Source organism: Rhodococcus sp. MALMAid1271, assembly GCF_049195265.1.
Taxonomy (GTDB): Bacteria; Actinomycetota; Actinomycetes; order Mycobacteriales; family Mycobacteriaceae; genus Rhodococcoides.
Genome location: NZ_JBMIRQ010000067.1, coordinates 115085 through 172755, shown reverse-complemented (window position 1 = coordinate 172755; position 57671 = coordinate 115085). Strand labels below are relative to the sequence as shown.

At 64.6% G+C, this 57671-nt stretch carries 53 protein-coding genes, 1 tRNA gene and 1 other RNA gene (2 of these 55 running past the window's edge); 26 read left to right on the top strand and 29 right to left on the bottom strand.

Going from position 1 to position 57671, the window contains the following annotated elements; all coding sequences use genetic code 11:
* The 3 genes from ACOQFP_RS09515 to aceE form a co-directional block, all read right to left on the bottom strand.
* Positions 1–494, bottom strand: partial view of an ACP S-malonyltransferase gene (locus tag ACOQFP_RS09515; protein WP_206489263.1) — the 5' portion only. It extends 415 nt beyond the left edge of the window; the window shows 494 of its 909 coding nt (coding positions 1–494); the start codon lies at positions 492–494; the stop codon falls past the left edge of the window.
* 128 nt (positions 495–622) lie between these two features.
* The gene (locus tag ACOQFP_RS09510) at positions 623–2032 is read right to left on the bottom strand and encodes a PucR family transcriptional regulator (RefSeq protein WP_421584117.1); all 1410 of its coding nucleotides are present in this window, start codon (positions 2030–2032) and stop codon (positions 623–625) included.
* 87 nt (positions 2033–2119) lie between these two features.
* Positions 2120–4942, bottom strand: coding sequence for a pyruvate dehydrogenase (acetyl-transferring), homodimeric type (gene aceE, locus ACOQFP_RS09505; RefSeq protein WP_421584116.1), 2823 nt, complete (start codon positions 4940–4942; stop codon positions 2120–2122).
* 257 nt (positions 4943–5199) lie between these two features.
* Between aceE and ACOQFP_RS09500 the strand changes: the two genes are divergently transcribed.
* The 3 genes from ACOQFP_RS09500 (at position 5200) to ACOQFP_RS09490 (ending at position 6273) form a co-directional block, all read left to right on the top strand.
* The gene (locus tag ACOQFP_RS09500; RefSeq protein ID WP_206489261.1) at positions 5200–5622 is read left to right on the top strand and encodes a DUF3052 domain-containing protein; all 423 of its coding nucleotides are present in this window, start codon (positions 5200–5202) and stop codon (positions 5620–5622) included.
* Positions 5623–5652: 30 nt separating this feature from the next.
* The gene (locus ACOQFP_RS09495) at positions 5653–6114 is read left to right on the top strand and encodes a peroxiredoxin (protein WP_206489260.1); all 462 of its coding nucleotides are present in this window, start codon (positions 5653–5655) and stop codon (positions 6112–6114) included.
* 87 nt (positions 6115–6201) lie between these two features.
* Positions 6202–6273 (top strand) — tRNA-Val (locus ACOQFP_RS09490).
* Positions 6274–6310: 37 nt separating this feature from the next.
* On the opposite strand, the gene ACOQFP_RS09485 is transcribed toward ACOQFP_RS09490, so the two are convergent.
* Positions 6311–6967: a TetR/AcrR family transcriptional regulator gene (locus ACOQFP_RS09485; RefSeq protein ID WP_421584115.1), complete on the bottom strand. Its 657-nt coding sequence runs from the start codon at positions 6965–6967 to the stop codon at positions 6311–6313.
* A gap of 92 nt (positions 6968–7059) precedes the next feature.
* On the opposite strand from ACOQFP_RS09485, the gene ACOQFP_RS09480 reads away from it, so the two are divergent.
* Positions 7060–8463, top strand: coding sequence for a DUF1254 domain-containing protein (locus tag ACOQFP_RS09480; protein WP_341244233.1), 1404 nt, complete (start codon positions 7060–7062; stop codon positions 8461–8463).
* Between the two features lie 131 nt (positions 8464–8594).
* Complete coding sequence (locus ACOQFP_RS09475) at positions 8595–9245, top strand: nitroreductase (RefSeq protein WP_421584243.1); 651 nt, start codon at positions 8595–8597, stop codon at positions 9243–9245.
* Positions 9246–9257: 12 nt separating this feature from the next.
* Here the strand turns inward: ACOQFP_RS09475 and ACOQFP_RS09470 are convergent, their stop codons facing one another.
* Both ACOQFP_RS09470 and ACOQFP_RS09465 read right to left on the bottom strand, forming a co-directional pair.
* Positions 9258–10199, bottom strand: a complete 942-nt coding sequence (locus ACOQFP_RS09470) for an NAD(P)/FAD-dependent oxidoreductase (protein WP_421584114.1) — start codon at positions 10197–10199, stop codon at positions 9258–9260.
* Positions 10200–10221: 22 nt separating this feature from the next.
* Positions 10222–10809: a winged helix-turn-helix domain-containing protein gene (locus tag ACOQFP_RS09465; protein ID WP_421584113.1), complete on the bottom strand. Its 588-nt coding sequence runs from the start codon at positions 10807–10809 to the stop codon at positions 10222–10224.
* A gap of 128 nt (positions 10810–10937) precedes the next feature.
* Here ACOQFP_RS09465 and ACOQFP_RS09460 point away from each other — a divergent pair, with 128 nt between their 5' ends.
* Positions 10938–12347, top strand: coding sequence for an amino acid permease (locus tag ACOQFP_RS09460; protein WP_421584112.1), 1410 nt, complete (start codon positions 10938–10940; stop codon positions 12345–12347).
* On the opposite strand, the gene ACOQFP_RS09455 is transcribed toward ACOQFP_RS09460, so the two are convergent.
* Complete coding sequence (locus ACOQFP_RS09455) at positions 12344–13510, bottom strand: iron-containing alcohol dehydrogenase (protein ID WP_421584111.1); 1167 nt, start codon at positions 13508–13510, stop codon at positions 12344–12346. The genes ACOQFP_RS09460 and ACOQFP_RS09455 overlap by 4 nt on opposite strands.
* 25 nt (positions 13511–13535) lie before the next feature.
* Complete coding sequence (locus ACOQFP_RS09450; protein WP_206489623.1) at positions 13536–15005, bottom strand: CoA-acylating methylmalonate-semialdehyde dehydrogenase; 1470 nt, start codon at positions 15003–15005, stop codon at positions 13536–13538.
* A 136-nt stretch (positions 15006–15141) separates the two neighbouring features.
* Here ACOQFP_RS09450 and ACOQFP_RS09445 point away from each other — a divergent pair, with 136 nt between their 5' ends.
* From ACOQFP_RS09445 to ACOQFP_RS09435, 3 genes are all read left to right on the top strand, one after another.
* The gene (locus ACOQFP_RS09445; protein WP_421584110.1) at positions 15142–16038 is read left to right on the top strand and encodes a LysR family transcriptional regulator; all 897 of its coding nucleotides are present in this window, start codon (positions 15142–15144) and stop codon (positions 16036–16038) included.
* Positions 16039–16228: 190 nt separating this feature from the next.
* Complete coding sequence (locus tag ACOQFP_RS09440) at positions 16229–16354, top strand: hypothetical protein (RefSeq protein WP_274610869.1); 126 nt, start codon at positions 16229–16231, stop codon at positions 16352–16354.
* A 46-nt stretch (positions 16355–16400) separates the two neighbouring features.
* Positions 16401–17369, top strand: coding sequence for a cobalamin biosynthesis protein (locus ACOQFP_RS09435; protein WP_421584109.1), 969 nt, complete (start codon positions 16401–16403; stop codon positions 17367–17369).
* Here the strand turns inward: ACOQFP_RS09435 and ACOQFP_RS09430 are convergent.
* The 3 genes from ACOQFP_RS09430 to ACOQFP_RS09420 are packed head-to-tail and all read right to left on the bottom strand — an operon-like array spanning position 17310 to position 19417.
* A complete protein-coding gene (locus tag ACOQFP_RS09430; RefSeq protein WP_341244230.1) occupies positions 17310–18230 on the bottom strand; it encodes an SURF1 family protein in 921 nt (306 codons plus the stop codon). The genes ACOQFP_RS09435 and ACOQFP_RS09430 overlap by 60 nt on opposite strands.
* Positions 18231–18248: 18 nt before the next feature.
* A complete protein-coding gene (locus ACOQFP_RS09425; protein ID WP_421584108.1) occupies positions 18249–18722 on the bottom strand; it encodes a low molecular weight protein-tyrosine-phosphatase in 474 nt (157 codons plus the stop codon).
* Complete coding sequence (locus tag ACOQFP_RS09420; protein ID WP_421584107.1) at positions 18719–19417, bottom strand: HAD-IA family hydrolase; 699 nt, start codon at positions 19415–19417, stop codon at positions 18719–18721. The genes ACOQFP_RS09425 and ACOQFP_RS09420 overlap by 4 nt, the downstream gene beginning before the upstream one ends.
* 42 nt (positions 19418–19459) lie before the next feature.
* Here ACOQFP_RS09420 and cobC point away from each other — a divergent pair, with 42 nt between their 5' ends.
* The 5 genes from cobC (at position 19460) to ACOQFP_RS09395 (ending at position 25103) form a co-directional block, all read left to right on the top strand.
* The gene (gene cobC, locus ACOQFP_RS09415) at positions 19460–20545 is read left to right on the top strand and encodes an Rv2231c family pyridoxal phosphate-dependent protein CobC (RefSeq protein WP_206489248.1); all 1086 of its coding nucleotides are present in this window, start codon (positions 19460–19462) and stop codon (positions 20543–20545) included.
* A 14-nt stretch (positions 20546–20559) separates the two neighbouring features.
* A complete protein-coding gene (locus ACOQFP_RS09410) occupies positions 20560–21681 on the top strand; it encodes a Nif3-like dinuclear metal center hexameric protein (RefSeq protein WP_421584106.1) in 1122 nt (373 codons plus the stop codon).
* A gap of 106 nt (positions 21682–21787) precedes the next feature.
* Positions 21788–22525: a DUF7581 domain-containing protein gene (locus ACOQFP_RS09405; protein ID WP_341243401.1), complete on the top strand. Its 738-nt coding sequence runs from the start codon at positions 21788–21790 to the stop codon at positions 22523–22525.
* A complete protein-coding gene (locus ACOQFP_RS09400) occupies positions 22483–23652 on the top strand; it encodes a bifunctional RNase H/acid phosphatase (RefSeq protein WP_341243400.1) in 1170 nt (389 codons plus the stop codon). The genes ACOQFP_RS09405 and ACOQFP_RS09400 overlap by 43 nt, the downstream gene beginning before the upstream one ends.
* A gap of 164 nt (positions 23653–23816) precedes the next feature.
* Positions 23817–25103 carry a lipase family protein gene (locus ACOQFP_RS09395; protein ID WP_341243399.1) on the top strand — a complete coding sequence of 429 codons (1287 nt, stop codon included), beginning with the start codon at positions 23817–23819 and terminating at the stop codon, positions 25101–25103.
* A 65-nt stretch (positions 25104–25168) separates the two neighbouring features.
* Here ACOQFP_RS09395 and ACOQFP_RS09390 read toward each other — a convergent pair whose 3' ends face one another.
* Both ACOQFP_RS09390 and ACOQFP_RS09385 read right to left on the bottom strand, forming a co-directional pair.
* Positions 25169–26419 (bottom strand): ArsB/NhaD family transporter, encoded by a 1251-nt coding sequence (locus ACOQFP_RS09390; protein WP_421584105.1) that lies wholly within the window; start codon positions 26417–26419, stop codon positions 25169–25171.
* Positions 26416–26940 carry a DUF1697 domain-containing protein gene (locus ACOQFP_RS09385; protein ID WP_341243397.1) on the bottom strand — a complete coding sequence of 175 codons (525 nt, stop codon included), beginning with the start codon at positions 26938–26940 and terminating at the stop codon, positions 26416–26418. Before ACOQFP_RS09385 ends, ACOQFP_RS09390 begins: the two co-directional genes overlap by 4 nt.
* Before the next feature lie 89 nt (positions 26941–27029).
* On the opposite strand from ACOQFP_RS09385, the gene ACOQFP_RS09380 reads away from it, so the two are divergent.
* The 5 genes from ACOQFP_RS09380 (at position 27030) to ACOQFP_RS09360 (ending at position 31134) form a co-directional block, all read left to right on the top strand.
* A complete protein-coding gene (locus tag ACOQFP_RS09380) occupies positions 27030–27590 on the top strand; it encodes a TetR/AcrR family transcriptional regulator (RefSeq protein ID WP_421584104.1) in 561 nt (186 codons plus the stop codon).
* Positions 27587–28999 (top strand): MFS transporter, encoded by a 1413-nt coding sequence (locus ACOQFP_RS09375; RefSeq protein ID WP_421584103.1) that lies wholly within the window; start codon positions 27587–27589, stop codon positions 28997–28999. The genes ACOQFP_RS09380 and ACOQFP_RS09375 overlap by 4 nt, the downstream gene beginning before the upstream one ends.
* A gap of 16 nt (positions 29000–29015) precedes the next feature.
* An RNA gene (gene rnpB / locus ACOQFP_RS09370) (RNase P RNA component class A) lies at positions 29016–29459 on the top strand.
* Positions 29460–29518: 59 nt separating this feature from the next.
* Positions 29519–29701: a hypothetical protein gene (locus tag ACOQFP_RS09365; RefSeq protein ID WP_206489239.1), complete on the top strand. Its 183-nt coding sequence runs from the start codon at positions 29519–29521 to the stop codon at positions 29699–29701.
* A gap of 2 nt (positions 29702–29703) precedes the next feature.
* Positions 29704–31134, top strand: a complete 1431-nt coding sequence (locus ACOQFP_RS09360) for an RNB domain-containing ribonuclease (RefSeq protein ID WP_421584102.1) — start codon at positions 29704–29706, stop codon at positions 31132–31134.
* Here ACOQFP_RS09360 and pip read toward each other — a convergent pair.
* The 4 genes from pip to ACOQFP_RS09340 form a co-directional block, all read right to left on the bottom strand.
* On the bottom strand, positions 31124–32080 hold the full coding sequence (gene pip / locus ACOQFP_RS09355; protein WP_421584101.1) for a prolyl aminopeptidase: 957 nt from the start codon (positions 32078–32080) through the stop codon (positions 31124–31126). The two genes, ACOQFP_RS09360 and pip, sit on opposite strands and share 11 nt — an antisense overlap.
* A complete protein-coding gene (locus ACOQFP_RS09350) occupies positions 32081–32527 on the bottom strand; it encodes a hypothetical protein (RefSeq protein WP_421584100.1) in 447 nt (148 codons plus the stop codon).
* A 41-nt stretch (positions 32528–32568) separates the two neighbouring features.
* Entirely contained in the window at positions 32569–33420 is an 852-nt protein-coding gene (gene panB, locus ACOQFP_RS09345; protein ID WP_206489235.1) for a 3-methyl-2-oxobutanoate hydroxymethyltransferase, read from the bottom strand.
* A gap of 119 nt (positions 33421–33539) precedes the next feature.
* Positions 33540–35267, bottom strand: coding sequence for an NAD+ synthase (locus tag ACOQFP_RS09340; protein ID WP_421584099.1), 1728 nt, complete (start codon positions 35265–35267; stop codon positions 33540–33542).
* Between the two features lie 75 nt (positions 35268–35342).
* Here ACOQFP_RS09340 and ACOQFP_RS09335 point away from each other — a divergent pair, with 75 nt between their 5' ends.
* The 3 genes from ACOQFP_RS09335 (at position 35343) to ACOQFP_RS09325 (ending at position 41515) form a co-directional block, all read left to right on the top strand.
* Positions 35343–36899, top strand: coding sequence for an alpha/beta hydrolase (locus ACOQFP_RS09335; protein WP_206489233.1), 1557 nt, complete (start codon positions 35343–35345; stop codon positions 36897–36899).
* Between the two features lie 101 nt (positions 36900–37000).
* Positions 37001–38341 (top strand): type I glutamate--ammonia ligase, encoded by a 1341-nt coding sequence (gene glnA, locus ACOQFP_RS09330; protein WP_206489232.1) that lies wholly within the window; start codon positions 37001–37003, stop codon positions 38339–38341.
* Between the two features lie 126 nt (positions 38342–38467).
* Entirely contained in the window at positions 38468–41515 is a 3048-nt protein-coding gene (locus tag ACOQFP_RS09325; protein ID WP_206489231.1) for a bifunctional [glutamine synthetase] adenylyltransferase/[glutamine synthetase]-adenylyl-L-tyrosine phosphorylase, read from the top strand.
* On the opposite strand, the gene ACOQFP_RS09320 is transcribed toward ACOQFP_RS09325, so the two are convergent.
* The 5 genes from ACOQFP_RS09320 to glnA (ACOQFP_RS09300) form a co-directional block, all read right to left on the bottom strand.
* Positions 41512–42495: a glycine betaine ABC transporter substrate-binding protein gene (locus ACOQFP_RS09320; RefSeq protein ID WP_421584098.1), complete on the bottom strand. Its 984-nt coding sequence runs from the start codon at positions 42493–42495 to the stop codon at positions 41512–41514. The genes ACOQFP_RS09325 and ACOQFP_RS09320 overlap by 4 nt on opposite strands.
* On the bottom strand, positions 42495–43211 hold the full coding sequence (locus ACOQFP_RS09315) for an ABC transporter permease (RefSeq protein ID WP_421584242.1): 717 nt from the start codon (positions 43209–43211) through the stop codon (positions 42495–42497). Before ACOQFP_RS09315 ends, ACOQFP_RS09320 begins: the two co-directional genes overlap by 1 nt.
* 104 nt (positions 43212–43315) lie before the next feature.
* Positions 43316–44536 carry an ABC transporter ATP-binding protein gene (locus tag ACOQFP_RS09310; protein ID WP_421584097.1) on the bottom strand — a complete coding sequence of 407 codons (1221 nt, stop codon included), beginning with the start codon at positions 44534–44536 and terminating at the stop codon, positions 43316–43318.
* Positions 44529–45179 carry an ABC transporter permease gene (locus ACOQFP_RS09305; RefSeq protein WP_206489227.1) on the bottom strand — a complete coding sequence of 217 codons (651 nt, stop codon included), beginning with the start codon at positions 45177–45179 and terminating at the stop codon, positions 44529–44531. Before ACOQFP_RS09305 ends, ACOQFP_RS09310 begins: the two co-directional genes overlap by 8 nt.
* A 191-nt stretch (positions 45180–45370) precedes the next feature.
* Positions 45371–46807 (bottom strand): type I glutamate--ammonia ligase, encoded by a 1437-nt coding sequence (glnA, locus tag ACOQFP_RS09300; RefSeq protein ID WP_206489211.1) that lies wholly within the window; start codon positions 46805–46807, stop codon positions 45371–45373.
* Between the two features lie 167 nt (positions 46808–46974).
* On the opposite strand from glnA (ACOQFP_RS09300), the gene ACOQFP_RS09295 reads away from it, so the two are divergent.
* Positions 46975–47439: an RDD family protein gene (locus ACOQFP_RS09295; RefSeq protein ID WP_421584096.1), complete on the top strand. Its 465-nt coding sequence runs from the start codon at positions 46975–46977 to the stop codon at positions 47437–47439.
* Between the two features lie 38 nt (positions 47440–47477).
* Here the strand turns inward: ACOQFP_RS09295 and ACOQFP_RS09290 are convergent, their stop codons facing one another.
* The 5 genes from ACOQFP_RS09290 to sucB all read right to left on the bottom strand — a co-directional run bounded on the left by ACOQFP_RS09290 (position 47478) and on the right by sucB (position 52917).
* Positions 47478–48233 (bottom strand): DUF4191 domain-containing protein, encoded by a 756-nt coding sequence (locus ACOQFP_RS09290; protein WP_206489209.1) that lies wholly within the window; start codon positions 48231–48233, stop codon positions 47478–47480.
* 61 nt (positions 48234–48294) lie between these two features.
* Positions 48295–49308 carry a lipoyl synthase gene (gene lipA / locus ACOQFP_RS09285; RefSeq protein WP_206489208.1) on the bottom strand — a complete coding sequence of 338 codons (1014 nt, stop codon included), beginning with the start codon at positions 49306–49308 and terminating at the stop codon, positions 48295–48297.
* Between the two features lie 10 nt (positions 49309–49318).
* Positions 49319–50098, bottom strand: coding sequence for a lipoyl(octanoyl) transferase LipB (gene lipB / locus ACOQFP_RS09280; RefSeq protein ID WP_421584095.1), 780 nt, complete (start codon positions 50096–50098; stop codon positions 49319–49321).
* A gap of 21 nt (positions 50099–50119) precedes the next feature.
* A complete protein-coding gene (locus tag ACOQFP_RS09275) occupies positions 50120–51010 on the bottom strand; it encodes a TIGR01777 family oxidoreductase (protein ID WP_421584094.1) in 891 nt (296 codons plus the stop codon).
* Between the two features lie 152 nt (positions 51011–51162).
* On the bottom strand, positions 51163–52917 hold the full coding sequence (gene sucB, locus ACOQFP_RS09270; protein WP_421584093.1) for a 2-oxoglutarate dehydrogenase, E2 component, dihydrolipoamide succinyltransferase: 1755 nt from the start codon (positions 52915–52917) through the stop codon (positions 51163–51165).
* A 378-nt stretch (positions 52918–53295) separates the two neighbouring features.
* Between sucB and ACOQFP_RS09265 the strand changes: the two genes are divergently transcribed.
* A complete protein-coding gene (locus ACOQFP_RS09265) occupies positions 53296–53637 on the top strand; it encodes an oxidoreductase (protein WP_206489204.1) in 342 nt (113 codons plus the stop codon).
* 48 nt (positions 53638–53685) lie between these two features.
* On the opposite strand, the gene ACOQFP_RS09260 is transcribed toward ACOQFP_RS09265, so the two are convergent.
* The gene (locus tag ACOQFP_RS09260) at positions 53686–55209 is read right to left on the bottom strand and encodes a leucyl aminopeptidase (RefSeq protein ID WP_206489203.1); all 1524 of its coding nucleotides are present in this window, start codon (positions 55207–55209) and stop codon (positions 53686–53688) included.
* 117 nt (positions 55210–55326) lie between these two features.
* Here ACOQFP_RS09260 and gcvT point away from each other — a divergent pair, with 117 nt between their 5' ends.
* Both gcvT and ACOQFP_RS09250 read left to right on the top strand, forming a co-directional pair.
* Positions 55327–56427, top strand: coding sequence for a glycine cleavage system aminomethyltransferase GcvT (gcvT, locus tag ACOQFP_RS09255; RefSeq protein ID WP_206489202.1), 1101 nt, complete (start codon positions 55327–55329; stop codon positions 56425–56427).
* 40 nt (positions 56428–56467) lie between these two features.
* Positions 56468–57571 carry a branched-chain amino acid aminotransferase gene (locus ACOQFP_RS09250; RefSeq protein WP_206489201.1) on the top strand — a complete coding sequence of 368 codons (1104 nt, stop codon included), beginning with the start codon at positions 56468–56470 and terminating at the stop codon, positions 57569–57571.
* Here ACOQFP_RS09250 and ACOQFP_RS09245 read toward each other — a convergent pair.
* Positions 57568–57671, bottom strand: partial view of an adenosylcobinamide-GDP ribazoletransferase gene (locus ACOQFP_RS09245; protein ID WP_421584092.1) — the 3' portion only. Its footprint extends 658 nt past the window's final position; only the last 104 of its 762 coding nucleotides appear in the window; its start codon lies off the right edge, out of view; it ends in the stop codon at positions 57568–57570. The genes ACOQFP_RS09250 and ACOQFP_RS09245 overlap by 4 nt on opposite strands.

Below are 57671 nucleotides of genomic sequence, written 5' to 3'. Positions count from 1 at the left end.
CCGGCTGCGACGATCTGCCCGGCTGCATTGACATTGGCCGGGGTGAGATCGAGCTCTTCGAGCCGGGCGAGCACAGCGGCCTCGTCTCCGCCGAGCACCGCAGACATGCCCGTGGGCTGCAGTGCGCAGGCCTTGGCCATGGCAGCGCCTCGTACCGCAGCGAGAGAGACTGCCTCGTCAGAGGAGATGACGCCGGCGATGGCTGCGGCGGCGAGCTCGCCCACGGAGTGGCCGGCGACGACGGCGTCCTCGGGGAACAGGCCGCGCGCGGCGATCTCCTCGAAGGCGAGCAGGGCCGAGGCCACAACCAGCGGCTGAGTCACAGCAGTATCGGTGATTTCTTCTGCGGTGGCGGTGGTGCCGAGGCGAACGAGGTCCAGGCCGGAAGCCTTCGACCACAGCGCCAGCCGATCCGCCGCGCCTGGCAGTTCGAGCCATGGCAGCAGCATGCCGGGAGTCTGGGAGCCCTGACCGGGCGCAAGCAACGCAATCACAGAGTTAAGGGAACACCGTCGGCCCTCTGATCGGTGATGTCGCGCTCGATGAACTCTCGACAACCAATTTGTGGGAACCCTACAAATTGCCTCGTGAGCACCGGCCATCGCCGGACGGGGGTCGGGCGTTACGTGACCACTTCGCCGAATGTGACTTGTGTGACATATGGGGCAGAATGGGACGGTTCGTGATGAGTTCGAGCCAGCCTTCCTACCGTTGCCGCGACCCGGAGCACGTACGCATCGCGAGGATTCGTGGGATCACGACCGGTGACTTCTGCGATTCGCTTGAGGCGATAGCGCACCGTATTTGGATGAACAAACAGCTGCCGTGCGCAGGTTTCCACGGCCCCGCCACAGTCCAGATATGCGTCGAGTGTGTCGGCCAGGCCGGACCCGGCCGAAGCCAACGGAACGACCACATGATCGTTGAGTGCCGAGATCGCCGCGGCATCGTTCAGCAGGGCGCGCTCGGGCAGTAACTCGCCTGCGTGCACCGGACGTGGTGCTCCCCGCCAACCAGCCACGGCCTGCATTCCGGCAAACGCCTCCACCGCACTGGAGTGCGCGGCACCGAGGGTGCGCGTGGTCGGACCGATCACGACCGGTCCGTCGGAGAAGTTCTGCAACATGTCCTCGACGAACGAGTTGTGCGCGGCCGAGTCGGTGATCGGCCCGCTGACCACCATCACCAGTCGTGTTCCCTGCACCACGGCCAGCGCGGCGCGGCCGTGCTTCTGTGCCACCGAATGCACGGTGCCGACGACCGAGACTCCTCGATCGTCGGGGGGAGTGCCCACCAGCACCGTTGCCGGCGCAGTGGCATCCCAGTTCAACGTCGCGGCGCGCGAGAGCATGTCCGAGCCGGTGTCACCGCGCACGACGGCGTCCACCACGAGGGCCTCGAGGCGCGTGTCCCACGCGCCGCGCGACTCGGCGGCGCTGGCGTAGACCGAAGCGGCCGCGAAACCGAGCTCGCGTCCGTATCGCAACACGGCCTCGGTCAGGGCCACCAGCTGCTGATCGTTACGTGCCAGCGCCGGGAGCCACTGCTCGAAGAACTCCATCGCCACCCGGACCATGTCCACGGTCTGGCGCAGAGTCAGCCGTCGAGCGAGGTCCTGAGGGATCACCTGAAAAGCGTCGAGAGAGAAACGAATATCGCTGTTGGGGTTCTTCAACCACTCGAGGAAATTGTCGACGGCCGTCTGAATCAACAACTGGACGCTGGCGCGCTGGGCTGCGTCGAGGTCACCGAAGAACGGCAGCTGACGCTGCATCGTGGTCACGGCCTCGGTCGACAGACGCCCCGAGAACTGTTTGACCCGTCTCAGCAGGGCATCCGGTAGGGGATCGCGCTTCTGGCGAGAGGGTGCAAGCGAGGCGACCGGAAGATGGACTTCGTTGTCCGAGGTCAGGGGGTCGCGGGTCGAGGAATCGCGGGTCAACGACTCTCGCAACGCTTCACGGTAGGCGTCGCGGCGGGATACATCACGCGCAGACGCGCTGCCCGGGGAGTCGGGTTTCGCATCGGACATAAGGAGAACCTACGCCCGACCCCCGCCTGCACCGCGACGGACGTGCATCGCGATGTGGGACGGGGGTCGGCCGAACAGGGTGTGAGCCTACGCCGAACCGGTATCGGCGAAGGACGTCGGAGCTGCGGTGACGTCGTCGATCTTGTACTTTTCCGCGGCCTCGACGGCCTTGGCCTTGTCGATCTCACCGGATGCGGCGAGAGCGGACAAGGTGGCGACGACGATCGACTCGGCGTCGACGTTGAACACGCGACGCGCGGCCGGACGGGTGTCGGAGAACCCGAAACCGTCGGTGCCGAGAGTGACGTAGTCGCCCGGAACCCACTGGCGGATCTGGTCCGGGACGGCACGCATCCAATCCGAGGATGCGATGACCGGGCCGTTGGCATCGGCCAGGGCCGAGGTCACGAAGGGCACGCGCTTGTCGGCACCGGGATTGCGCAGAGCTTCACGCTCGGCGTCGACGCCGTCTCGGCGTAGTTCGCCCCAGGACGTCACCGACCACACGGCCGAACGCACGCCCCACTCCTCGAACAGCAGTTCCCTGGCTTTACGTGCCGAGACCATCCCGACGCCCGAGGCCAGCAGCTGCGCCTCGGGTCCGTCGCCATCCTGTGGTGCTTCGAATCGGTAGATGCCCTTGAGCAGACCCTCGACGTCGAGGTTCTCCGGCTCGGCCGGCTGTACGTACGGCTCGTTGTACAGGGTGATGTAATAGAAGATGTTCTCGCCGCCGAAGCCTTCGACACCTTCGGTGCCGCCGTACATCCGTCGCAGACCGTCCTTGACGATGTGTGCAATTTCGTACGAGAACGCCGGGTCGTAGGACACGGCCGCCGGGTTGGTCGACGCCAACAGCAGCGAATGACCGTCGGCGTGCTGCAGACCTTCACCGGTGAGGGTGGTGCGACCGGCCGTGGCACCGAGGACGAACCCGCGTGCCATCTGATCGGCGGCAGCCCACAGACCGTCGCCGGTGCGCTGGAAACCGAACATCGAGTAGAAGATGTACAGCGGGATCATGACCTCGCCGTGCGTGGAGTACGAGGTTCCGACCGCGGTGAACGAGGAGGTGGACCCGGCCTCGTTGATGCCCTCGTGCAGGATCTGGCCGACGGTGCTCTCCTTGTAGGCGAGCATCAGCTCCGAGTCCACCGAGGTGTAGAGCTGGCCGTTGCGGTTGTAGATCTTCAGCGACGGGAACCACGAGTCCATACCGAACGTGCGGGCCTCGTCGGGGATGATCGGCACGATGCGGTGACCGATCTCCTTGTCTCGCAGCAGCTCCTTCATCACTCGCACGAGCGCCATCGTGGTGGCGACTTCTTGCTTGCCCGAACCCTTACGGAGGGTCTTGTACGTGTCGTCGCCCGGCTGCGGAAGCGGCTTGACGTCGACCCGGCGCTCGGGAACGAATCCACCGAGCTTGCTGCGGCGATCGAGCATGTACTGGATCTCGGGAGCATCCGCACCGGGGTGGTAGTACGGCGGCATGTACGGATCCTTCTCGAGCTCCTCGTCCGAGATCGGAATGTGCTGCAGGTCGCGGAACGTCTTGAGATCGTCGAGCGTGAGCTTCTTCATCTGGTGCGTGGCGTTGCGGCCCTCGAAGTGCTTGCCGAGGGTGTAGCCCTTGATGGTGTGCGCCAGGATGACCGTCGGCTGGCCCTTGTGCGCCATCGCGGCCGCATAGGCAGCGTGCACCTTGCGGTAGTCGTGGCCGCCTCGCTTGAGGTTCCAGATCTCGGCGTCGGACAGATCCTTGACGAGTTCCTTGGTGCGCGGATCGCGCCCGAAGAAGTGATCTCGAACGTAGCTACCGTCGTTGGCCTTGTACGTCTGGAAATCGCCGTCGGGGGTGGTGTTCATGAGGTTGACCAGGGCGCCGTCGCGATCCTTGTGCAGCAGGGCATCCCACTCGCGGCCCCAGACCACCTTGATGACGTTCCAGCCGGCACCACGGAAGAAGGACTCCAGTTCCTGGATGATCTTGCCGTTGCCGCGCACCGGGCCATCGAGGCGCTGCAGGTTGCAGTTGACGACGAAGGTGAGATTGTCCAGGCCCTCGGTGGCCGCCACATGTGCGAGTCCACGCGATTCCGGCTCGTCCATCTCGCCGTCGCCGAGGTAGGCCCACACGTGCTGATCGGTGGTGTCCTTGATGCCGCGGTCGTTGAGGTAATGGTTGAAGCGAGCCTGGTAGATGGCGTTCATCGGGCCGAGACCCATCGACACCGTCGGGAACTCCCAGAAGTCCTGCATCAGCCGCGGGTGCGGGTACGACGGCAGTCCGCCGCCTTCGGTCTCGTGGCTCGCTTCCTGGCGGAAACCGTCCATGCGCTCGGCTGGAATGCGGCCTTCGAGGAAGGCGCGGGCGTAGATGCCGGGGGAGGCGTGACCCTGGATGAAGATGTGGTCACCGCCGCCCGGGTGGTCCTTGCCGCGGAAGAAGTGGTTGAAGCCCACCTCGTAGAGCGCGGCGGAGGACGCATAGGTGGAGATGTGACCGCCGACGCCGACTCCGGGACGCTGCGCGCGGTGCACCATGATGGCCGCGTTCCAACGAATCCAGGCGCGGTAGCGACGCTCCATCGACTCGTCGCCGGGGAACCAGGGCTCGTTCTCGGTGGGGATGGTGTTGACGTAGTCCGTCGATGTCAGCGACGGCAGCGCGACGCGGCGCTCACCAGCGCGCTCGAGCAACCTCAGCATCAGGTAGCGAGCGCGGTTCGGTCCGGACCTCTCCAGCAAGCCGTCGAACGACTCGATCCATTCGTTGGTTTCGTCGTTGTCGATATCGGGCAGATACGACGCGACACCCTCACGGATGACGCGGACCCGACCGTCCGAACTTGCCGTTTTGCCTGCAGACGATGTGTTCTGCCGTTCGCCGCTGTTCTCTTCGGACAACGTGTGCACTCCTCAATGTGGCGGACGCTCGGTGTGGCGCCCGGTCCCGGTAGTCCGCCCCTGTGACGGCGGTCTACTCTCCTCGTTCTCGTGATTCCTCCCTAATCCTGCTACATCTCGCCGGTTCTGGTAGTACAGAGGTCCAATACCCACCGGTAGAAATTTATGTACGCAATTTCGGCGCGGTCAGCTTGCGCGAACGGCTTCGACCCTGTTCGCTTTGACTACTGCACCCACAATTCAAGGAGGTCACCACCGTGGTCGCCGCGGCGGACGCTCAGAACTACGCTCAGAAACTTGGCATCACTCGCGACATGGTCGTTCAAGAGCTGGGCTGGGACGAGGACACCGACGATGATCTGCGCGCCGACGTAGAAGATGTGATCGGTGGCGAGACCCTCGACGAGGATTCCGACGAGGTGATCGACGTTGTGCTGCTGTGGTGGCGCGATGGAGACGGTGACCTGGTCGACGCGCTCATGGATGCGATCGGTCCGCTCTCGGACGATGGCATCGTGTGGGTCCTCAGCCCCAAAACCGGGTTGCCCGGTCATGTGGAACCCAGCGAGATTGCCGAATCGGCTCCGACCGCGGGGTTGACGCAGACCTCTGCGGCAAACCTCGGTGACTGGATCGGAAGTCGATTGGTTCAGCCCAAGACCCCTGCCACGAAGCGGTAGGCCATGCTCGACACAGGAAGACGGTTCTAGATGCCGATCGAGGTTGGCGCACAAGCGCCCGACTTCACCCTCAAAGACCAGAACAACCAACTGGTCACGCTGTCGTCGTACCGGGGCGTGAAAAACGTTCTGCTCGTGTTCTATCCACTGGCCTTCACCGGCACGTGCCAGGGCGAGCTGTGCAAAGTACGCGACGAACTACCGACCTTCGAGAACGACGACACTGCGGTGTTGGCAATTTCGGTGGGCCCTCCTCCCACCCACAAGATCTGGGCTGCAGAACAGGGTTACACCTTTCCGTTGCTGTCGGACTTCTGGCCGCACGGTGAGGTAGCGCAGGCGTACGGCGTGTTCAACGACACTGCCGGCTTCGCCAATCGTGGGACCTTCGTGGTCGACAAATCCGGAATCATCAGATTCGCCGAAATGAACGGTCCCGGGGAAGCCCGGGACAGCTCATCGTGGGCCGAGGCGCTCGCACAGGTGAGCTGACCTGCGGAATTGTAGTTAGACACCAGACACGATAAATTTCTCCAAGCGTTCCGGTGGCCCGGGGTTCTCCCCAGGCCACCGGTACTCGGGCGTATAGCTCAGCGGTAGAGCTCTGGTTTTACACACCAGCGGTCGGGGGTTCGAACCCCTCTGCGCCCACCGTCTTCACCCGCGTCGAAAGACGACGTTCTGGTCGCTACATCTCGCGGCCGAGCAGCAACAGCAGCAGTACTCTGCGAAGGTCCGCGTGAATCTCGGGCAGGCGGTCTATGCGGCCTGCGCGTACCTCGCGCGCAACCAGTTCGGTAGCGACCGCCGCAGCGGCTGTAGCGTCTATCTCGGCCGGAGCCCCGTCGATGCCTGCTCGAGCGCGCAGCAAGGTCCCGATTCCGCGCAGCGTCTGCGCGAACGATGCGGCCCGTGAGTCGCGTGAAGCGTATGCGCGATCGCCCACGGTGAGGATCTCCACGAAGAAGGCGCGCGAGCCGCCGGGCCGCTCCATCCACCACCGAAGATAACGATGAAGTCCGGCATCGAAAGCGGCGAACATGTCCTCGGCTCCGGACATCTCGCGGGCGGCGTCGCTCAGCTCTTCTCGTAGTGCGTCGCCGTGCTGCTCGCACAGGGCGATGAAACACTCGGCTTTGTCGGAGAACAGGGCATAGAACGCGCGATCGGTCACTCGCGCTCTGCGGGCCACTTTGGGGACGCTTGCTTTCGAGTAGCCGACCTCGTCGACCAGGTCTTCCATCGCTTGTAGCAACCGGGCGCGCTGCGAGGCCCTGACTTCCTCGGCCCCGAGTTTGTGTCGTCCACGAGGGAGTGGAGTGGCATCGGTGTTCGTGTCCGGCATCAGTACCTCCTCACCGGTGTGTGTCGTGTGCTCCTCATCCAATCATCCGGCCCTGCTTCCCTTTGGACATGCATGCGTGTTTAATGTGGCGCATGACGAAACGCCATATCCTCCGTCTCGCGACGCGGATCGGTCTTGCAACGCTGGTGGTAGTGATCGCTGCCGGAACGGCGAGTGCGGTCGGACCCGCTCCGGGACCGGTTCAAGCAGCTGCCCTGGGGGCGCGAGCGTTCATCTACGGCAACCCGCTGTTGGAATTGCTGCGCGTGCGTGACACGGCCACCAGTGTTCCGTGTCCGGATGACCGCGGCCTCGCTCCGGTGAACGCGATCTCCTCGCGCCCAGCCTTCATCACGCCGGACGAGAAGCTCGTGGTCGCCCCGAACGTCGACACGCTGTATTCCATGGCGCATCTGGATCTGAGCGAGGGTCCGGTGGTGCTGTCGCATCCGGACATGGGAGACCGATATTTCAACTTTCAGCTCATGGACTCGTACACGAACGTGGTCGGATACGTGGGCTCTCGCACCACTGGCTCGGATGCCGGAAAATTCGCGATCACCTGGTCCGGGGCACCTGGCCCTGAAGTCCCCGGTGCCACCACGATCACCGTGTCGGACAGCAGGATCTGGTTGCTCGGACGCACACTCGCCGGCGACGAAGCCGACCGAGCCGATGCATTCGCGTTGATGAGCCAGTACTCGGTCACACCACCCGCGGGTCCGCAGACATTCACCGACTGCGCGCCCTTCGTCCCCGTGGAGCCGCCGAAGCCGGAGGGAACCGCGCTGCTCGACGCCATCAGCGCGGCCATGGAACAGAATCCGCCTCCGATTCGCGACGCGGCCGAGCTTGCCGAACTCGCGCGCATCGGCGTCGGACCCGGACTGCGCGTTGCCGATGCGGGCCTGAGTCCGGTCGCATTCCGCGCACTCGATCGAGCCGTACGTGCTGCCGAGTCCTCCTTGCCGGCTGTAGTGAGCGGCTCGCAGTATGCGGGTGCACTCCGCAACCAAGGGTGGTCGTCACCGCCGGACACCATCGGTGACTACGGAACCGATTACACCACCAGGGCGGGCGTGGCCGAGATCGGACTCGGAGCCAACACCCCAGAGGAAGCTGCATACGTCACCGCGTTGCTGGACCGAAATGGCCTGCCGCTCAACGGGGCAAACAGCTATCGACTGCATTTCCCGCCCGGTGAGCAACCGCCCGCCGACGCGTTCTTCTCCATCACGGTCTACGACGGGGACGGATTTCTGCCGCCCGTCCCCGGGGATCGCCACAGCATCAGCGACAGCAGGCCCGGCCTGGTCTATCAGCCGGACGGCTCACTGGACTTGATCTTGTCGCGGGACGATCCAGGAGTGCCCGGTGCGAACTGGCTTCCGCTGCCCGACGGCCCTTTTCGCGTATACCTCCGGATGTACGTTCCAGAGTCGCCTGTGCTCGACGGCAGTTGGTCTCCGCCTGGAATCGAACGGTGGAACCGCTAGCTTCCGGCAAGAGTTCGCCTGGGCCGTCGACGCTGTACGCAGCGGGTAGTCGATCCACCGGTGTTAGATTCGCGTGCGAAAAGAGTTCCTGACGACTCGAGGTGGATCTGGTGACCGAGTTCGACTCCCTGATGACTGTGCTCGACGAGCGATACTCCTGTCGGCAGTTCCTGCCGAAGCAAGTCTCGAGGGAAGTAATCGAGCACTTGTTGGCGGCCGCTCAACGCACTCCGTCCTGGTCCAACACCCAGTCGTGGCAGATCATCGTGACCGAAGGCGATGCCACCAGGAGGTTCTCCGAGGCATTGGTGAAGCACGTGGCATCCAGCGTCCCGCAACCGGACTTTCCGTTCCCGGCCAACTACAACGCCCTGCACCGCGCACGACGGCGGGAATGCGGCGGTGCACTCTACGAGAGCATCGGAGTGGTCAAGTCCGACACCGAGGCGACGACCCGTCAGTTCATTCGCAATTACGAGCTGTTCGACGCCCCGCACGCAGCCATCATCACCACCGACGCCGATCTCGGTGTGTACGGGGCGGTCGACTGCGGGTTGTATCTGCAGACCTTCCTGCTGGCCGCCCACAGCCTCGGCCTCGGAGCGATCGCGCAGGCTGCACTCGCTGCCTACTCGTCATTCGTGCACGAGTGGTTCGACATTCCGGACGATCGGCGCGTGGTGGCGGGAATCTCGTTCGGCTACCCGGACGAGACACACCCCATCAACGGTTTTCGCACCAGCCGAGCGCCTTTGGGCGAGACGGTGAGATTTGTCAGCTGAGCAAATCCGGCGTCAGTTGCCCAGTCTCAGAATCAGTTCTCTGCCCACGTCCGTTCCCGAACGCCATGCGCTCTCCACCCTGGGCACACCGGAGTCACACCACTGATCGCCCGCGAGACCGACAAGGCGTCCGTCCTGTTGTTCGAGCGCGAAGTTGGAATCGTGTTGCGCTGCAGGCTTGGCGAACGTCCATCGATGGGCGTGCGTCCAGGTGGGCTGCGTCGTGACCACCGACAACTCGCGTAGGGCATCGAGAACCGGGCCGATCGCGCCATCGGGTTCGTCGATGTGCTGCTGCGCTCGCTCCGACGTGGTGTGCACCACCAGAACCGGAGCGCCGTCTGCGCGGCGTGCACCGTCGTCGGCGACGAAATCGATATCGGGATGATCGTTGACGAATGCCGCGTCCCTGAAGGGGATGTCGAGCCCGTCGAACCCGCACGCCACCGCGATGACAGCGTCGTAGTCGACCGCGTCGGGGACCGAGGTCAGTCGCGCCGCCTGCGGATCGGGCATTGCCACCACCACATGGCCGTCCGGCAAGTCGGTGAGTTCGGTCGAATCCTGGATCTCGAAGCCTTCCACCATGTTTCGTACCAGCGATCGAAGCCCCGCCGGGGTGGCCCAGCGGACCGGGCCGGTGGTGGTGCACGGGACCGTCTCCGGCTTGAGGATGCCGAATGTGTTGGCCCACTGGCGTGCCAGACCTTTCGACTCCCAATCGGCCACGACCGTCGTGAACTCCTGATCTCGAACAGTGAAGTAACCCGCACCGAGATCGACGCGACGCCCGTGCAACTCCGGTGAGCTCATCCGACCACCGGGAGCGCGACCTCGATCGACGATGCGGAACGGCACACCGGCGTGGCGGAGAACCTGGGCACACGCTGCGCCCGCCATACCGGCACCGACGATGGTGACCGAATCGCTGAGGGATCCCGAATCGGAGGTCATCGGTCCAGTATGCCGGGCCGAGTCAGTCGGAGGGGGGATCGGTGCGGTGAAGGTAGGTGGCACCCCTCGGTGAGATTCGGTACCCGGTGTCGAGGCTGATCGTCAGCCCCAGATTCTTCAGCCGACGTACCCGGGCCTTGAACGTCTTGGTGTCGAGGCCGCTGCGCTCGGCGAGGTCTGCAGCGCGACGCCCCGGCTCGGCGGCGATTGCCATCAACGTGTTTCTGGTCCATGGGCTGCCGGATCGTGAATCCATCCGCGTCAGCGTTGCGCTGAGGGTGTGGAGGGCGTCGTCGTCGAGGGCATCGTCGGCAGCGAGGGCGTCGCGCGGATCTGCGCCGACGTAGGACACCTCGATGACGAAGGTGGGATTGGAGGCGGGGCCGAAGAACGACTTCTCGAGCTGCGCACGAGTGCCCTCACCGGCCGCCCTCGCGTCTGCGTCGGTGACCTCGGCTGGATCTATCTCGCAGACCGAGTCGATACGAATCATTCCCGACGGCGAACGGAGTACGGAACCGGCTGTTGCCTTCGGACTCGACCATCGTCGATACACGCGTCGAACGGAGCCGTCCGCGATGGCTCTGGCAACGGCGACGGTGAAGATCATGAGCCTGCGTCCACGGATCAGACGATATCAACTCCGCGGCCTTGTGCACGGAAAGTTCTGTACCACAGGTCGTCTGGACAATTCGGTCAAGACCCGCGGGGACTTCGGACATGTGGTCGACTATTGGTATGTCAATTACGGACAAGCCGGAAACCGGTGAACAAGGACTCGGCACCAGCCTCAAACCACGCCACGTGACGATGATATCGATAGCAGGCGTCATCGGGGCTGGACTGTTCGTGGGCTCTGCCAACGCCATCGCCACCGCAGGACCGGCCGTGCTGCTGTCTTACCTGTTTGCGGGCATCCTGGTCATCCTGGTGATGCGCATGTTGGGGGAGATGGCGACCGCCAACCCCGATACGGGGTCGTTCTCGACCTACGCAACGCGGGCACTGGGCCACTGGGCCGGGTTCTCGGTGGGATGGCTCTACTGGTGGTTCTGGGTGCTGGTCATCCCGGTCGAAGCCACTGCAGCGGCAGCCATTCTCACCAACTGGCTCGGTGGGGCGCAATGGATGTGGGCGCTGATCATCGTCGTCGCGCTCACCGCGACCAACCTGATCAGCGTCGGTAACTACGGAGAATTCGAATTCTGGTTCGCGCTGGTGAAAGTGGTGGCCATCGTCGCCTTCATCGGGCTCGGCATCGCCGCGATCCTAGGATGGCTACCCCATTCCGAAGTCAGTGGTGTGGACCAACTCTGGGCCTCAGGCGGATTCATGCCCCTCGGATTCGGCGCCGTGATCGCGGCCATGCTGACGACGATGTTCTCGTTCATGGGTTCGGAGATCGTCACCATCGCCGCGGCCGAATCCAAGGACCCGGCAAAAGGAATCACCCGCGCAACGAATTCGGTGATCTGGCGAATCTCGATCTTCTACTTCGGATCGATCTTCATCATCGTCGCACTGGTGCCGTGGAACGAACTCGATCCTGCGACCGGTTCGTATCAGTACGTGTTGTCCAAGATGGGAATTCCGCACGCCGACACGATCATGGACATCGTCATCCTGACCGCCGTCGCGTCGTGCTTGAATTCTGCACTCTACACAGCGTCGCGCATGCTGTATTCCCTCGGCGATCGAGGCGACGCGCCGCGCGCAGTCAAGAAAATCACCTCCAACGGAGTGCCGTGGATCGCGGTGATCGCATCGATGGTGCTCGGCTTCCTCGCCGTCGTCGGCAACTACATCCTGCCCGAGAAGCTGTTCACCTACCTGCTGGCGACCACCGGAGCGGTCGCCCTGTTCGTCTACCTCGCCATCGCCAGTAGCCAGTTGGTGCTGCGCCGTCACCTCGATCGCGACGGTGAACGCCCCGCGGTCCTGATGTGGCTGTACCCGTGGCTGACGTATCTGGCGATCGGGTTCATCGTATTCGTCCTGGTGATGATGGTGATACGTCCGGAACAGCGATCCGCTATCGCACTGTCGGCTGTGCTTGCGGCGATCACCGTGATCGGCGGAATACTGGTGCAACGCCGAAATGCGCGGAAAGACAGTGAAGTTCCCGCGCATTTCGGTGAGTTCGACTAGCGACCCGCATACACCTGCCGGTACAGATCGACGATCTGCTCGGCAGTGGGGACGACCGGATTGTTGCCCGGGCTGCCCGACGCCAGGGCTTGCCCGGCCATCAGCGGCAGCAGCTCGTCCCACTTTGCCTTGTCGATACCGAAGGTCTCGGGCGTCGGAACCTCCACCTCACGGCACAGTGTGACGATCGCATCCTGCAATTTGCCGCAGGCAACCTGATCGGAATCGCTTTCCGAGGCCGCGCCCAGTGCGCGAGCGCAATCGGCATAGCGACCTTCCGCTCCCACGATCGAGAACGCCGTAACGGCAGGCAGGAGCATCGCATTCGACAAGCCGTGCGCCACATGGAAGTGCGCGCCGATCGGACGGCTCATCCCGTGCACCAAACAGACGCTGGCATTGGAGAACGCCATGCCGGCTTGCGTGGAGGCGTGCATCATCGCCTCCCTCGCCTGCCGGTCGTCACCGTCCCGGTAAGCACGAAGCAGTGACGTACCGATCGTACGAATCGCGCTGAGCGCCAAACCGTCGGAAATGGGGTTGGCTTTTTTGCTGACGTACGCCTCGATGGCGTGTGTGAGTGCATCGACGCCGGTATCGGCCGTCAAGCGCGCCGGCATCGACATGGTCAACTCGAAGTCGATGATGGATGCGATCGGCAGAAAGGACAGGCCGGGGCACAACATCTTCTCGTCCGAGGCTACATCGGTGATGATGGTGAACTGAGTTGCCTCCGAACCACTTCCGGCTGTGGTGGGAATGGCGATGATCGGTAGGGCCGGGCCGGTCGAGACGACGGGAGCCTTGAAATCCCGCATCGTGCCGCCCTGCACCGCGAGGATCGCCAGCGCCTTCGCCGTGTCCATCGGACTGCCTCCGCCGAACCCGATGATCGAATCGGCCGAATGCTGCCGCACCGCATCGAGACCGGCGACGAGGGAATCCGTCGTCGGATCCGGGACGGTGCCGGAGAACAAAGCGGGTGTCTTTCCGGCCTCGGTCATGACGGTCATCAGGCGATCGGCGGACCCGTTTCCGGCCAAGAAAGCGTCGGTGACCAGCAACGGCCGTGAGACATTCAAGTCGGTCAGAACAGTCCCCAGCTCCGCGACTGCGCCTCCGCCGAGTTTGAGGAACCGAGGAAACGAAATATTGGCAACCATGGTGTGCTCCAGCTCTTTTTCGGGGTCAGCTGTTTTCGGGGAAGCCGAGGTTGATGCCGCCGTGGCTGGGGTCGAGCCAGCGGCTGGTGACGGCTTTACCTCGGGTGAAGAAATGGACGCCCTCGGTGCCGTGGGCGTGACTGTCTCCGAAGAGGGAGTTCTTCCAACCGCCGAAGCTGTAGTACGCCATGGGAACCGGGATGGGCACGTTGATGCCGACCATGCCGACCTCCACCTCGTTCTGGAAGCGTCGTGCCGCACCGCCGTCGTTGGTGAAGATGGCGGTGCCGTTGCCGTAAGGATTGTCGTTGATCAGCGCGAGTGCGTCGTCGTAGGTGTCGACGCGGACGACCGAGAGAACAGGTCCGAAGATTTCGTCGGTGTAGACGCTCATCTCGGGGGTGACGTGGTCGATGAGAGTGGGACCCAGCCAGAAGCCGTTCTCCCCGCCGTCGGCCTGCACCGCGCGCCCGTCGACGACCAGGCTGGCACCGGCGGCTTCGCCCGCGTCGACATAGGAGGCGACCTTGTCTCGGTGCGCCTTCGTCACCAGCGGGCCCATGTCCGCATTACGGGTTCCGTCGCCGGTGACCAGCGGCCTGGTGCGTTCGGCGATCTTGGCGACGAGTTCGTCGGCGATGGGACCGACAGCGACGAGGGCGGAGATGGCCATGCATCGTTCGCCCGCAGAGCCGAAGCCGGCGTTGACCATGGCATCGGCAGCCAGGTCGAGATCTGCATCGGGGAGTACGACGGCATGGTTCTTGGCTCCGCCGAGAGCTTGGACACGCTTTCCGTGAGCGGTACCCGTGGCGTACACGTATTGCGCGATGGGGGTCGAACCGACGAAGGAAACCGATTTGATCTTCTTGTTCTCGAGCAACTCGTCCACGGCCAGTTTGTCACCCTGCAGAACGTTGAACACGCCGTCGGGCAGGCCCGCTTCCTTCCACAGCTCGGCCAACCAGATGCTGGCGCTCGGATCCTTCTCGGAGGGTTTGAGGACGACGGTGTTGCCTGTTGCGATGGCAACGGGGAAGAACCACATCGGGACCATGGCGGGAAAGTTGAAGGGCGAGATGATCGCCACCGGCCCGAGCGGCTGACGGATCGAATAGACGTCCACGCCGGTCGAGGCGTTTTCAGTGTATCCGCCTTTGAGGAGATGGGCTATGCCGCAGGCGAATTCGACGACCTCCTGTCCGCGGGAGATCTCGCCGAGGGAATCGGAGAGCACTTTGCCGTGCTCGGCGGTGATGATGTCCGCGAGCTCGTTCTTTCGTGCGTTCAGCAGTTCTCGAAATGCGAACAGGACAGAGGTTCTCTTGGCAAGTGAGGTATCGCGCCAGGCCGGGAACGCGGCAGCGGCCGCGTCGATGACCGCGCGGGCGTCGTCGGTGTCGGCAAGTGCGAGGCTCCCGGTGATCTCACCGGTCGCGGGGTTGGTGACGGGGGAGGTCCGGTCGGACTTGCCGGAGTAGTGCTTTCCATCCATCCAGTGCGCGATGACGTCGGTCAACGTTCGATCCTTTCCATCGGTGTGTCTCGAGTCTCACTGTTAACGATGCACGAGTCAAAGGCCAAATACGCAGAACGCCGTGCATAAATGCACAGGAGGATAGGCTGGGTGAGTGTTCAACCCAGACCACCTTCGCTACTTTCTCGAAGTGTCCAGGACAGGACGGTTGACCGATGCTTCGCGCACACTCGGCGTGGACCACACCACCGTCGGCCGACGCATCACCGCGCTCGAAAAGTCGGCCGGGCAGCGACTTTTCGACAGGACCCCCGCAGGATGGCGATTGACCGAGGCAGGTCGACGGCTGGTCGGTTATGCCGAGACCGTGGAGTCGACGCTCATCGCTGCCTTCGAGGACCAGACCTCCGACACCGGTTCGCTACGCGGCACCGTCCGCATCGCAGCCCCGGATGGATTCGGGGCCTTCGTGCTGACACCCGAACTGGGAGTGCTCCGGGACAGGCATCCGGATCTCGATATCGAGTTGGTCACCGCCACCGAGCACAATTCTCTGGCCACCCGAGAGTTCGATATTGCGATCACGCTGGAACGGCCGTCGCCGAGATTCGTGGTGACTCGCAGGTTGGCGACCTATTCGCTCCAACTCTTCGCCACCGAGGCCTACCTGGCCGCAAGACCGCCCATTCGCACCGTCGAAGACCTGCGCGAACACACCCTCATCTCCTACGTCGACGCGCTACTCGACGTTGCACCACTTCGTATCCTGGACTCGATCCTGCCCGAGGGGCGCGCCCGAATACAGACCAACAACATCACCGGTCAGTGGATCGCCGCGAGGTCCGGTGTGGGAATCGCCCCCTTACCCAGCTATATCGGCGAGCCCGACGCAGCGCTGACAGCGGTGTTGCCCGGCGTCGTCTCGGTCGAGCGCACGTACTGGACGGTGGTGCCGCGAGAGTTGACCGGCTTGGCCAGGGTGAAGGCCGTCGACGAATTCCTTCGATCCGTCGTGATCGAGGAACAGCATTTGTTTTCTGCGCAGCAGTAAGGGCAGGGCGAGCTCACATAGCGAGAGTGCCAGTGGCCGTTGAATTTTGGACCTCCGAATGAGACGCGGGTCTCGTGATGACGGACACACGTGACGGCCGCCTCAAATCCGTAGGAATCTGCCTACCGACCGGTAACAATCGTGTACCGGCAGTCCGCAACGCGGATCCACACCAGATTCTGGGGGAATCATGACAATGTTCGTAATGGCAGCCGTCGGCTTCGTTGGAATGGCAATCGCACTGCTCGACGACGGAAGCGACATCGACTTCCGCAACCGTCAACTCGCAGGTGCGTATCGCCGACGCTGGGCCTGACACACCGAGTTTCTGCACCGGATGCGCAGTTGGCAAGATTCGACGGATGTGGACATACCCCCGCGCGATCGGCTTACTGGCCGGCTACGGCCTCGATCGAATGTTCGCAGACCCACGGCGCTGGCATCCGGTCGCGGGATTCGGCACGACGGCACTGCGCCTCGAACGAATTCTGTACCGTGACAGCACAGCTCTCGGCGTCGTTCATGCCGTGACGCTGATCGGTTCTGCGGCCGCGGTGGGCATCGGCTCGAGCCGAGCGGCGGCTCGATCGACACTGCCCGTCGACACTGCGCTGGTCGCAGCCGCAACATGGGCGGCGCTGGGCGGGACATCGCTGTCCAGAGTGGGGCAGCAGATGGCCGATCACCTCGATCGCGAGGATATGGCGAGCGCGCGTGCGCTGCTGCCATCGCTGTGTGGTCGAGATCCGGACTCGCTCGACATCGACGGCCTGGCCCGCGCCGCAGTCGAGTCCATCGCCGAGAACACCTCCGACGCCGCCGTGGGTGTGTTGGTGTGGGGAGCACTGGCCGGTGTGCCGGGAATTCTGGCCTACCGCGCGAGTAACACGCTCGACGCCATGATCGGCTACCGGTCTCCGAAGTACCGACATTTCGGCTGGGCGGCAGCGCGAAGCGACGACGTGCTGAACGTGGTGCCGGCCCGAGTGACGGGTCTGGCGACCGTACTGGCAGCGCCGCTGGTGCACGGTTCGCCCAAGCAGGCATGGACGATGTGGCGACGCGACGCGTCACAGCACCCCAGCCCCAACGCAGGTGTCGCCGAAGCCGCGGCCGCCGGGGCGTTGGGCCTGCAGTTGGGAGGCCGAACCAGCTACCGGCACGGAGTCGAGATCAGGCCGACCCTCGGCGACGGATCGCCGCCGACGGCACGCGACCTCCGCCGAGCGGTCGGTCTGTCGATCCGCGTGCAGGAACTCTCCGCCGTCGGGTCAGCGATTCTTGCCGTAGCGATCTGCCAGGCGAGGATCCGACGACACCGCCGTGCGTGACGCTGCCCGTGCCCTCGCTCGCTTCTCACGTCGAGTGGGCAGCGTGAACTCTTCTTCCTCGTCCTCCCGAGCCGTCTGGTCGTCGGCCATCGGTTCTGGTCCGTCGGACATCGCCGCGGCCAACTCGGCCCGAGATGCGCGTCGCTCCCTCAACTCGGCGCGAACGAAGTACGCCAGGCCGAGTGGGGCCATGATCCCGAACGCCAGCCACTGCAGACCGTAGGACAGGTACGGGCCCGCGTCCGTCTGCGGCAGATCGATCAAGCCGAGACCGCCCGGCTGATCGGCATCGAGCTGCAGGTACCCATCGATGGCGTCGACGCCGACGGCGGTCCCGATCTGCTCGGGATTGATGTTGTAGACCTGCAGCCGGCCGTCCTCCTCGATGGGCTCCCGCGAGGTGCCCTCGGCTTGGCGAACCCGCGCGTTCAACGTCACCTCGCCTGTGGGTGCCGCCGCAAAATCGGGTGCACTGGTTCCCTCCACCGGCAACACGTACCCGCGGTTGACGAGCACGGTGGGCCCGCCGTCGATGACGAACGGAGTGATCACCTCGTACGCCGGCTTTTCTCGGATGCTGCGCAGCCGAACCAGCGCGTCGGAATCGGCGACGTAGGAGCCCGTTGCGATGACCCGACGCCATTCGTCGTCGGCTGCGAAACCGTCGGCAGTGAGAACCTCGGAGATCGGAACCGGATCCGCCGCGACCGACCGGGTGATCAGATCGTTGCGTGCAGAGGTCGAAGTGTTCTTCCCCAGCTGCCACGGAGCCAGCACGCTGAAGCACAGGAACGCGAAGGCCAGCGCGACGGCGGCCAGCACCAACCACTTCGGACGCAGCAAGAACCCTAGCTTTTCCACCCCACCACGGTAGCCGGGTCAGCCGGACAGCCGAGACCGCGCCCAATCCAAGAGCCCGGGAACTGCGCTTTCGATCTGTTCACGCACCTCGGTGAACGCGGCGTCGGACGAGTAGTACGGATCTGCAACCGACGAGTCCTCGGCATCCGGATCGAACGAGCGCAGCAACGCCACCCGATCGGCAGGCGCGCCGAGCTGCAGCAGCGCCCGCGCATGCCCGGTATCGAGCGCGACGATCAGATCTGCCGCCAAGTGTTCCGGACCGACCTGCGCCGCAGCGTGCTCGCTGTCGTAACCGTGCTCGTCGAGCTCGGCGACCGTCCGCGGATCCGCGCCGTCACCCACATGCCAGCCGCCGGTTCCCGCGCTCGATACCCGTACGGCGTCATGCAGGCCGGCATCGCGAAGGTGCCGAGCGAAGACCTTCTCGGCCATAGGCGAGCGGCAGATGTTGCCGGTGCAGACGAATGTCACGTGCAGGGGCTCGTTCACTGCGACACCGCCGCCGCCGTGTTCTGTTCCAACACTGTGGCCAGCTGGTCCATGCTCGTGGCCGTGAACGCAGCGTCCGCGCTCTCTCCGTCGATCCCGTACCCCCACTCCACGTACACCGTCGGTATGCCGAATCGCGCAGCGCCGTGCACATCGTGATCCCGGTCACCGATCATGATCACCCCCGTCGTGCCGCCGTCGGTGTGTTCGACCGGTTCGATGCCGAGATTGGTCAGTGCATGGGCAATGACATCGGACTTCGCTCGGCGGCTCCCGTCGTTGCTGGCACCACCGATGAAGTCGAAGTATCCCGACAATCCGAAGTGATCGAGAATCCGAACGGCGAAGCGCTCGGACTTGGACGTCGCCACGCCCAAGCGCACTCCGCGATCCCGCAATCGGGTCAGTACCGACTCGATGCCTTCGAACGCTGTGTTCTCGGCCCAGCCCCGCTCGTCGTATCGCTGGAAGTACGCCGCCAATGCGCGCTGGGCCGCGTCCTCGTCGAGTCCGAGCCCACGCAAGGTGTCGATCAGCGGCGGCCCGACAACCAACGACAGCTGCTCCTCGGTCGGCTCGGGAGCCTCCACGGACGCCAACGCATGCCTGAAACCGGCATGAATTCCGGGGGCGGAATCGGTCAGAGTCCCATCGAGATCGAACAGGACAACGGATGCGGGGGGAGCGGCATGCATGGTCGGAGCCTATCGCCGACCGCTGCCGCTACGCTTGCCGCGATGAGCGAATCAGCTGCCCGACCCGACGCGCGGCTGCGCCGCAAACCCGATGCGCGGCTGCGCCGCAAACCGGATGAGCTCCTTCGTCACCACGGAGACGTGGAGGTCGATCCCGGATCGGTCGACTTCGCCGTCAACGTTCGCGGCGACGGTCCGCCGGAATGGCTTCGCGAACGGCTCGGTGCTGCGCTGGGTTCGTTGGGCTCGTACCCGACCGCCGCAGCCGAGCTGGCAGCACGAGAGCAGGTTGCTGCCCATCACGGCCGATCGCCGGACGAGGTGTTGTTGCTCAGCGGTGGTGCGGAAGGATTCTCGATGCTGCCTCGCATCGAGCCGCGCCTGGTGGCAACCATCCATCCGTCGTTCACCGAACCCGACTGGGTGCTCGAGCAGACGGGTATCCCGGTGCAGCGAGTGATCCTGCCGCCGCCCTTCGAGTTCGATGCGAGGCTGGTGCCCGACGCCGCCGACATGGTGATCATCGGCAACCCGACCAATCCGACATCCGTACTGCACCCACTGGAGACGATCCTGAGCGTGCGGAGCCCCGGTCGCACAGTGGTGATCGACGAGGCCTTCGCGGACGCCGTGCTCGGCACCGGCGAGTCGGCGGCATCGCAGAGCCTGAACGACGTACTGATCCTGCGGAGCCTGACCAAGACGTGGGCGTTGGCGGGACTTCGGTGCGGCTACGCGCTCGGGCACCCCGACGTCCTCGCGCAACTTCAGCACGGCCGCGCGCACTGGCCGCTCGGGAGCCTGCAGCTCGAAGCGATCCGCGCCTGTACCGAACCGTTCGCGGTGCACCAGGCGCGAGCCGAATCCGAGCGCATCGATCGCGAACGAACCTCGATGATCTCCCGACTGACCGCCATGGGTCTCGACGTCACCGGCCCAGCCAGGGCACCGTTTCTGCTGCTTCGAATCGAGGACGCCGATCTGATACGTGAACGACTGCGCACGAGGGGAATTGCGGTTCGGCGGGGCGACACGTTCCCAGGGCTGGACCGCCACTACCTGCGCGTCGCGGTACGGAACTCGGAGCAGGTCGACATACTGGTGGATGCGTTGAACACCGTTCTGTGAGGAGAGCAGCGAACATGGCAGTGACACTGGCGGAGGTCATCGAGGTTCTCGACGGCGCGTACCCACCGCGGCTCGCCGAGAGCTGGGACTCGGTGGGGCTGGTGTGCGGTGATCCGAAAGCTGTTGTGCAGCAGGTTCTCTACACCGTCGACGTCACAGCTGCGGTGGTCGACGAGGCCATCGCATGGGGTGCCGATCTGATTGTGGCGCACCATCCATTGCTGCTCAAAGGAGTCGACACGGTCGCGGCGGACACCGCCAAGGGCTCGATCGTTCACCGCCTGATCAAAGCCGACTGCGCACTGTTCACCGCCCACACCAACGCCGACTCCGCCGACCCGGGTGTCTCCGACGCACTCGCGTCCGCCCTTGGAGTGATCGACACCAGGCCCCTGGACCCCATCGACGTTCCTGCACACGACAAGTGGGTGGTCTTCGTGCCGACTACCGACACCGCAACGGTGCGGCAGGCCATGTTCGACGCCGGAGCCGGACAGATCGGCGACTACAGCGAAGCGAGCTGGCAGGGGTCGGGTCTCGGCCAGTTCCGCCCCGGAGCGGGTGCCGACCCGACGCTCGGAGTCGTCGGTGAGGTGCACACCGTGCCGGAGGACCGTGTCGAGGTTGTCGCTCCGAAAGCCCAACGTGCTCGGATACTTTCGGCGCTGCGTCACGCGCACCCCTACGAGGAGCCGGCGTTCGACATCTTCGAGACCGCGGCAGTACCGTCGTGCACCGGCTTGGGCCGGATCGGACGGCTACCGACCCCGATGACACTCGCCGAGTTCACCGACATCGTGCGCGAGGCGTTGCCGACAACCAGTTGGGGTGTGCGAGCGGCGGGAGATCCCGCCGCCACGGTCTCGGTGGTCGCGATGTGTGGGGGAGCGGGAGACTCCTTCCTCTCCGCAGTAGCGCGCACGGACGCCGACGTCTACGTCACCTCGGATCTACGGCACCACCCCGTCGACGAGCACCTACGCGCGGGCGGACCAGCGGTGATCGACACCGCGCACTGGGCCTCGGAGTTTCCGTGGTGCGCACAGGCACGCGGCATCCTCGACGCAGAGTTCGGAGACACCGACGGGTGGGGCAGCAAGATCACCGAGGTCCGAACCGACCCGTGGACTCTGTGACCGGTGAACCCCTCGACGCGCCTTCGAGTGGATCGGGCTCGGTCACCTCGATGCAGCCGGTAGGGTGATCGTCAATCAACTTCCATAGTCGCAGGAGTCATCAAGCGTGAATGTCGATCCCGAAGTCCAGGCCTCGCTGCTCGAATTGGCCGGTGTGGATACCGAACTCTCGCAGATCGCCCACCGCCGCAAGACCCTTCCCGAGCAGCAGGAAGTGGACAAGCTCGAGACCGAGCGGACCACCCGCAGGGACGCCGCGGTGACGGTGCAGATCTCGATGGACGACCTCGATCGTGACATCCGCAAGCTCGAGGGTGAGGTGGACGCGGTTCGCCAGCGCGAGGCCCGCGACAAGAAGATGCTCGACAGCGGCACTATCGCACCGAAGCAGATGACCGAGCTGCAGCACGAGCTCGGCAGCCTCGAGCGACGCCAGGGGATCCTCGAGGAGGAACTGCTCGAAGTCATGGAGCAGCGCGAAGCCAGCGAACGCGACTACGAGCACGCCGGTGCGCAGCTGACCCAGATCGAGGACGAGCTCGTCGACGCCGGTCGCCGCCGCGACGACGCGGTCGCAGACCTCGACACCGCCGAGAAGCGCAGCGCCGAACGCCGCGACGCCCTGGCCGCCGGACTGCCCGCGGACCTGCTTGCGCTGTACGAGAAGCAGCGGGGGCTCACCGGCCGCGGTGCAGCATTGCTGCAGGCCCGTCGCTGTGGGGCGTGCCGAATCGAGCTGGATCGAAACGAGATCGCCGGCATTGCCAACAAGCCGGCCGATGCTCTGATTCGGTGCCCCGAATGCAACGCAATTCTGGTGCGCACCAAGGAATCCGGAATTTGAGTCCGGTGACGAGGGTGGTCGCCGAGGCCGACGGCGGATCGCGTGGGAACCCGGGGCCCGCCGGCTACGGCGCGGTGGTGTTCTCGGCCGATCGCAGTGAGGTCCTGGCCGAGCGGCGATCGGCGCTCGGTATCGCGACCAACAACGTCGCCGAATACAAGGGCCTGATCGCGGCACTGACGGCCGCCGCCGACATCGGTGCCCGCGAGGTCGACGTTCGGATGGATTCCAAGCTCGTCGTCGAGCAGATGTCGGGACGCTGGAAAGTCAAGCACCCGGACATGATTCCGCTGCAGCGAGAGGCAGCCGAACTGGCTCGCCGATTCGATTCCGTCACCTACGAATGGATTCCGCGGGCGAAGAACTCACACGCCGATGCGCTGGCGAACGAAGCGATGGACGCCGCGGCCGAGGGTATCGACCTGGAACCGAAGCCGGATCCGGTCGCGAGTGCGTCTGCTTCCACGACGCAGACGGCGTCTCCGGGGTGGACCGGCGCGATGGGCGAGCCCACCCGCCTGCTGTTGCTGCGTCACGGCCAGACCCCCATGTCGGTCGACCGGCGCTACTCCGGGCGTGGAAATCCGGATCTGACCGAACTGGGCCGACGCCAAGCCGACTCCGCCGCAACGGCTCTCGGTTCGCGAACCGATATCGATGCCATCGTGGCCTCGCCGCTCGCGCGGGCTCAGCAGACCGCCGCAGCGACTGCACGCGCGCTCGGATTGCCCGTCACCACCGTCGATGGCCTCATCGAAACCGACTTCGGTGACTGGGAGGGTCTGACGTTCGCCGAGGCCACAGCGCGCTACCCCGAGCAGCATCAGGCCTGGATGGGTGACACGTCGGTAGTACCGCCGAACGGAGAGAGCTTCGACACCGTGCGCACGCGCATCGAAGCAACCCGCGATCAGCTGATCACCGAGTACGCCGGAAAGACCGTTCTGGTGGTCACCCACGTGACCCCGATCAAACTGCTGCTGCAACTCGCGCTCGACGTCGGCCCGTCGCTGCTGTATCGACTGCACCTCGACCTGGCGTCGCTGAGCATCGCCGAGTTCTACCCCGACGGCGGGGCATCGGTGCGACTGGTGAACGACACCGCGCACCTGGCTCGGCTGGCCTGACACTTCGGATGTGTGGAGTCGCGGCAGAGAAAACGTTCTCGGGTTCGTACGTCCTCGGTGAGATTTCGTCCCCATTCGATGATCGAGACCAGTAGTCTTCCCTTCACTGCAGATCCGTCCGACGTCGCCGAATCCGCGCGGACATCACACGAGTAGGCACATCGATGCACACAAGATCGATCAACCGCCGCATCGCCGCATTGGCTGTCCTGACAGTCCTCGGCATTGCCGCCACGTCCACCGGAACGGTGTCCGCACAGCCGGCCGGTTCTGTCCCAGCACAACCCGTTCCTTCGGCCGATCCGTTCTACGACTGGAACGAACCGCTCGACGGCACTGCACCAGGGGATGTTCTGCGGACCCGGCCCATGGCCTACGGCGCAGCGAACGTGAGCACACCCATCACCTCGACACAGGTGCTGTATCGCACGACAAACCAACAGGGTGCCGCGGTGACGACGGTGGCCACAGTGCTCCGGCCGCTCATTCCCGGCCCGACGAAACTGATCTCCTTCCACACCGCCTACGACGGTCTCGGGTCCGAGTGCGATCCGTCGTACACCCTCAGCGGCCACGGAAACAGTCAATCAGCCACCGTCGAACAAGCAGTGATCACCGGCTACATGGCTGCCGGTTACACCGTCGTCGTCCCCGACTACGAGGGCGAGGAACTGGAGTGGACCATCGGTCGCCAGTCCGCCTATGCAGCACTGGACGGGATCCGCGCCGCAGAAAGCGTGCTGGGCCTGCCATCGACGACACCGGTCGGTCTCATCGGGTACTCGGGCGGATCCGTACCCACGCAGTGGGGTGCCGAGGTGGCACCGCGATACGCGCCCGAATTGAACATCGTCGGTGCCGCCGCGGGCGGATTACCAGTCGACCTCGCACACAATCTTCCCTATGTCAGCGGGTCCACGGACTGGGCCGGGGTCATCCCCGCGTTGATCGTGGCGTATCAACGTACCTACGGTCTCGACACCGACGCATTCTTGTCGGACAAGGGCAAGCAGATCGTGAACGCCGTGCAATACGACTGCATCGCCGGCTTCGCGTCCGACTATCCGGGCTTGACCGACACCGAGATGCTGCAGCCTCCTTACACCTCCCTACTCGACATTCCCGAGGTCGTCGAAGCGATCGACGACAACATCATGGGCAGCGCAGGAACACCACGCGTGCCCGTCCTCCTCGCGGTCGGAGACCTGGACGGGATCGGGGATTCGGTCATGATCACCGCTGACGTCGAGGGGTTGGCCAGAGAGTACTGCGACCGCGGCGTCGCGGTCACCTACGCTCGATACGACGGCCTGAGTCATTCGCAGGCGTTCGTCCCGTTCCAGGCGCAAGCAGCGCAGTTTCTCGCCGAACGCTTCGCCGGGGCCGCACCCACGAACAACTGCTCAGTCGTGGGACCCGGCAACGACCTTTCCCCGACGCCGATCCCGTGATCGGTTGATCCGCCCGCGTCGACTCGATCAGCGCCGTCGTTCATCGGGGGACGGCACGACGCGGCCTAGACCTGCAACGCGAGCCACAGTCCCGCCACGGCACCGACGATGGTCAATGGAGTCGTGATCACGCCGAGAACGGTGAATGTCTTCAGGTCGGCCGGTTCGTCGTGTGCTGATGCGACGCGTCGCCACAGCATGATGGCCAGCGACCCGACGTAGGTGAGGTTGGGGCCGAGATTCACTCCGATCACCATGGCCAACAGCAGTGCCGGGGGAGCGTCGGTACCGAACGCGGCCAGTAGCAGCAGCGTTGCGGGCAGGTTGTTGACGATGTTCGACGCCACCGCCGCGATGACCGCTACTGCCAGGAGCGATGCGAAGGTGGTGTCGGACGGCAGGATTCGCGTCAGCCAGGCGCCGATCGGTCCTGTCGTGACGCCGAGGACGACGATGCCGAGCAGGAACACGAAGCCGCAGAACGGCAGATCGGCACCGCGCGCGATGGCGCGAGGTGTGGTGCGCCGCGCTCGCAGTGCCGGGATCGCCAGTGCCACCGACCCCACGGCCGCGACCCAGAAGGGTTCGACGTCGAACAGTCCGGCCACTGCGAAGCCGATGAGAGTCGCGCCGAGTACTGCGAGTGTGACTGTCGGTGCCGGTACATCCTCGAAGCCCTGCTCGGCCGGTCTGTCCGATGGTGGCGCGGTGCGGCGCAGGTCCTTGCGGAAGAAGAGCAGGAACACTGCCAACTCGATCGCGACCGCGAACATCCACGGCAGTGCCATCAGGGCCGTGAAGTGCAGGAAGGTCAGGCCGGTCGCGGCGAAGGCCAGCAGATTGGTCAGGTTCGAGACCGGGAGCAGGGTCGAGGCCGAATTGGACAGGTGTGCGGTGGCGTAACTGTGTGGACGCGGCGACATCCCGAGGATGCGGGCGGCACCGATGATCGCGGGTGTCAACAGAACCACGGTGGCATCGAGACTGAGCACTGCTGTGGTCGACGCTGCGGCGGCGAACACGAGGGTGAGCAGTCTGCGGGGGCTGCCCTGGGACCCACGGCGGAGCTTCGCCGCGATCCAGGTGAAGACGCCGAGAGCATCGGACAGGTGCGCCAGGATCAGGATGAACGCCAGAAACACGACCGTGGGGGCGAGTTCGAGCACCTGCGCTCGGGCATCGTCGACGCTGACGAGGCCGACGAGCAACACGACCGCCGCGGCCGGCAACGCGGCGACGATCTCGGGCAGGCCGCGCGGGCGAACTATGGCGAAGACGAGAACGGCAGCGACCAGTGTCGCAGCGAGAACGGTCACGCGAGAACCTTGGCGAGCGTGCGCAGATTGCGAGTGGTGGTGGTCGCCTTGTACTTGGCCTTCGCCGTGGCTTTGCCGAACCTGCTGTCGGTCGTGCTGCCTTTGCGCACTTCCCAGTAGATGACATTGTCTCCTTCGGCGACTCGTTCGAGCTCAGGATCGAGTTCGGCCGCGAGAGCGGACAATTCGGTCAGGTGTTCATCGTTGCTGCCGAACACCACATAGGGGTGCCAGCCTTCGCGTTCGGCATCGAAGGGATAGGCATCGACCACCTGGCGCAGCGACGGTACGTCCGACACGATCACCCAGGCCTGGTAACCGAAGGCCTCGGCCAGCACGGTTTCGACCGCCGGTTTCAGTGCGTCGGAGGTCAGTGGTGATTCCAAGACGACATTGCCAGTAGCCAATATCGTCCGAACGTGTCCGAATCCGGCGTCCTGCAGGGCCGCCCGAAGATCGGCCATCTTGATGTTGATGCCGCCGACGTTGATGCCGCGCAGAAGCACGACCCATTCACTCATGACGAGAACTGTAGTTCGAGGTTTCGGCGCGAGGTCTTGAGTTAGTAGTTAGTAACTAGTAACTTCAGGGCATGGGGCAACGCGCGCGCATGACAGGACCCGATCGTCGAGAGCAGCTCTTGCGAATAGCAGCAGACGAATTCGCCTCGGCCGGACTCCACGGCGGATCGACCGAGGCGATCGCCCGCGAGGCAGGAATCACCCAGGCCTACATCTTTCGGATCTTCGGAACCAAGAAGGTTCTGTTCTGCGAGGTGGTCGTCGCGTCCTACGACCGGTTGACCGACGGGATGCGAGAAGCGGCGGGCAATGCCACCGGACAGCAGGCGCTGGCAGCAATGGGCGAGCGGTACCACGCGATGCTCGGCGACCGCACCTCGTTGCTGTTGCAACTGCAGGGGATCGCTGCCTGCGGCGATGCCGAGGTGCGTGACGCAGTGAGAGCGGCGTTCGACCGCATGTGGACCGCGATAACAGAGATCACCGGTATGGACGCGGTGACGATCAAGGCATTTCTGGCGTTCGGGATGCTGCTCAACAGCGGCGCGGCCCTGCAGATCGACGACGTCGACGAACCCTGGGCGAGGGGAGTGGGCACACGCATCCAGGCTGGACTGTTCGATCACATCACCGGCGACACGAACCGATGACCGAGGAGACCGAGCATAGTCGGGAGCGTTCGCTGGCACCTGCGCTGGTGTTCGTCGGAGTGGTCGTGGCCGCCGTCGGCAGCCTCGGTGCGCCGTTGATCACCAGTGTCGCAACCACATTCGATGTCTCACTGTCGAGTGCGCAGTGGACGTTGACGCTGGCGTTGGCGACCGGTGCCGTGACGACACCGATTCTCGGCCGCCTCGGCTCGGGCCCACATCGTCGGGCGGCGATACTCGGGACCCTCGGCGTCGTATCGGTGGGTGGAGTTCTGACCGCGCTCCCGTTGTCTTTCGCGTGGCTGCTCATCGGCCGGGCCGCGCAGGGGGTAGGGCTGGCACTGACCTCGATGCTGATAGGAGTTGCCCGCGATCACCTGTCCGCGCCGCGGTCTGCGTCGACCATCTCGTTGTTGGCGGTCGCGTCGACGGCGGGGGTCGGCGTGGGCTATCCACTGTCGGGGTTGCTGACCGAGCACGGTGGGATTCGCGCCGCGTACGGTTTCGGGGCCGCGATCGCCGTTCTGGCGCTGGTGGTGGCGCTGAAGGTCGTTCCCGCTGCCACACGGAATCGTGCGACCCGCATGGACATTCCCGGTGCTCTTGCACTCTCACTCGCTCTCGCGCCGGTGTTGATTCTGGTGAGTGAGACCGCGCTGTGGACGAGCCGCCCCTGGACGGCGGTCTCCCTGGCCGTTGCGGCGGGCGCTGCTGCCGTGCTCTGGGTGCGGGTCGAACTCGCCAGCTCGGCGCCACTGGTAGACCTCCGGTTGCTGCGGCACCGGACCGTGATCGGTGCGAACTGTGCGCTGTTCCTCAGCGGCATCGGAATGTACTTGCTGCTGACCATCGTCACGCGATACGCGCAGACGCCTGCCAGTGCCGGGTACGGCTTCGGACTGGACGTCTTCGCAGCCGGCCTGGTCCTCGTTCCGTTCTCCGTGTTCGGATTTCTCGCAGGCAAGCTGGTTCCTCGGGTGCTCGATCGGGTCGGACCCGGTAGCGCACTGACAGTCAGCGCTCTGATCGTGCTGGTGGCGCTTGCCGTGTTCGCCGATGCCCGCGCCGGCATCGGGGAACTCTATGCAGTGATGGCCGTTCTGGGGTTCGGAGTCGGCAGCTTCTCGGCAGCGGTGCCTGCCGTCGTGCTCGCGGTGGTGCCATCCGAGGAGACCTCGAGCGCGATGAGTATCAACCAGGTGGTGCGCAGTATCGGCTTCGCATTCGGAAGTGCGATCGGCGGTCTCGTGCTGGCTGCCGGAACGAATGCCAGCTCCACCTTTCCCGCAGAACAGAGCTACACGTCCGCGGCATGGGTCGGTATCGCCGTCAGCGCTGCTGCGGCGGTCACGAGCGCTACCGCTCTTCGTCGCCGGGCAGCGTCCGGACCCTCGACGTCAGCGGGGTAGAGTGCGCAATCGCGAACGAGTTGGCCGGACGGCTGCGGCTCGGAGGACCGGCGGACTTACGTTCCGTCGCGCTTCGGGCCGAGGAAAGTCCGGACTCCACAGAGCAGGGCGGTTGTTAACGGCAACCCGAGGTGACTCGCGGGACAGTGCCACAGAAAACAGACCGCCTGCGGATCGGTTTCTCGAAAATCGAGTCGCAGGTCAGGGTGAAACGGTGCGGTAAGAGCGCACCAGCATCCCAGGTGACTGGGGTGGCTAGGTAAACCCCGCCCGGAGCAAGGTCGAAGGCTGCACCGCGCAAGGGGTGCAGCTGCGCAGGTGCTCGAGGGCTGCTCGCCCGAGCCTGCGGGTGGACTGCTCGAGGTACCCGGCGACGGTGTACCCAGATGGATGGCCGTCTATTCGAACCTGCGAAAGCGGGTGAGAGGGACAGGATCCGGCTTACAGGCCGACTCGTTCGCACACACATTTCTCGCGCAGTTCTCCTGCGACGGTGCCGCATGGGGCACACTGGAAGTCATGACCGAAGACGACAACTCCTGGTACTACGACATCGCCGCCAAGCAGGTCGTGCAGGGCAAGCAGACCAACGCCCTCGACCGGATGGGTCCCTACCCGGACAAGGCCACCGCCGAACAGGCCCTGAAGATCGCCGCCGCTCGCAACAAGGCCGCCGACGCCGAAGACGACTGGAACGCCTGACGGTGCCGCTCACCCGGCTGAAGGCCCCCAGTTTCGATTTCGACGCCATTCGATCCGAGTTCGGACTCTCCGACGGTTTCGACCCAGCGGTGATGAAGGAGGCGCGAGAGGTTCGAGACCGACACGCCGACAGCAGGATCGACCGCACGGATATCCCGTTCGTCACCATCGATCCGCCCGGCTCGAAGGATCTCGACCAAGCCGTTCACATCGAGAAGACCTCGAACGGATTGCTGGTGCACTACGCCATTGCCGACGTGGGTGCATTGGTGGTGCCCGGAGGGGCACTCGACACCGAAACTCGTCGGCGGGGCCAGACGTACTACCTGCCCGACGGGTCGGTGCCGCTACATCCGAGAGTCATGTCGGAGGGCTCCGCGAGCCTGCTCGAGGGGCAGACCCGGTGCGCTGCATTGTGGACCATCGAACTCGACGATGCCGGTGAAGCGGTTGCCTGGACGGTCACCCGTGCCACCGTGCGATCGGTTGCGCGGCTCGACTACGCCGAGGTGCAAGCAGGCGTCGATGCAGGTACGCCACATCCGTCCATCGCTGCCCTCGCGGAATTCGGATCGCAGCGGGCTGCAGCTGCCATTCGACGGGGAGCGATAGACATCACCTTGCCCGAGCAGGAGGTGGTGCCCGAAGGCCGGGGCTGGCGTATCGCGCTGCAGCCGCGTACGGCCGCGGACGGTTGGAATGCCGAAGTGTCGCTTCTGACGGGCATGTGCGCCGCGAGAATCATGCTCGACGCCGGAATCGGCATCGTCCGCACGCTCCCGCCCGCATCGTCCGAGGCCCTGGAGGCGCTGAAGAGAACGGCGTCTGCGCTCGGAATCGATTGGCCGACAGGCGCATCCGCTGGGGCAGTGCTGGCCGGGCTGCCGGCGGACGCGCCGTCGACATTGGCGATGATGACCCGGGCAACCGGCTTGTTGCGCGGGGCGGATTACCTCGCCTTCGACAGCGCAGGGAATGCAGCCGCCAGCGGCGAATCGGTCGAGCATTCCGGCATAGGCGCGCCCTACGCCCACGTGACGGCACCGCTGCGCCGCCTGTCGGATCGGTTCGCCACCGAGGTGTGCCTGGCCGTCGTCGCCGGCACATCGGTACCGGAGTGGGCGGCGCAAGCCCTACCCGAGTTGCCTGCAATGATGCGCGGATCCGATTCCGTCGCATCGAAAGTGGACCGCGCATGCGTGGATCTCACCGAAGCCCACGTATTGAGCAACCGGGTGGGGGAGAGCTTCGAAGCGGTAGTTCTCCGCGGTGCCGAAGGGAAACGAGAGGCCGAGGTGTTGGTGTCGGAGCCGATCGTCATCGGAAAGTGCCAGGGCGAACCACCGGCGGGGGAGTCGGTGACGGTCCGGTTGACCCAGGCCGACACCGACTCGCGAAAGGTCTCGTTCGACTATTCGCCCGTCACGGCCTGAAGCGGTCGGTCGCCTCGACGAGGTGATGCACGATGCCCGGCTCGGCCGCCGAATGCCCTGCATCGTCGACGATGACCAGCTCCGCACCGGGCCAGGCCTTGTGCAGCGCCCACGCGCTGGTCGCCGGACACACGACGTCGTAGCGGCCCTGCACGATGACACCCGCGATACCGTCGAGCAGGTGGGCGTCACGCAGCAGTTGATTTTCTTCGAGGAAGCAATTGTTCCGGAAGTAGTGATTCTCGATACCCGCGAAAGCCCGGGCGAATCGCGGATCGGAATTTCCTTGCACTGCATCCGGTTTCGGTAGCAGGTAGCTCGTCGCCGCCTCCCATGAAGACCATGCCACCGCGGCTCGGGTTGCGACGCTCTCGTCCTCGGACATCAACTGGCGGTGATAGGCCTCGACGAGGTCACCCGCACGCTCGTCCTCCGGGATCGGCTCGAGAAACTTCTCCCACAGGTCGGGGAAGATGTGCCCGGCACCGCCGCGGTAGTACCAGTCGATCTCGGAAGGGCGGACCAGGAAAATTCCGCGTAGTACGAGCCCTCGCACGCGATCTCGGTGCGACTGTGCGTAGGCCAAGGACAACGTCGATCCCCACGAACCGCCGAAGACCAGCCACGTATCGATTTCCAGGTGCTCTCGAAGCTTCTCCATGTCCGCGATCAACCGGTCGGTGGTGTTGACCGACAAGTCGGCTCCATCGGCGATGTGTGGAGTCGACAACCCGCAGCCTCGCTGATCGAACAACACGATCCGGTAGGCCTGCGGATCGAAGTATCGCCGCTGCAACGGATTGGTGGCACCACCAGGACCGCCGTGCACGAACACCACCGGTGCACCGGCCGGATTACCGGATACCTCCCAGTAGATCCGTTGCCCGTCACCGACATCCAGATGTCCGGACTCCACGGGCTCGATCTCGGGATACAGAGTTCGCATCTAGAAGCCCACCAATCCCGACGCGAGGTCCGGAATGTCGAGGGCGCGGATGGCTTCGTCACGCACGTCCGAGCAGGTGTCCTTCGTGATGTCGTCGATGATCGTCCGGTTCTGCACCACCTTCAGGTTGATGACGCCGCTCTGCGCGGCCCAGGTCTGCACCAGAATGTTCAGACCTCCGCGGCCCAGAGTGGGCCCCTGCACGCGCCAATTGGACAGCTGCGCTTCCAGATCGGTGCAGAGCTTCTGCTTCTGTGCATCGGTGATCGCTGCTTCGGCAGGCGTCGTGGTCACCGTGGTGCTCGGCGCAACTGTCGTCGTCGACGACGAACCTGTGTTGGTCGTGTCGGTACTGCAGGCGCCCACCAGTGTCACAAGCGCAGCCGCGCCGATCAGTGCGACTGCGCTTGTCCCTTTACCGAAGGTAGAACCCCGTCTGAGTGTCATGCTCCGAGTGTGCCATCTGGGATCGGCACACACGAGAACGATCAGTAGCTGTGTTCGGGCCCAGGAAAGACGCCGGAGCGGACCTCGGAGAGATACGTGGTCGCGGCCGTGCGCAGTGAGTCTCCGACGTCGGCGAACTTCTTGACGAACTTCGCGGTCTTGCCGTTGGTGTAACCGGCCATGTCCTGCCATACGAGGACCTGCGCATCGCACTCGTTGCCGGCACCGATGCCGACGGTGGGAATGGTCAGCTTGCGCGTGACCTGACCGGCGATATCGGCAGGGACCATCTCCATCACCACGGCGAAGGCACCCGCCTCCTGGACGGCGATGGCGTCGGCCACCAACTGCTCGGACGCGTCGCCGCGGCCCTGCACCCGGAAGCCGCCGAGAGTGTTGACGCTCTGCGGGGTGAAGCCGACGTGGGCCATCACCGGGATACCGGCAGCAGTGATCGCCGCGATCTGGGCGGCAACGCGCTCACCGCCTTCGAGCTTGACCGCGCCTGCGAGACCTTCCTTCATGAATCGGACTGCGGTCTCGAGGGCCTGCTGAGGCGAGGCCTCGTAGGTGCCGAACGGAAGATCGGCAACGACGAGGGCGTTCGGCGCGCCCCTGACCACGCCGCGGACCAGCGGAAGAAGCTCGTCGACCGTGATCGGCACGGTGGTGTCGTATCCGTAGACCACGTTGGCAGCCGAGTCTCCGACGAGCAGGACCGGAACACCGGCCTCCTCGAAGATGCGAGCGCTCGAGTAGTCGTATGCGGTGAGCATTCCCCAGCGGTCACCGTCCGCCTTCATCTGCAGCAGGTGATGGGTGCGGGTCTTGCGGGTCAAGGCGGTGGAGGGTGCCTCGTCGGCAGCCCCGCCGTACACGGCAGTTTCGGACATCTGTGTCCCTTTCTGGTCCTCGAGGCCCGCTCGGCGGGTCCCCGGGATGGGGTGTGATGACAATGGCGAGTCTGCCACCGCAGGCGAGGTACCGGGAGGAGTCCTGACAGTGCAATTGGTCACACCGGATAGTCCCGCCATCCGTTGGTGATCGGCATGCGGCGATCTCGCCCGAAGGCCCGGGAGGTGACCTTGCTGCCGATCGGGTACTGGCGACGCTTGTACTCCGACGCATCGACCTTGCGCAGAGTGTCCGCCACCACGGCCGCGTCGAACCCGGCAGCGACGATGTCCTCGAATCCCTGATCGTGGTCCACGTACCTGAACAGGATGGCGTCGAGTTCGTCGTAGTCGGGCAACGAGTCGGTATCGAGCTGACCGGGTCTGAGCTCGGCGGACGGCGGCTTGTCGATGCTCGATTCCGGAATCGGAGGAATGTCACCGCGGGCGGCAGCGGACGAGTTTCGCCAGCGTGCCAGCTCCCACACGAGGGACTTCGGCACGTCCTTGATCGGCGCGAAGCCTCCGACAGCATCGCCGTAGATCGTCGAATAGCCAACGGCCAGTTCGGACTTGTTCCCAGTCGCCAGAACCAGATGGCCGAAGGTGTTCGACAGTGCCATCAACACCATGCCTCGGCACCGAGCCTGGATGTTCTCCTCGGCCAAGCCGGTCAGATCCAGTTGATCGACGTAGCAGGCGACCATCGCGGCAATCGGCTCGACGCGGAAGTGAATACCGGTCCGCGAGGCGAGATCCTCGGCATCGGTGCGTGAGTGCTCCGAGGAGAACGTCGACGGCATCGATACCCCGTGGACGGCATCGCTACCGAGGGCGTCGACGGCAATGGCGGCGACCACGGCCGAATCGATACCCCCGGACAATCCGAGTGCCACCGACCGAAAGCCGTTCTTGTGCACGTAGTCCCGCAATCCGGTGACCAGCGCTCCCCACACCTGCTCTTGGTCGCAGGCGAGCTCGGCCAGAAGCGGTACCGCCCGCTGCCAGCCGCCGACGGCGAGGTCGGGCAGCGAGATCCGATCGATGCTCCAGCCGGGCACCGCGAGAGCGTCCGGTCGGGGATCGGCGGGTGCATCGACGTCGACGATGAGCAGATGTTCGACGAACTGCGGGGAACGGCCAACGGTGGAGCCGTCGCCACCGATGAAGAAGCTCGCCCCGTCGAACACCAACTCGTCCTGGCCTCCGACGACGTTGACATAAGCGATCGGAACGCCGATCTCGGTGGCTCGGCGCTCGACGATGGAGCGCCGCACCGCGTCCTTGCCCTGTTCGAACGGACTGGCGTTGAGGCAGACCAGCATGTCCACCCCGGCACCGGCATAGCCGGCCACGGATCCGCCCGATTGCCAGATGTCCTCACAGACAACGACACCGACCCTCAACCCGTTCACGGCCATGATGGTCAAGGTCGATCCGGGAGCGAAGTATCGCGCCTCGTCGAACACCCGGTATGTGGGAAGCGAATGCTTGTCGTAGCGAGCGACCACTCGTCCATCGACGATCACCGCAGCGCTGTTGCGTGACCCCTCGGCATCGCGATCGAGATAGCCCACCACCACGATCCGGTCCCCGCACCCGGCCTTGTCCAGCGCTGAGGCCAACTCCGCCAGGGCACGGGCCGACGTGGCCGCGAACGAAGGTCGCAGCGCCAGATCCTCGACGGGATATCCCGTCAGGGCCATCTCGGGAAAGACCACCATGTTGGCACCGTCATGGGCGGCGCGGACGGTCCACTCGACGATCGCAGCGGAATTGCCCGCGAGATCGCCGACGACGGAATTGATCTGGGCCAGGGCGAGTCGAAGGGCCTGCACTGCGTACACGCTAGTGCTCCTACGTCGTCCCCGCCGGGCAGCGAGAACAGAGGCCGCCTCGAAAGACCTGGCACGATCGTGTCCATGAAAACGCGCACCAGGAACTCGGCCATGGCACTGTCCGCAGTAGCCGTGTTGCTCGCGGGCTGCTCGAGCCCCGAGCCCACCGCCGAACCGGAGAGCACCGGGGCATCCGATACCCCGGTCGCAGGTCCCGTTCCCGCGGGACTCGAGGCGTTCTACACCCAGAGCCTGCAGTGGGAGTCCTGTGACCGGTACAACACCGACGGCAGCGAACTGGGCAGCAACGTCGAATGCGCGATGGTGACCGTGCCGCTCGACTACGCCGATCCCGCCGGCACGACCATCGAGGTCGCCATCTCGCGGACGCAGGCGACGGGCGACAAGATCGGCTCGATCCTGATGAACCCCGGCGGCCCGGGCTCCTCGGGGCTGTACCTGGCCACCCAGGCCGATGGCACCCCCATCGCCGACCGCTTCGATCGCATCGGGTTCGATCCGCGCGGGATCGGGGCATCCGAACCGCAGGTGCGCTGCCTGACACCCGAGGAGGTCGACGAGGAACGCCGAGAACCGGACGTCGACGTGAGCCCGGAGGGCATTGCCGCTACCGAGGCCGAGCATCGGGACTATGCCGCGCAGTGCGTCGACCGCACCGGGGCGGACGTGCTCGAGCACGTCGGCACGAGGGAAGTGGTCCGCGACATGGACGTCATCCGGGCAGTTCTGGGTGACGAAAAGCTGACTTACGTCGGTTACTCCTACGGCACGAGGATCGGCACCGCGTATGCCGAGGAGTTCCCGTCGAACGTTCGGGCGATGGTGCTCGACGGTGCGCTGGACCCGGACCAGTCACCCGTCGACGAGGCAGTTGCCCAGGGGGCGGCGTTTCAGGCTGCGTTCGATCAGTTCGCCGCTGACTGCGCACAGACCGAGACCTGCCCGCTCGGAACCGATCCCTCACGCGCCGTCGAGGAATTTCGATCCCTGGTCGATCCCCTGATCGACCAGCCCGCCGAAACGACGGATCCGCGCGGCCTCAGTTACGACGACGCCATCACCGGGACCCAGCAGGCCCTGTACTCCACACAGCTGTGGCGTCTGCTGCGGGCAGGGCTCGGTGAACTGCGCGACGGGCGAGGTGACACGTTGCTCCGCCTTGCCGATACCTACTCCGGACGGCTCGAGGACGGCAGCTACACGAACATCGACGACGCCTTCAATGCCGTTCGATGCGTCGACGGCCCGCCCACGACCGACCGAGCAGCGGCCGACGAGGCCGATGCCAGGTTCCGTGCGGCTGCGCCGTATCTGGACGACGGGCGGGCCACCGGCAACGCGCCGCTGGACCTGTGTGCATTCTGGCCGGTACCCAACACGAGCGAACCGCACATCGTCGACGTCGAGGGGCTGCCCACACTGGTGGTGGTCTCGACTACCGACGATCCGGCCACGCCGTATCAAGCAGGGGTGGAGCTGGCTGCCCAGCTGCGCGGAGACCTGGTGACCTACGAGGGCACCCAGCACACGGTGGCGTTCTCGGGCGTCGCGTGCATCGACGATGCGCTGGTCGGCTACCTCGTCGATCTGGTGCCGCCGGGCGACGGACTGCGGTGCTGACGCCTACCTCACCGGGCGAAATGTGCGCAGAGAGTTCCACGAAGTGAGACCGAATTCACGATGTAACACAGATTTAACTCCGTTTGCTTACTCTCGCGTTCATGGATCGTCAAAAGGAATTCGTGCTCCGGACTCTCGAGGAGCGCGATATTCGTTTCGTCCGCCTCTGGTTCACCGACGTCCTCGGGTATCTGAAATCGGTCGCCATCGCCCCGGCCGAACTCGAGGGAGCCTTCGACGAGGGAATCGGCTTCGACGGTAGCGCCATCGAAGGGTTCGCCCGCGTCTCCGAGGCGGACACCGTCGCCAAGCCGGATCCCTCGACATTCCAGATCCTGCCGTGGTCCACCAGCAAGGGCCACCAGCACTCGGCGCGGATGTTCTGCGATATCGCCATGCCCGACGGTTCGCCGTCCTGGGCCGATTCCCGCCACGTGCTGCGCCGTCAGTTGAGCAAGGCCGCAGACCTCGGCTTCAGCTGCTACGTGCACCCGGAGATCGAGTTCTTCCTGCTCAAGGATGCGCCGCAAGACGGCTCACCTCCCACTCCCGCAGACAACGGCGGATACTTCGATCAGGCTGTGCACGATTCGGCCCCGAACTTCCGCAGGCACGCCATCGACGCACTCGAGTCGATGGGTATCTCGGTCGAGTTCAGTCATCACGAGGCCGCACCCGGTCAGCAGGAGATCGACCTGCGGTACGCCGACGCCTTGTCGATGGCCGACAACATCATGACCTTCCGCTACGTGGTCAAGGAGGTCGCCATCGAAGAGGGCGTGCGCGCGACGTTCATGCCCAAGCCGTTCAGCGACCAGGCCGGTTCGGCGATGCACACGCACATGAGCTTGTTCGAGGGCGACGCGAACGCCTTCCACAACCCCGACGATCCGATGCAGCTCTCCGAGACCGGGAAGTCCTTCATCGCCGGAATCCTCGAGCATGCCAACGAGATCAGCGCGGTGACCAACCAGTGGGTGAACTCCTACAAGCGACTGGTCCGCGGCGGCGAAGCGCCGACCGCAGCATCGTGGGGCCCGGCGAACCGCTCGGCACTGATCCGCGTGCCGATGTACACCCCCAACAAGGCCTCCTCGCGGCGCGTCGAGATCCGCAGCCCGGACTCCGCCTGCAACCCCTACTTGTCGTTCGCGGTGCTGCTCGCAGCAGGCCTGCGCGGAATCGAGAAGGGCTACACACTGCCGCCCGAGGCCGAAGAAGACGTGTGGGCACTGACCTCCGCGGAGCGTCGTGCCATGGGATACAAGGAACTGCCGGGCAACCTCGATCAGGCGCTGAACGCGATGGAAGGCTCCGAACTCGTCGCCGAAGCACTCGGCGAACACGTCTTCGACTTCTTCCTGCGCAACAAGCGTCGCGAGTGGGAGGAATACCGCAGCCACGTCACGCCGTACGAGCTGAAGGCCTACCTGGGTCTTTAACGGCATCCCGCCCTCATGGACTACGTTCTAGTCGATCGTGAAAAGAAGTTCCGATGCCGGCGTGGGCACCCTCGCGTCGCATTACCGACGACGAGGTAGAACTGTGGCACCCCGAGGTGGATTCTGATGGTGCGTCCCCCCACGTCCAGATCTGTCGTTCCCGGACCAGGCCGTCTCGGTCTGGTCGAAGAAACCGCGCCGTCCGACCTGCGCACCCTCGGTTGGACGGATGAAGAAAGCCTCGAGCTGCTCTGGTCGCTGTCCCGCGCCCCCAATGCCGATCTCGCACTGCGCACCCTCGTGCGCTTGTACGAGCTGCTCGGTGCCGGCTGGTCGGAATTCGATGCGGCGTTGCGAACGGACAAGGGATTCCGCGGTCGCCTTCTGGGACTGGTCGGCGCATCGAGCGCTCTCGCCGATCATCTCGTCGCGGACGAGAGCACCTGGCGTCTGCTGCTGACCGAGAAGGGCAAGGGCAGCGGAGTCTCCGCGAAGGTCGAGCTGCCCACGAAGGCGACGTTGGTGGCCGAACTTCTCGAGGTCGTCGGTGCCGAGCCCGAGACCGGACCCAATGCCGCGCCGGACCTGTACCGCGCCTCGCTCACCGGACCGCCGGCAGTGATCGCTCTGCGAAAGAAGTACCGCGACCAGATCATGGTGCTGGCGGCGTACGACCTGGCAGCAACCGTCGAGAACGAACCCGTACTGCCGTACACGGTGGTCGGATCTCAACTATCGGACATGGCCGACGCAGCGCTGACCGCGGCATTGGCGGTCGCTGTGGCCACCGTGTGCCCGGACGCCCCGTGTCCGACGCGCCTTGCCGTCATCGCGATGGGCAAATGCGGCGCTCGCGAACTCAACTACGTCTCGGATGTCGACGTCGTCTTCGTCGCCGAGCCCGCCGACGCGCAGGCCAGCCGCATCGCAGGTGAAATGATGCGCATCGGATCCTCGGCGTTCTTCGAGGTGGACGCGGCGCTGCGCCCCGAGGGCAAGCGCGGCGAGCTGGTTCGCACCCTGGATTCGCATGTGGCGTACTACAAGCGGTGGGCCAAGACCTGGGAGTTCCAGGCGCTGCTCAAAGCCCGTCCGATGACGGGCGACATCGCTCTCGGCACCGATTACGTCGACGCCGTCAACCCCATGGTGTGGTTGGCCAGTCAGCGCGAGGACTTCGTACCCGAGGTTCGTGCGATGCGGCGCCGCGTCGAGGAGATGGTGCCTGCCGACCTCCGCGAGCGCGAGATCAAGCTCGGACGCGGCAGTCTGCGTGACGTCGAATTCGCCGTCCAGCTGCTCCAATTGGTGCACGGTCGGACCGACGAGTCGCTGCGTGTGCTCGGCACGACAGACGCTCTGACGGCACTGACGGACGGCGGCTACGTCGGCCGCGACGACGCCGCGAACTTGACGGCGTCCTACGAGTTTCTTCGGTTGATCGAACACCGCCTGCAGATGCAGAGAATGCAGCGAACTCACACACTGCCGCCCCAGGACGACGAGGAAGCGCTGCGGTGGCTCGCTCGTTCGGCGCATATGCGACCGGACGGAAACAACGACGCCCTCGGTGTGCTCAACGCCGAGATCAAACGCAACGCGAAGCGTATTCGACGGCTGCACGCGAAGCTGTTCTATCGTCCGCTGTTGGATTCGGTGGTCAAGTTCGACTCCGAGACAGTGCGATTGACTCCGGATGCGGCGACGCGTCAGCTCGCCGCTCTCGGCTATGCCGCTCCCGAGAACGCGCTCGGCCACTTGCGTGCGCTCGTCGGTGCAGGCACTCGGCGCGGCCAGATTCAGGCGGTGCTGCTGCCGACCCTGCTCGAATGGCTCGCCGACACCCCCGACCCGGATGCGGGACTGCTCAACTATCGGCGACTGTCGGAGTCGGCAGGGGAGCAGACGTGGTTTCTGCGGGTACTGCGCGACGAGGGCGCGGTGGCGCAGCGACTGATGATCGTGCTCGGCTCCTCGGCGTACGTACCCGATCTGCTGATCAAGGCCCCCGAGGTCATCCGGTTGTTCGTCGACGGACCGACAGGCCCACGCCTACTCGATGTCGAACCCGAGGAGACGTACCGCGCCATCCTGTCGTCCTCGGCTCGGTACGAGGACCCGGTGCGCGCGATCAATGCGGCGAGGGCACTGCGGCGGCACGAGCTGGCCCGCGTGGCCTCTGCGGACATTCTCGGCATGCTCGACGTGCCCCAGGTGTGCCGAGCGCTGTCGTCGGTATGGGCGGCGGTGATCAACGCGGCACTCGCGGCGGCGGTGCGCGCCAGCGAGAAAGAACGCGGCGAACCGGCACCGGCCACCCTGGCCGTCATCGGAATGGGACGGCTCGGCGGAGGTGAGCTCGGCTACGGCAGCGATGCCGACGTGTTGTTCGTCTGCGAGCCGGTGGACGGCGTCGACGAGACCGTTGCGGTCAAGTGGGCCAACACCATTGCCGATCGCATCCGCAAACTGCTCGGTGCGCCCAGCACCGATCCTCCGCTCGAGGTCGACACCGGTCTGCGACCGGAAGGCCGCAACGGGCCGGTGGTGCGCACCCTGTCGTCCTACGCTGCGTACTACTCGCAGTGGGCCCAGGCATGGGAAGTTCAAGCCCTTCTTCGGGCACATCAGGTCGCCGGCGACCAGGACCTCGGCATCCGATTCCTCCTGATGGTGGACAAGGTCCGCTACCCCGAGGGCGGAGTATCCGCCGATGCGGTCCGCGAGATCAGACGGATCAAGGCGCGAATCGATTCCGAACGCCTACCCAAGGGTGCCGACCCCGCCACGCACACCAAGCTGGGCCGCGGGGGACTGGCCGACATCGAGTGGACCGTCCAACTCATCCAGCTCAGGTACGCACACAAGGTTCTCTCGCTGCACAACACCTCGACCCTGCAGTCGTTGGATGCGATAGGTGCGGCGGAACTGATGAGCGAAACCGATGTGGAGTTGCTGCGCGAGGCATGGATCCTTGCGACGAAGGCACGCAATGCGCTGGTGCTCGTGCGCGGCAAGCCGACCGACCAGCTACCTGCGCCGGGTGCCGTGCTCTCGGCAGTGGCGCAGGTAGCAGGCTGGGAAGACGGCGATGCAGGAGCGTTCCTCGACAACTACCTACGTGTCACGCGTCGCGCGAAGGCAGTGGTGGAGAGAACGTTCGGCGGCAGCTAGTCACTTCCCACGGTGACGAAGCCTTCCTTGACCATCCAGTCGCGTGCGACATCGGCCGGTTCACGGCCGTCGACGTCGACCTGCTTGTTCAGCTCGGTGATTTCGTCGTTGGTCAGCGCAGCGGAGATCGGTGCGGTGATCTCGGCGATCTGCGGGTACTTCTCGGCGATCGACGACCGGATCACGACGGTGGCGTTGTACCGGGGGAAGAAGTTCTTGTCGTCCTCGAGCACAACAAGATCGAGTCCCTTGATGCGGCCGTCGGTGGTGAACACTTCACCGAACTTGCACTGCGAACCGTCTGCAGTTGCCTGGTAGATGATTCCGGTCTGCAAAATCTGGCGGGGTACGGCATTGGGGTCGAAACCGTACGTCGCTGCCAGGCCGGGAAATCCGTCTTGTCTGGAGTTGAATTCCGTCTCCACACACAACGATGCTGCGGCCGGATCGCGCGCCACGAGAGCCGCGTAATCCGACAGTGTCTTCACCCCGGTCTGTGCGGCGGTCGCCTGGTTCATCGCGAGTGCGTACGTGTTGTCCATCGGCGCTGGATTGACCCACACGATGCCGTTCTTCTTGTCGCCGTCACGAACGGCATCGAACTGCTCGGTGGCGTCGGCAATCGGAGTCTCGTTGCCCTGGTAGTTGATCCACCCGGTACCGGTGTATTCGTAGGACACATCGACCTGCCCGGCGATCATCGCCTGGCGGGTGCTGTTGGATCCCGAAATGTTGGTCAGGTCGCGGACGTCGGCACCGGCAGCGGAGAGAGCGAATTCGAGAATGTAGCCCAACACGATCTGTTCGGTGAAGTCTTTCGATCCGACGGTCAGTTCGGCACCCTCGAGACCCGGCATGGGTTTGATGCTCCCGGGTTCGACCGACAGCGGCACAGCACTGCCGGATTGCAGTCCGCAGCCCGCCAGTGCCATCGTGCTCACTGCGCACAGAACGATGAGTTTTCTTGTCGAGCGCCACATCAGCGCAGTCCTTTCGGTCCGAGAAAGGCCTCGGCCAGTGCGCCGAGCCAATCGACGAACAACGCCAGGGCGACGGCGAGGACGGCTCCCACCACGAGGATCAACGGCTGGTACAGCTTGTACCCGGTGTCGATCAGAACTCCGAGGCCGCCGGCCCCCACGAGGAAGCTCAGTGTGGCCGTACCGACCGCGAGCACCAGCGAGGTGCGCAGTCCAGCCAGCATGTACGGCACTGCCAGCGGAAACTCGATCCGCCACAGGATGCCGCTGGACGACATGCCTTGTCCGCGTGCAGCATCGATGTAGCTCGGGTCGACCTGCTGGAAGCCCAGCATCGTGTTTCGGAGAACGGGGAGCAGTGAGTAGAACGCGATGGGCAGTACGCCGATCCAGAAGCCGGTCTTGCCCGTCGCGAGGAACAGCAACACCAGCAGACCCACCGCCGGGGCCGCTTGCCCGATATTGGCGATACCGACGAAGACCGGTGCCAACTTTCGGTAGCCGTTGCGCGTCAACAGGATTCCGAGTGGCACAGCGATCGCCAGCACCAGCGCGGTGACAACGAACGTGATGGCGACGTGCTCGGACAGCCGCTGGAACAGGGTGCTCGCGTTCAGCGTCTCCTTCTGAGTGGCACTGAGATCGCGGGTGAAGGTGTAGACAAGCAGAACGACGACGACCAACAAGATGATCGCGGGTTGCACCAGCAGGCGAATACGTTCCGCACGCTTGGCCGCCTGCCGTGCCGATTGCGCGAAACCCTCGTCCGCCGAGGCGTCGTCCGCTGACGAGTCGACTGCAGAGGTCTCCGCCGAGGTCGTCACGACGCGTTCCCTGTGGTCACGTCGTTGCGAGCAACGTCCGGATCGGGATCTTCAGCGGTGTCGTCGTGGTCGTGGGCGTGCTGCGATCGAATGGTCTTGATCGTGTCGATCAGCGCCTCGATGGTGATCGTTCCGGCGTACTCGCCACGCTTGCCGGTGACCGTGGCGGTCGCGTTGCCCTCGGCGAGCAGCGCCTCGAGCGCGTCTTGCAGCGTGGACTGAGTCGACACCATTTCGCCCATCGGCACGCCGACATCGCGCAAGCTCTTCGCGTTGGTGAGGTGGCGTCGATCGGTCCACCGAATCGGTCGCCTACGCGCGTCGAGAATGATTCCCCATGCTTCTGGGTCCCGTCCGAGTGCCGTGCTCATCGACTCGACCGACTCGTCCTCGCCCATGACCGGAACATCGGACAATTCGATGTCTCGTACACGCATCAACGTCAACTGCTTCAGCGCTGCACCGGATCCGACGAACCCTGCGACGGTGTCGTCGGCTGGATTCGCCAGCACTGCTTCGGGTGTATCGAATTGAAGAATCCGGGACTGGTTGCCCAGTACTGCAATTCGATCTCCGAGCTTGACGGCCTCGTCGAAGTCGTGGGTGACGAAAACGATCGTCTTGCCCAATTCGGCTTGCAGGCGCATCAATTCGTCCTGCAGCAAACCGCGGGTGATGGGGTCGACGGCACCGAATGGCTCGTCCATCAGCAGTACCGGGGGATCGGCAGCGAGCGCGCGTGCAACACCGACGCGTTGCTGCTGGCCACCGGACAGCTGGCGCGGATAGCGCTCGCGGTACAACGACGGATCGAGACCGACCAGGTCCAGCATTTCGTCCGTGCGATCCGATATTCTCGACTTCTTCCATCCGATCAGACCAGGAACCATGCCGACGTTCTCGGCAATCGTCATGTGCGGGAACAACCCTGCCTGCTGAATCGAATATCCGATGGTGCGGCGCAACTCGTTCGGGTTGATCGACAGTGCATCTTCACCACCGATGGTGATGCGTCCCGATGTCGGTTCTATCAGCCGGTTGATCATGCGCATGGTCGTGGTCTTGCCGCAGCCCGACGGCCCGACCAGCACGACGACCTCACCGGCAGGGATCGTCATGGACACGTTGTCCACGGCGGCGTCCTTTTGGCCCGGGTAGCTCTTGGTCACGTTCTCCAAGACGATTTCTACGCCGGATACGGTTGTGTTCTCACTCACGGATACCCCTCGAGGTGGTCAGTTTGCCGATCACGACGTAGATCCCATCGAGGATCAACGCCAGCAGGACGATCAGGACAGTGCCGGTGAGGGCCTGTGGGACGGCCGTGGGGCTGCCCACGCGCGCGAGCCCGGAGAACAGCAGATTGCCCAGACCAGGTCCTTTCGCATACGCGGCGATGGCCAGGATGCCCATGGCCAACTGCGTGCTGATTCGCATCCCGGTCAGAATCGACGGCCACGCAAGTGGAATCTCGATGCGTCGCAACACGAGAATGCGGCTCATCCCGATTCCGCGCGCGGCATCGGTGACCGCCGGATTGACCGAATCCAGGCCGACCACCGTGTTTCGGATGATCGGGAGCAGTGAGTACAGGACCAGAGCGGTCACTGTCGGACGAACTCCCAGTCCCAATATGGGAATCAGCAGACCCAACAGTGCGAACGACGGAATCGTCAGAACGGTGCTGGCCAGGGCTGTCGCGATGGCGGATCCGGCCGGACTGCGGTACACGAGGATGCCGATCGCGACGCCGATGACGGTAGCGATGATCACGCATTGCACGACGGCCGAGACGTGCAGATAGGAGTCGATTGCCAACTGCCTTCGTCGTCCGACGATGAATTCCCACAGTGCGTCCATGAAGTTCGTCATCCTCTGTTCGCCCTCTAGCAGATACGAGTCTTTACCCCGCGTATCAACTATCAAACGCCGATCGGGTCGAATCTTGTTGCAATTTGCGAGAATCGGCATGAAATGGAAACAACCTGGAACGCGAAACGCCCGGCCGAAAGGTGCTTCGGCCGGGCGTTTTCGTACGTGCAGTTATCGACTCACACGTCGTAGTACAGCGAGAACTCGTACGGGTGCGGACGAAGGTTGACCGGAGCGATCTCCTGCTCGCGCTTGAGCGAGATCCAGGTCTCGATCAGGTCGGTCGTGAACACGCCGCCCTCGGTGAGGTAGTCGTGATCGGCCTCGAGGCGGTCGATGACCGCGTTCAACGAGGTGGGTGCCTGAGGAATGTTCCGTGCTTCCTCGGGCGGCAACTCGTAGAGGTCCTTGTCGACCGGTGCCATCGGCTCGATCTTGTTCTTGATGCCGTCCAGGCCTGCCATCATCTGAGCGGCGAAGTTCAGGTACGGGTTGCCCGAGGAGTCCGGTGCGCGGAACTCGAGGCGCTTGGCCTTCGGGTTGTTGCCGGTGATGGGGATACGAACCGCGGCCGAGCGGTTGCGCTGGCTGTAGACCAGGTTGATGGGGGCCTCGTAGCCCGGCACCAAACGGTGGTACGAGTTGATCGTCGGGTTGGTGAACGCCAGCAGCGAAGGAGCGTGGTGCAGGATGCCGCCGATGTAGTGGCGCGCGAGATCCGACAGTCCGGCGTATCCGGCCTCGTCGTGGAAGAGAGGCTTGCCGTCCTTCCACAGCGACTGGTGCACGTGCATGCCCGAGCCGTTGTCGCCGAACAGCGGCTTGGGCATGAAGGTCGCCGACTTGCCGTTCTGCCAGGCGGTGTTCTTGACGATGTACTTGAACAGCTGCAGGTCGTCGGCCGCGCGGAGCAGCGTGTTGAACTTGTAATTGATCTCCTGCTGACCGCCCGTGCCGACCTCGTGGTGTGCACGCTCGAGCTCGAAGCCCGCGTTCTGCAGGTTGGTCGAGATCTGGTCACGCAGATCGACGTAGTGGTCGTACGGCGCGACGGGGAAGTAGCCGCCCTTGAAGCGAACCTTGTAGCCGAGGTTCGGGCTGCCGTCCGCCTCGGTCTCGGCACCGGTGTTCCACCAACCCGCGGACGAATCGACCTCGTAGAAGGCGCCGTTGGCCTGCGAGTCGAAGCGGACCGAATCGAAGATGTAGAACTCGGCCTCGGCACCGAAGTACGCGGTGTCGGCGATGCCGGTGCTGGCCAGGTACTCCTCGGCCTTGCGGGCAACATTGCGCGGGTCGCGGCTGTACGCCTCACGGGTGAACGGATCGTGGACGAAGAAGTCGATGTTCAGCGTCTTGGCGTTGCGGAACGGATCGACCTGGGCGGTGGCGTAGTCCGGAAGCAGGATCATGTCGGACTCGTGGATGGACTGGAAGCCGCGGACGGACGAGCCGTCGAACGCAAGGCCGTCTTCGAGAGTGTCCGCCGTGAACGCCTTCGCGGCGATCGAGAAGTGCTGCTGTGCACCCGGCAGGTCCGTGAACCGGATGTCGACGTATTCGATTCCTTCATCTGCGATGAACTTGATGACCTCTTGGGCCGTGGAAAACGCCACGCTTTTGCTCCTTTGTTGAGTCCGTCGAACTGACGTTATGGACTTGGTGTTGCCCGCCCGTCAAGCTCGTGTTTCGCCCGTGTTACGCGTCCTGGTTCACGAGCGGCACGAACAACAGTACGTCCGCATTTTTCTCCATGAGCCCGGCCGCGCCTATCCTGGAAATCATGGCACGAATGACAGGGTCTTGGTTGTCCGGACCGGCGGCCGCGAATCCCCGCGAACCACAGAACTTTCGCGGGGAAGAACTCGGCCTGCCCCAAAAGGGGGTCGGCGCACTTGCAGGTGCCGGGCGCAGAATCCTGGCGTTGCTGTTGGATTGGACGATGGCCACCGGCGTGGCCTCGCTCATTCTGGGTGGCTACACCACCAGCGGGCTGATCTCGACGATCGTGCTCGTGGTGTGGTTCGTCGTCGGACTGGTGAGCGTCTCGTTGTTCTCGTTCACCCCTGGCCAGTTCATCGTCGGTATCCAGGTGGGTCGTATCGACGCTCATGCCCGGGTCGGCTTCGTGCGCGCACTGGTTCGCCAACTGATTCTGCTGTTCGTGGTTCCGGCTGTGATCACCGACATGGACGGCCGCGGGATGCACGACCGCGCAACGGGAACAGCCCTGCTGCGGACCCGCTGACGGGTCGCACCAGGGCTGCTACGGGCAGAGATCGGGCGTCAGCGACGCTTCATCGTCCGCTGCACACCCTTCATCTTGGCACCGCCTGGAATGGGTCCTTTGGGCATCGCCGGGCCACCTTTGGTGCCCAGTGCCGCCAGGCGTGACTCGATGGTGTCCATGCGCTTGCCGTCGATGTTCTTCGGCAGCTTCGACAGGTACTTCTGTAGGCCCGACAACGGAATCTGGTTTTCCTCGTTGCCGACGATGACGTCGTAGATCGGGGTATCGCCCACCAGGCGGGCGGTCTTCTTCTTCTCTTGAGCCAGTAGTGCTTTCACACGCTGCGGTGCTCCCTCGGCAACGAGAATGACACCGGGCTTGCCGATCACGCGGTGCACGGCGTCGAGGTGGGTGGTGCCCGCGATCGCATTGGTGACCCGCCACGAACCCTGCAGGTTGTCCAATGCCCACGCAGCAGCACCGGCCTGACCGTCGGCCTTCTTGTACACCGTCTTCTGGACTCGACGACCGAAGATGATGAAGGCGACCAGAACGCCGAGCAACAGGCCGATGGGGAGAAGGAACCATTGGAAGTCGAAAGCCAGACCGATCAAGAAGCCGACGAGCCCGAGCCCGAGCACCGCCCCGATCATCAGCGGAAGGAGAACCTTGTCGTCCTTACGCTGCATCTGGAAGGCCTGCCACAGCTGACTGCGCCGTTCCTTCGATGCCTTTCGCCGAGCCGCCTTCGCGGCGGCCTTTGCTTCCTTGCTGGGCTTGCCTGCTTTGCCAGCCTTACTGCCGTTCGCCATAACTCACAGGATACGTCCTGTGCCGACGCTCACGTGCACCGCTCCGGGTTGGGAACGAGTGTCAGCGACCAGCCAGTCGCGCCATCAAGGAACTGGCCTCCTGAGAGGCCTCACCGCCGTCGGACAGGTGGCTCATGCTCTCGGGTAGTTCCCGACCGTGATGCGCCATCGCCTGTGCATACAGGCGTCCGGCGCGGTAGGAGGAGCGAACCAACGGTCCGGCCAACACACCGGCGAAGCCGACTTCGGTGGCGTAGTCGGAGTGCTCGACGAACTCCTCCGGCTTGACCCACCGCTCGACTGGATGGTGGCGGGGCGACGGCCGCAGGTACTGAGTGATCGTCAGGATGTCGCAGCCGGCCTCGTGCAGGTCGCGAATGGCTTCCTGCACCTCCTCGGGCGTCTCGCCCATACCGAGGATGAGATTGGACTTGGTGACCAGACCGTCGTCACGGGCCGCGGTGATGACGTCCATCGACCGCTGGTACCGGAAGGCCGGACGGATGCGCTTGAAGATGCGCGGCACGGTCTCGACGTTGTGCGCCAGAACCTCGGGCCGGGACGAGAAGACCTCGGCCAGCTGATCGGGCTTGGCGTTGAAGTCGGGGATCAGCAGCTCGACGCCGGTGTTGGGGTTCAGCTTCTTGATGAACCGCACGGTCTCGGCGTACAGCCACGCGCCACCGTCGGCCAGATCGTCACGAGCGACTCCGGTGATGGTGGAGTAGCGCAGACCCATGGCCTGGACGCTCTCGGCCACCCGGCGCGGCTCGTCGCGATCGAGATCCTCCGGCTTGCCGGTGTCGATCTGGCAGAAATCGCATCGGCGGGTGCATTGCTCTCCGCCGATGAGGAAGGTCGCTTCGCGATCTTCCCAGCATTCGTAGATATTGGGGCAGCCGGCTTCCTCGCACACCGTGTGCAGACCTTCACGCTTCACAAGACCCTTGAGCTCGGAGTATTCCGGGCCCATCTTGGCTTTCGTCTTGATCCAGTTGGGTTTGCGTTCGATGGGGGTCTCCGCGTTTCGGATCTCGAGGCGGAGCAGCTTGCGTCCTTCTGGGGCCACAGTCACAGAAACGATGCTACGCGCCGAAGCGGACGGTGGTGAACTGCGGGTTGATCATCGCGCCTGCCGTCGACCGATGCTCGATGTCGTGGTCTCGCACCTGCAGGGAACCGTCCAGGGCCGCAAGAGCGGCCTCGGTGACCGCCGCGGTGACGTCCGCGATCGTGACCTCTCGGCCGAGCTCGAGTGACAGAGATGTCACCCCTGCGTCGGCGATGCCGCACGGGACGATCGCATCGAAGCCGGTCATGGCGGCATTACAATTCAACGAGAACCCGTGCAGGGTCACCCCGCGTTGAACGCGGACCCCGATCGCGGCGATCTTGCGTTCGGGGAGCAGGACACCGTCACGAGTCTCGGCGGCGAGCCACACCCCGGACCTGCCGTCGACGCGCCCGCAGGTGATGCCGTACCCGGACACCACCGAGATCAACGCCTCCTCGATGCGGCGCACGTACTTGACGACGTCGATGGGCTGCGCGAGCTTGACGATGGGGTAGCCCACCAGTTGGCCGGGACCGTGCCAGGTGATCTTGCCGCCTCGGTCGACCTCGACGACGGGGGTGCCATCCCTCGGCATATCTTCCTCGGCAGTGCGCCGCCCAGCGGTGTAGACGGACGGGTGCTCGAGCAGCAGCAGGGTATCGGGGCCGGCATCATCGGCCCTGGCATCGGCCAGCTCGCGCTGCAGAGCCCACGCTTCGGAGTACTCGACGGTGCCCAGTTCGCGCACCACGACAGGTTCTGTGCTCGCGCGTGCCGATACTCGGGTCGACGAAGAGTTCGCGTCACTCATGATTCGGAACGGTACGCCGCGTCAACTACCCACAGCCACTCGCAGTGCCTCACCGACGGTGTTGTGCTCGAAGGTGTAACCCGCGTCCTCCAGGGCCTTGGGAATCGCACGCGGGCCGGTGAGAACGGCCTCCTCGGCGAATTCGCCGATGACTGCCTTCAATGCGAAACCGGGGACCACCCACGGTGCAGGTCGGTGCACTGCGCGCGACATCGCACTGTTGAACTGAGCATTGGTCACCGGGGTCGGGCCGACCATGTTGACCGGACCCCGCAGAGTGTCGTTCTCGATGCCGTGGACGATGGCACCGATCTCGTCCGCCAACGAAATCCACGGGAAGTACTGGCGACCACTGCCGAGCCTGCCGCCGAGAGCGAACAGATAGAGCGGGCGAAGCTTGCCCAGCATCCCCCCTCGTTGCGAGAGCACCACACCGCTGCGCAGCATGATCGTTCTCACCCCCGCCGTCGACGCTGCAGAGGTGGCGTCCTCCCAATCGCGACAGACCTCGGCCAGAAATCCGTCACCGACGGGTGCGGTCTCGTCGACGACCCGATCGCCGGTGTCGCCGTAGAAGTTGACCCCGCTGGCATTGATCAGCGTCGGAACACCGGCGTCGGCGGCGGCCCCGGCGAGTACCTCGGTCGGGGCGATACGGCTGTCGCGAATCAACTGTTTGTACGCGCCGGACCACCTCTTGTCGCCGATGCCGACACCACAGAGATTGACGACCGCGTCGGCACCGCGCAGCGTGGCCGAGTCGATGCTGCCGCGTGCCGGATCCCACTGCGACTCGTCGGGTCCGGCGGGCGATCGCCGAACGAGTCGAGTGACATCGTGGCTTCGGCCCCGCAGGGCCGCAACCAGAGCCGTGCCGATCAATCCGGATGAACCCGCAATGACTACGCGCATGTGAACGAAAGCCTCCTTGACGCAAACCGGGGCATCATTCGCGAACGAATGATGCCCCGGGTCTGCACGGTTCGTGCCTCACTGGTCGAGACTCCGATGCGAATGTGTCGCGCTACTACGAGGCTACTCGAGACGCGAGATTCGCCGGTGGTCTACAGGCCGAGATCGGCCTCGAACGAGGCCACTTCGAGACGCTGCTTGATCGTGGTCAGGAAGCGTCCCGCATCGGCTCCGTCCACCAGTCGGTGGTCGTAGGTGAGCGGCAGGTAGCACATCGAGCGAACACCGATGGACTCGTTGCCCGAGTCGTCCTTGACGACAACAGGACGCTTGACGATCGCGCCCGTGCCGAGCATGGCCGCCTGCGGCGGAAGCAGGATCGGGGTGTCGAACAACGCACCCTGGCTACCGATGTTGGTGATCGTGAACGTGCCACCGGCCAACTCGTCGGGCTTCAGGCCGCCAGAACGAGCGCGGGTAGCGATGTCGTTGATCGCCCGTGCCAACCCGGCCAGCGAGAGATCACCCGCATTGTGGATCACGGGGGAGAGCAGACCCTGCTCGGTGTCCACGGCAATGCCGAGGTGCACGTCAGCGTGGTACGTGATCTCTTTCGCGTCCTCGTTGATGCTCGCATTGACGTTCGGGTGAGCCTTGAGGGCCTCCACGACCGCCTTCGCGAAGAACGGCAGATACGTCAGGTTGACGCCCTCGTTCTCGGCGAACTTCGCCTTGGCCTTGGTGCGCAGACCGGCGATCTTCGTCACGTCGACCTCGAACGTCTGCGTCAACTGAGCAGAGGTCTGCAGCGACTCGCGCGTCTTCTTCGCGGTGATCTGGCGAATCCGGTTGATCTTCTGCGTGGTTCCGCGAAGATGCGCCAGCTCCGGGCGTACACCGGCTGTGGCCGGTGCGGCCGGCTTCGACGCAGCCGCAGGTGCAGCATCGGCGGCGGGTGCTGCCGGAGCCTTCTTGGCCTCGGCTGCAGCGAGCACATCCTGCTTGCGGATGCGACCACCGACACCGGTGCCCTTGACGCTCGACAGGTCGACGTCGTTGTCCGATGCCAGCTTGCGCACCAGGGGAGTGACGTACGGGGTGGATTCACCCGACGATGCCGACTCCTTGGCGGGAGCGGCTTTGGGAGCTTCCTGCTTGGGCTCCGGCTTCGGCTCGGCCTTCGGAGCTTCCTGCTTGGGAGCCTCCTTCTTCGGCTCCTCGGCCTTCGGCTCCTCGGCCTTCGGCTCCGGGGTGGGCTCGGGCTCGGGGGACTTCTCGGCCGGCGATCCCGATCCGATGACGGCGAGCTGGCCACCGACGGCGACGGTGTCGTCTTCCTCGGCGGAGATCTCGAGCAGAGTTCCGGCCACCGGGGACGGGATCTCGGTGTCGACCTTGTCGGTGGACACTTCGAGCAGAGGCTCGTCGACGGCAACCTCGTCACCGATCGCCTTGAGCCACCGAGTCACGGTGCCTTCGGTGACGGACTCGCCCAGTTCGGGCATCGTCACCGGCGTGCCGGATCCGGACGAGTCGGACGACGCACTCGACGCGGGTGCTTCCTGCTCGGCCTGCGGCTCGGGCTCGGCTGCGGGCGTGGGCTCCTCGGATGCCGACTCCTCGGCAGCGGGGGCTTCCTCGGCCGGTGCGTCGGACGAGGAAGCCTCGTCTGCGTCACCGATCTGAGCGAGCTCACCACCGATCTCGACGGTGTCGTCTTCCTGAGCGACGATCTTGGTCAGAACACCGGCAGCAGGCGACGGGATCTCGGTATCGACCTTGTCCGTGGAGACTTCGAGCAATGGCTCGTCGACTTCGACGGTGTCGCCTTCTTGTTTGAGCCACCTCGTGACAGTTCCCTCGGTGACGCTCTCACCAAGAGCTGGCATCTGGACGGAGAAGGCCATGTCTGTTGACTCCTCGACAGTTGTATGCGGGTGATGTAGTTCTTACGACTTGTGGTCGTAGACCATTGTGCTGGCGGAACAGGGTTCATGGACGAGAGTTGCGTGATTCCGTCCGACGGAGGCACCGGTGCACACGGCACCGGTCGAGCGTGCTCTGCTCGACACAGCGCCCACGCAGACACTCCCTCTCGGCAATTCACTTACTCACTTCACGAGCCTTGGTTCACTATCAAGAGAGCTGAACCCTCTAATGTCATCCTTCCATTGTTGTCGCCCCGCCGTTCCCCTAGGGCGTGCAACACGCCTGGCAAACTGGTGAGTAACAACATTCGGACACCAGAACCGGTGGTCCATCGGCCGCTAGAAAAGGACGTTCTCGTGGGATTGTTCGATCGACTCAAGCGAAGCGGCGGAGGCGCGAAACGGGCCCCGGAGGGGTCGGTTGCCCAGTACCTGGCCGATTGGAGCGCCACCCGAATCGGTGTGGAGGCCTACGTCGAACCCAAGACGACGGTCACTCCACTGACCGTCGTGCTGATCGCGAACGACGGCGAATGGACGCGTCGGCCACTCGATGAAAAATATGTACGAAAGGTCGGATCCGACCTGAAGATCCCGGTGTACGACGTTCGCAAGACCGGCTACCCCCAGCGCATGCGCGATCACGACGCCCGCCAGAAGGTCATCAAGAAGCGCGAACAGCAGCAGCGAGATCTCTGATCTCGCCCGTGCGTGCGGACACCTGTCCGCACGCACGAACCGAGACGATCAGCCGTTCTGGGCGATGTCCTCGAGGACCGCGAACATCGTCCGTACCGGAACTCCGGTGCCGCCCTTGCCGGTGTACCCGAATGGCCCACCGGTGTTGTACGCCGGGCCGGCGACATCGATATGAGCCCATTCGACTCCGTCGGCGACGAATTCCTTCAGGAACAGTGCCGCCGCCAGCATTCCCCCGGCTCTGCCGTTGGTGACATTCGCCAGATCGGCCACCTTGGAATCGAGCTCACCTCGAATCTCCTTCGGCAACGGCATCGCCCAGCCGTTCTCGCCGATCGCCCGAGAAATCGCCGCGACCCGGTCGCGGAAATCGTCGGTACCCATGACACCAGGCGTTCGATTACCGAGCGCGACCACCTGAGCTCCGGTCAGTGTCGCGGTGTCGATGAGGTAATCCGGATCGTCCTCGCAGGCACGCACGATCGCGTCGGCCAACACCAAACGGCCTTCGGCGTCGGTGTTGATGACCTCGACGGTGATGCCGCCGTACTGGGTGAGTACATCGCCCGGACGCTGAGCGGTGCCCGAGGGCATGTTCTCGGCCATCGGGACGGTCGCGATCACATCGAGTGGCAGACCGACCTTCGCGGCCAGGATCACCGTCGCGACGACCGCAGCGGCACCTCCCATATCCGAGGTCATGTTCTCCATGCCCGCAGCGGGCTTGATGGAGATGCCGCCGGTGTCGAACGTGATTCCCTTGCCCACCAGAGCGACCTTCTTCGCGCCTCGCTTACCGCCCGAGTGCGTCAGCCGAACCAGTCGCGGCAGGCGTGAGGAACCCTTGCCCACGCCGTGAATGCCGCCGTAGCCGTCCTTCTCCAGCGTCTTGTCGTCCAGGATCTCGACCTTCAAGCCTGCAGCCGTACCCAGCGCCTTGGCCTGCGCCGCGAACTCCTCCGGATAGAGATGGCTCGGCGGGGTGTTGACGAAATCTCGTGCCACAGCCACGGATTCGGCGATGGCGAGCGACCTTGCCAGGTCGTTCTTGGCTTCCTTGGAGCGGGTGTCGGGGACGAGCAGCTCGACGCGAGCAAGCGGAAGTGCGTCGGACTTCGGTGCCGACAATGCCGATTTGAACTCGGTGAATTGATACGCGCCGAGAAAGAAGCCCTCCGCGGCCGCACCGAGATCGAGAGCCGACAACGTCGTCGCGGCCGTGTCGACGCCCTTGAGCGCCCGGGCTGCGGTTCCGGCCGACTGGCGGATCCGCTCGCTGTCGATGTCGCCTGCACTACCGAGGCCGACGGCCAGCACGCTGTCCACGGACAGGCCCGATGGTGCCGGAATGCGCACCAGTTCGTCGGCCTTGCCGGTGGCACCGACGGACTCGAAAGCGTCGAGTAGCGCAGTGGCAACGGCATCGTCGGCGATGTCGTCGGTGATGGCGAGTTCGAGATCGCCATCACTGGTACTCAGCGCGACGACGAGAACGTCGACTTTCTTACCGAGCTTGCCCGCGAGGACCAGGTCGGGTCCGAGGGTGCGGGAAGGCGTCGAGGGGGAAGGCACGTGGCTGCTCCTGTAGGGGTTGACGTGTACGTACCTCGATCCTAGTGACGACTCGTCGAGGGATGCAGTCGGTCTGCCGGGCCCGCAACGGCCGCGATGTGAGCTAGCGTGACCGCCATGACCGACACCGAGCTGATCGAGGGACCACTTCACGCCGTGCACACCGAATTGGGCGCGACATTCGCGCCTTTCGGCGGTTGGACCATGCCGGTGTCGTATGCCGGAGTCGTCGTCGAGCACACGGCAGTACGAGAGGCCGTCGGCCTCTTCGACGTCGGGCATCTGGGCAAGGCCTCGGTGACCGGACCCGGCGCTGCCGCGTTCGTGAACTCGGTGCTGACCAACGACCTGAATCGGATCGGGCCGGGTAAGGCGCAGTACACCTTGTGCTGCACCGAATCCGGTGGCGTCGTCGACGACCTGATCGCGTACTACGTCTCCGAGAACGAGGTTTTCCTGGTCCCGAACGCCGCCAACACCGCCGATGTCGTCGCGGCGATGGCGGCGCAGGCACCAGCCGGGGTGTCGGTGGTGAACCAGCACCGCGACTTCGGGGTCCTCGCGGTACAGGGACCGGTATCGGCAGATGTACTGCAGGAGTTGGGTCTGCCGACCGACATGGACTACATGGCGTTCGAGGATGCGACGTGGAACTCGGTGCCGGTACGGGTGTGCCGAACCGGCTACACCGGCGAGCACGGATACGAACTGATCCCACCGGCGGCAGAGGTCGAGCCGTTGTTCCGCGCGCTCATGGCTGCTGTGCGATCCCGCGGCGGGCAGGTGTGCGGGCTCGGAGCACGAGACACACTGCGCACCGAGATGGGATACCCGCTGCACGGACACGAACTCGCACTGGACATTTCGCCCCTGCAAGCACGATGCGGCTGGGCGATCGGCTGGAAGAAGGACGCGTTCTGGGGCAAGGAGGCGCTCGCTGCGGAGAAAGCGAGCGGACCGACGCGAGTGCTGCGCGGGCTCGTTGCTCTCGACCGCGGTGTGCTCCGGCCGGGCCTCGAAGTACGGGTGTCGGGGCAGCGGATCGGAACGACGACGTCCGGTACTTTCTCGCCGTCGCTCAAGGTGGGGATCGCCCTTGCCCTACTCGAGTCCGAGGCTGCGCCCGAGGTGGGATCGGAGGTCGAGGTGGACGTCCGGGGCCGAGCGTTGCGATGCGAGGTGGTCGCGCCGCCATTCGTCGCTGCGAAGACCAGGTGACTGCGCGAGCGCCTGTGACCACCACGATAGGATCTCGGGCATGACAGGTGTTTCCGAATTCAGGTACGTACAGCATCCCTCGCCCGCCACACCGGCCGAGCGCGACGCGGTGCTCGCTGCACCCGGATTCGGAAAGCACTTCACCGACCACATGGTGTACATCGACTACACCCGCGACCGCGGCTGGCACGACGCGACCGTCGCTCCCTACGGTCCGATCGAGCTGGACCCCGCTGCGATGGTGCTGCATTACGGCCAGGCCATTTTCGAAGGCCTCAAGATCTACCGTCAGCCCAACGACGACCTCGCGACGTTTCGGGTGCAATCCAACGCCGAACGCTTCCGATCCTCGGCCCGACGGCTCGCCATGCCGGAACTGCCGGACGAGCTCTTCGTCGGATCGATCGAGAAGCTCCTCGAGCTCGATCACCACTGGGTGCCCGCGGCCGGCGGCGAAGACGCGCTGTACATCCGGCCGTACATGTTCTCCACCGAGGCGGGCCTCGGCGTCCGCCCCGCCGACTCCTACCGCTACATGCTGATCGCCTCGCCCGCAGGTGCGTACTTCCCGAGGGGGGTCAAGCCCGTCAGCGTCTGGCTCTCGACCGAGTACGTGCGAGCAGCACCGGGTGGCACAGGCGATGCCAAGTTCGCGGGCAACTACGCGGCATCGCTCCTCGCGCAGGCCCAGGCCAGCGACGAGGGGTGCGATCAGGTGGTCTGGCTCGATGCCATCGAGCGCCGCTACGTCGAGGAGATGGGCGGAATGAACCTGTTCTTCGTCCTCGGCTCGGGATCCGATGCTCGGTTGGTGACACCGTCGCTGTCCGGATCACTCCTACCCGGCATCACCCGAGACTCCTTGCTGGCGTTGGCAACGGACGCGGGCATTCCCGTCGAGGAGCGCCGCATCTCCACCGAGGAGTGGCGCAAGGGTGCCGACTCGGGTGAGATCACCGAGGTGTTCGCCTGCGGGACAGCGGCCGTCATCACCCCCGTCGGAAGTGTGAAGTCCACCGAGGGAACATTCGAGATCGCAGGCGGCGAACCAGGGGAGATCACCCTCGCCCTGCGCGACACGCTCACCGGAATCCAGCGCGGTACGTTCGCCGATACCCACGGCTGGATGACCACGCTCCGCTAACTGCCCACCAACAACCCGATCGCGGTGAGCGCGGTGGTGGTTTCGATTCCGGCTCCCAGCACATCGCCGGACAGCCCCCCGAAGCGTCGGACGCAGTGGC

Bases quoted from the DNA above. Each gene is read 5' to 3' on its own strand.
- ACOQFP_RS09510 (WP_421584117.1), bottom strand. From the start codon at position 2,032: ATGTCCGATGCGAAACCCGACTCCCCGGGCAGCGCGTCTGCGCGTGAT.
- ACOQFP_RS09495 (WP_206489260.1), top strand. From the start codon at position 5,653: ATGCCGATCGAGGTTGGCGCACAAGCGCCCGACTTCACCCTCAAAGAC.
- ACOQFP_RS09485 (WP_421584115.1), bottom strand. From the start codon at position 6,967: ATGCCGGACACGAACACCGATGCCACTCCACTCCCTCGTGGACGACAC.
- ACOQFP_RS09480 (WP_341244233.1), top strand. From the start codon at position 7,060: ATGACGAAACGCCATATCCTCCGTCTCGCGACGCGGATCGGTCTTGCA.
- ACOQFP_RS09475 (WP_421584243.1), top strand. From the start codon at position 8,595: ATGACTGTGCTCGACGAGCGATACTCCTGTCGGCAGTTCCTGCCGAAG.
- ACOQFP_RS09470 (WP_421584114.1), bottom strand. From the start codon at position 10,199: ATGACCTCCGATTCGGGATCCCTCAGCGATTCGGTCACCATCGTCGGT.
- ACOQFP_RS09465 (WP_421584113.1), bottom strand. From the start codon at position 10,809: ATGATCTTCACCGTCGCCGTTGCCAGAGCCATCGCGGACGGCTCCGTT.
- ACOQFP_RS09460 (WP_421584112.1), top strand. From the start codon at position 10,938: ATGTCAATTACGGACAAGCCGGAAACCGGTGAACAAGGACTCGGCACC.
- ACOQFP_RS09455 (WP_421584111.1), bottom strand. From the start codon at position 13,510: ATGGTTGCCAATATTTCGTTTCCTCGGTTCCTCAAACTCGGCGGAGGC.
- ACOQFP_RS09450 (WP_206489623.1), bottom strand. From the start codon at position 15,005: ATGGATGGAAAGCACTACTCCGGCAAGTCCGACCGGACCTCCCCCGTC.
- ACOQFP_RS09440 (WP_274610869.1), top strand. From the start codon at position 16,229: ATGACAATGTTCGTAATGGCAGCCGTCGGCTTCGTTGGAATGGCAATC.
- ACOQFP_RS09435 (WP_421584109.1), top strand. From the start codon at position 16,401: ATGTGGACATACCCCCGCGCGATCGGCTTACTGGCCGGCTACGGCCTC.
- ACOQFP_RS09420 (WP_421584107.1), bottom strand. From the start codon at position 19,417: ATGCATGCCGCTCCCCCCGCATCCGTTGTCCTGTTCGATCTCGATGGG.
- cobC (WP_206489248.1), top strand. From the start codon at position 19,460: ATGAGCGAATCAGCTGCCCGACCCGACGCGCGGCTGCGCCGCAAACCC.
- ACOQFP_RS09410 (WP_421584106.1), top strand. From the start codon at position 20,560: ATGGCAGTGACACTGGCGGAGGTCATCGAGGTTCTCGACGGCGCGTAC.
- ACOQFP_RS09400 (WP_341243400.1), top strand. From the start codon at position 22,483: ATGCAACGCAATTCTGGTGCGCACCAAGGAATCCGGAATTTGAGTCCG.
- ACOQFP_RS09395 (WP_341243399.1), top strand. From the start codon at position 23,817: ATGCACACAAGATCGATCAACCGCCGCATCGCCGCATTGGCTGTCCTG.
- ACOQFP_RS09385 (WP_341243397.1), bottom strand. From the start codon at position 26,940: ATGAGTGAATGGGTCGTGCTTCTGCGCGGCATCAACGTCGGCGGCATC.
- ACOQFP_RS09380 (WP_421584104.1), top strand. From the start codon at position 27,030: ATGACAGGACCCGATCGTCGAGAGCAGCTCTTGCGAATAGCAGCAGAC.
- ACOQFP_RS09375 (WP_421584103.1), top strand. From the start codon at position 27,587: ATGACCGAGGAGACCGAGCATAGTCGGGAGCGTTCGCTGGCACCTGCG.
- ACOQFP_RS09365 (WP_206489239.1), top strand. From the start codon at position 29,519: ATGACCGAAGACGACAACTCCTGGTACTACGACATCGCCGCCAAGCAG.
- pip (WP_421584101.1), bottom strand. From the start codon at position 32,080: ATGCGAACTCTGTATCCCGAGATCGAGCCCGTGGAGTCCGGACATCTG.
- ACOQFP_RS09350 (WP_421584100.1), bottom strand. From the start codon at position 32,527: ATGACACTCAGACGGGGTTCTACCTTCGGTAAAGGGACAAGCGCAGTC.
- panB (WP_206489235.1), bottom strand. From the start codon at position 33,420: ATGTCCGAAACTGCCGTGTACGGCGGGGCTGCCGACGAGGCACCCTCC.
- ACOQFP_RS09335 (WP_206489233.1), top strand. From the start codon at position 35,343: ATGAAAACGCGCACCAGGAACTCGGCCATGGCACTGTCCGCAGTAGCC.
- glnA (WP_206489232.1), top strand. From the start codon at position 37,001: ATGGATCGTCAAAAGGAATTCGTGCTCCGGACTCTCGAGGAGCGCGAT.
- ACOQFP_RS09325 (WP_206489231.1), top strand. From the start codon at position 38,468: ATGGTGCGTCCCCCCACGTCCAGATCTGTCGTTCCCGGACCAGGCCGT.
- ACOQFP_RS09320 (WP_421584098.1), bottom strand. From the start codon at position 42,495: ATGTGGCGCTCGACAAGAAAACTCATCGTTCTGTGCGCAGTGAGCACG.
- ACOQFP_RS09305 (WP_206489227.1), bottom strand. From the start codon at position 45,179: ATGGACGCACTGTGGGAATTCATCGTCGGACGACGAAGGCAGTTGGCA.
- ACOQFP_RS09295 (WP_421584096.1), top strand. From the start codon at position 46,975: ATGGCACGAATGACAGGGTCTTGGTTGTCCGGACCGGCGGCCGCGAAT.
- ACOQFP_RS09290 (WP_206489209.1), bottom strand. From the start codon at position 48,233: ATGGCGAACGGCAGTAAGGCTGGCAAAGCAGGCAAGCCCAGCAAGGAA.
- lipB (WP_421584095.1), bottom strand. From the start codon at position 50,098: ATGAGTGACGCGAACTCTTCGTCGACCCGAGTATCGGCACGCGCGAGC.
- ACOQFP_RS09275 (WP_421584094.1), bottom strand. From the start codon at position 51,010: ATGCGCGTAGTCATTGCGGGTTCATCCGGATTGATCGGCACGGCTCTG.
- sucB (WP_421584093.1), bottom strand. From the start codon at position 52,917: ATGGCCTTCTCCGTCCAGATGCCAGCTCTTGGTGAGAGCGTCACCGAG.
- gcvT (WP_206489202.1), top strand. From the start codon at position 55,327: ATGACCGACACCGAGCTGATCGAGGGACCACTTCACGCCGTGCACACC.
- ACOQFP_RS09250 (WP_206489201.1), top strand. From the start codon at position 56,468: ATGACAGGTGTTTCCGAATTCAGGTACGTACAGCATCCCTCGCCCGCC.